We start from the raw sequence: 57,671 nt of genomic DNA, 5'->3' as shown, positions 1-57,671 counted from the left end.
TCGCCAAGTGGAGCAGGCCCTGGCTGCTGCCGGCGGGGGCCGACGGGCTGCGGAGCACCACGCTGGTGCACACCACCGCCGAGGTGCGGCGGCTGTACGAGCGCTCCGCCGAGGCCGGGAGCAGGCTGCTGCTCCAGCGGTTCCTGCCGGCCGGTCCGGACACCGACTGGTTCTTCCACGGGGCCTTCACCCGGGGCGGCCATCCGCTGCTCGCGGGCTCCGGCCGCAAGGAGCTGTCCTGGCCGGTGCGCACGGGCCTGACGGCGGTGGGCCGCTGGCTGCCGGACCCGGCCGTGGAGGAGGCCGGGCTGCGGCTGGCCGAACGGCTCGGCTACCAGGGGATCCTGGACCTGGACTTCCGCCGGGACGAGCGCGGCACCTTCCGGCTGGTGGACTTCAACCCGCGCCCGGGGGCGCAGTTCCGGCTGTTCACCGACGCGGCCGGGCTGGACGTCGTACAGGCGATGTACCTGGACCTGACGGGCCAGCGGGTTCCGCAGCCGGTGGGCGGGCCGGGCCGGGTGTTCGTCGCCGAGAACTACGCGCTGCTGGCGGCGGTCCGCGGGCGCTCCCTGCCGCGCCGCCCCGCGGCGGGCCGGGCGGTGGCCTCCGCAGACCCGGCGGCGGCCGGCCAGGCGGACGGCGCCGCGGATCCGGCCCTGCCGGCGGCCGCCGTTCGGCGGACCGGCCCGGGCCGGGCGAGGACGCCGGGGCCGGTGCCGGCCGGCCGGCCCGGGCGGCCGGCTGCGGGGAGGGAACTGGGGGACCGGGGGCGGGTGGAGGCGGCCTGGTTCGCCGCCGACGACCCGATGCCGTTCCTGGCCATGCTCCTCGCCTTCCTCGGGCGCGGGTTCGGCAAGGGGGCGCGCGTCCTGCGGGGCGTGCCCGCCCAGGGGCGGCGCACCGCCCGCGCGGCGGTCCGGGCGCCCCGCCAGCGGGGGCGGGACCAGCCCGGGCCGACGCCGCTCTCCCGGCCCGCGCCGCCGGAGGCATCGGCGGAGCCGGACGAGCTGGTGACCCGTTGAGGACGAGACTGGAAGGACGGCAGTGACGCGGATGGACGATCTCGTGGTGGTCGGCGCCGGCCCGTACGGGCTGTCGATCGCCGCGCACGCCGCGGGCGCGGGGCTCGACGTACGCGTGCTGGGGCGGCCGATGGCCTCGTGGCGCGACCACATGCCCGAGGGCATGTACCTCAAGTCGGAGCCCTGGTCGTCCAATCTGTCGTCTCCGGACGGGCGGCACACCCTGGCCGAGTACTGCGCCGGCCGCGGACTGGCCGCGGAACACGGCACTCCGCTGCCGATCGGCACGTTCAGTGCGTACGGGATGTGGTTCGCCCGGCACGCCGCGCCGGAGGTGGAGGAGGTGACCGTCACGGAGGTGACCCCGCAGGGCGAGGCCTTTCGGATCCGCACCGCCGAGGGGCCCCCGCTGCTCGCCCGTACGGTCGCCCTCGCGGTCGGCGTGATGCCCTTCGTCCACCGGCCCCGGGCGCTGCGGGACCTCCCGCCCGGGCACTGCTCGCACAGCACCGGCCACCGGGACCTGTCCCGGTTCGCCGGGCTGGAGGTCGCCGTGCTCGGAGCCGGGCAGGCGGCGCTGGAGACCGCCGCCCTGCTGGCCGAGCAGGGCGCCCGGCCCTGCCTGGTGGCCCGGCGCTCCCGGCTGAACTGGAACACCGAGCCGCAGCCCCTGGACCGGCCCGTGCTGCGCTCCCTGCGCGAGCCGCACAGCGGGCTCGGCACCGGCTGGCGCAGCTGGGCGTGGTCGGAGCTGCCCTGGGCGGTGCGCCGGCTGCCCGCCGAGACCCGGGAGCGGATCGCGGCCACCGCGCTGGGACCCGCGGGTGCCTGGTGGCTGCGGGACCGGTTCGAGCGGCGCGTCCCCGTGCTGCTCGGGCACCGGCTGCACCGGGCGGTGGCGGTGGGCGAGCGGACCCGGCTGGGGCTGACCACCAGGGCCGGGGAGTCCGTGGTCCTGGACACCGCGCACGTCATCGCCGCCACCGGGTTCACCCCGGACCTGGCCCGGCTGGAGCTGCTCGACGCGGGGCTGCGGGCCGCGCTGCAGACCGTAGGGGGAAGCGGGACCCCGGAGCTGAGCCGGGGCTTCGAGTCCTCGTGGCCCGGGCTGTTCTTCGCGGGGCTGCTGACGGCTCCCTCATTCGGCCCTTCCATGCGATTCGTGCACGGCGCGGGCTTCACGGCGGGGAGACTGGTGAGAGGAGTACTGCGGCACCTCGGCACCCGGGGGCCGCTGCCTGGCGAGAGACGGACGGCGCCCGACCGGGCGAAGACGTATCTGCGATGAGATCTGCGGTGAGAGGGGTCCTCGATGAGCGCGGAGCGAGCACAGGGCCGTGGCTGGGTACGCATTCCGGCCAGCCGTGCCGAACAGCCCCCCGCGGCCAGGACCGCGGGGTACGCCCCGGGCACGCAGGGATCCCCGTACGCGGCCCCGTACGCGGCCCCGCGTACGGGACCGTACGCCGGGCCCTACGCGGCGGGCCCGGCCACCGACCACGCCACGATCTACCTCTCCCTCGTCAAGCGCTGGCGGGAGGCCGGGCGCACCCTTCCGGGGCATCCTGACGAGGAGTGGGAGCGGCTGATCTCCCAGCCGTGCTGGCCAGGCCGTTAGGTGGTGTGACTCTTGGCAGCGGCGGAGCACGACAGATCCGGGCAGGGCCGGACCGCGCCCGTGACCGGGGCCGGGGAGCGGCTCGCGCTGAACGGCATGGGCAGCTTCGAGTGGGAGCTGGACACCGGGTCGCTGGCGCTGGACGAGGCCGGCATGGCCGTCTTCGACCTGGAGCCGGAGGAGTTCGACGGCACCCCGGAGAGCCTGGGGCTGCGGATCCCCGCCGAGGACGGGGCGCGGCTGGCGGAGGCCGTGGCCACGGTCGTGGACGGCGGCGGGCAGACGTACGGCTCGTACTTCACGGTGCAGCGGCGCGACGGCCGCGACCAGTGGACGCACACCCAGGGCCGGGTCCTGCGGGACGAGGAGGGGCGGGCGTACCGGATCGTCGGCATCGTCCGCGACGCGACGGCGGAGCTGGCCCACGCGATGGCGCTGCGCAAGCTGGAGTCGGCCCGGGTCCAGCAGACGACGATCGTGCAGCGGACCACGGAGGCCCTCTCGCGGGCGGTGACGGTCGACGACGTCACGGCCACGCTCACCGGCGCGGGCGCACTGGAGCGGCTCGGCGCCGACGGGCTGGCCCTCGGGCTGGTCGAGGGCGGCACGATCAAGATGATCGCGCTGAGCGGGGAGACGCTGGAGATCCTCAGCGAGCGCAACTTCACCCGGCTGGACGGTTCGCTGCCGCTGTCCCAGGCCGTGCTCACCCGCAAGGCCCGCTTCGTCACCTCGCTCTCCGCCCTCGGCGAGGAGTTCCCGCTGCTCAGCGACTACCTGAACCGGATCCAGTACGACGCGGCGGCCTACCTGCCGCTGATCGCGCAGGCCAAGGCCATCGGCGGGCTGGTCCTCTTCTACCGGCGGCGCAGCGAGTTCAGCCCCGAGGAGCGCAACCTCTGCCTGGGCCTGGCGGGCATCGTGGCCCAGTCGCTCCAGCGGGCGCTCCTCTTCGATCAGGAGCGCGAGTTCGCGACCGGTCTGCAGGCCGCCATGCTGCCGCGCCGGATCCCGGAGATCACCGGCGGGGAGATCGCCGTCCGCTACCACTCCGCCTGGAGCGGGCGGGAGGTCGGCGGGGACTGGTACGACGTGATCTCGCTGCCCCGCGACCGGGTCGGCATCGTGGTGGGCGACGTACAGGGCCACGACACGCACGCGGCGGCCATCATGGGGCAGCTGCGGATCGCCCTTCGGGCGTACGCGGGAGAGGGCCATCCGCCGTCCACGGTGCTGGCCCGGGCCTCGCGCTTCCTCGCCGAACTGGACACCGAGCGCTTCGCCACCTGCATGTACGCGCAGGTGGACCTGGAGACCGGAGGCGTACGGGCGGTCCGCGCTGGCCACCTCGGACCGCTGATCCGGCACACGGACGGGCGCACCGGCTGGCCCAACGTGCGCGGCGGGCTCCCGCTCGGCCTCGCCACGGTCTTCGAGCAGGAGGAGTTCCCCGAGACCCGGCTCGACCTGGTCCCCGGGGAGACCCTCGTGTTGTGCACGGACGGCCTGGTGGAGGAGCCCGGCACCACCATCACCCAGGGCATGGACGCCCTCGCCCACGCCGTCCGCAGCGGTCCGCAGGAGGCCGGGGCACTGGCCGACCACCTCTCCGACCGGCTGTGGGAGCGCTGGGGCTCGGGCGACGACGTGGCCCTGCTGGTGCTGCGCCGGGCCCCCGACCCGGGCACCCACCGCGCCCCGCGCATCCACCAGTACATCCACCAGGCCGACCCGGAAGGGCTCTCCGAGGCCCGCTACGCCCTGCGGCAGGCCCTGCGCGACTGGGGCATGCCGGACCTCGCCGACGACGTCGAACTGGCCGCCGGGGAACTGCTGGTCAACGCCCTGCTGCACACCGACGGCGGGGCGGTGCTGACCATGGAGGTGCTGCCGGAGCCGGTCCGGCGGATCCGGCTGTGGGTCAAGGACCGCTCCAGCGTGTGGCCGCGTCGGCGGACTCCCGGCGAGGCGGCCACCACGGGGCGCGGGCTGCTGCTGGTGGACGCGCTGGCCACGCACTGGGGCGTGGAGTCCCGGGGCGACGGCAAGGCGGTGTGGTGCGAGTTCGACGCCGGGGGCAGCCCCCGGAACATGAGGTGAGCGGGCGGTCACCCCGAGTTGTGGGGTTGTGGGGCCGGGGTGATGATGCGGGCTATGAGACGGATCGTGCTGTGCGCCGGCTGAGCAGAGGCGCCGCGACGGGCATCCTGGCCCTGCTCCTGCTGGCGGCGGGGATGCCGACGGTCGTGGACTGGACGACGGGCCGCCCGCACGCGGACCCGGGCTGCCAGGCGGTGGCCTTCATGTCGATGACGGGCGTGGCGCCGGAGTGCCGCTGACGCGGCTGTGCCTCCGACGCGGCTGTGCCGCTGACGCCCGTCTGCCCCGGTCGCCCGAGTGCCGCTGACGCCGGCGTGCCCCTGACGCCCGAGTGCCGGTAGCGGCGGCTACCGGCCGGGCGTCGTACGGCCGGTGGGGTCAGCCCACGGCGATCAGCCGGATCTCCCGGCGCTCCTCGGCGACCGTGTCGATGGAGCGCGGCATCAGGCCCGAGAAGTGGATCTCGTTGAGCTGGGCCCCGGCCAGCGCGGCGCCCGGGTGGATGCCCGGCGTGTACTTGAGCGAGCCGGTGGCCTCCCATGCGTGCTCCTCGCCGTCGCAGTCCGCCTCGCCGCCGCCGAAGGCGAGCCGCGTGCCGCCCTGGGTGACGGAGGCCGAGATCTGGAGCTTCGCCCGCGTGGGTGACGGGTTGGTGCAGTGGTAGGTGCCGGAAAGGGTGACCGTACCGTCCTCGGAAATGTGACCGTACTCCTGTACGGAAATTCCCTGCTCGTAGACGGTGGCCTCGGCGGGGGCGGTGAATACCGCCGCGGCGGCCAGAGCCGACAGTGCTGCCACGGCCATGCGGGTTCCGTGAATAGCCATTGTTCCTCCGAGTGGATGCAGGTGGCGGGATTCCATCGGAACGCATTGTGCTGGCAGTCGGGCGGCAACTCGCTCCGCATGCTCGTGTCGGTGTGTGCAATTGCCCGCTCGGGCGCGTGAGACTGACCGAAATACATCCCCGAAGGGATCACGCATGCGTCAGTCCGCCGCCCCCGTCCTCGCCGCCGCCCTCGTTCCGTTCCTCCTGTTCGGTGCCACGGCCTGCCAGAACGCCCCCGAGGGCGCCGCGCTCGCCCCCGCCGCGGTGCCCGCCGTCCCGGTGGACGACGGGGTGCCGGGCGCGGGCGAGGACCCCGGCCGGGCCCCGGGGGCGGCGGCCGCGCCCGGAGCCGTGCCGCCCGCCGTGAAGGAAGCCCATGTGGGCGACTCCGTACGGGTGCGCGGCGCACAGGTCGGCCGGCACCTCCAGGTGGTGCTGAACGCGTACGTGGACCCCGCGGTCAGCGTGGAGAAGAACTTCGTCCCGCCCGCGGGCAAGCGCTGGGTGGCCGCCTCGATGTCGTTCGTCAACGTGGGCGGGGCCTCGTACGGGGCCCTCGGGCGCATGTGGGCGCACGACAGCGCGGGGCAGCGCCACCCGGTGGTGCCCACCGGTGAGCTGACGACCGGCAAACCGCTCGTCTTCGATTCCCTGGAGGTCGGTGAGCGGGCCGAGGGATGGGCGGTGTTCGAAATCCCGGAAAACGCGCGCATTGTGCGGCTCCAGTATCAGGACGCGAACATCCAGGCGAATTCCGGAGGGGGTTTCTGGGGCGTCTAGCCCGCCCGGGTGAAAGGCCGTGAAAGAGCCGGGCGAGAGGCCACTAGGGTCGGCGTATGACTTCTACTCAAGCCGAAATCGACCGGTCCCAGCTCGGCACCCTTTCGGTGCTCGCCTGGATCGGCGACCCCTCCGAGGCCCACGACATCCCGTACCTCCTCGCCTACACCCTCGGTGACGGCCCGGGGGGACGGGCGGCCGGTGAGGAGGCTGCCCGCGGGCTGCTGGAGGAGATCGGCCTGCCCATCGGCGACGTCGTCATGGACGGCACCCGCAACCCGGCGGCCTTCCCGGTGCAGATCCTCCTGGAGGGCAATCAGATCGCCCTCACCCTGCCCGGGATGAACGCCCAGTGCACCGCACCCGACGAGTGGGTCGCCGCGGCGGACGAGAGCGGACAGGCGTACTTCCTGTTCGCCACCCGCGCCTGGCCCGAGGCGGTCCCGGGCAAGCCGGTCGACGCGGAGACCCTCCAGGCGTTCGCGGGCGACGAGTCGGTGCTCACCGGCAGCGCCCACTGCGTGCTGTCCGTGCGCCGGCTCCAGAAGTAGCAGCCGCCGGCCGGGCCGCCGCCGTCCTGCTCCGGCCGCCGGGCTCCCAGCCTGCCCGGTGGCCGGTCACGCCCCGGATCAGGGGCGCTCGAAGGCGAACCGCAGCGAGCGGACCCGGTTGTCGAAGTTCGAACCCGCCAGATCCGGCAGGCCCACCGCGCGCAGGCCCACCGGCCGGGTCAGGAGCTCGCGGAAGAGGGCCTTCATCTCCACCCGGGCCAGGTGCGCGCCCAGGCAGAAGTGCGGGCCGCCGCCGCCGAACCCCAGGTGTGGATTGGGCGAGCGGGTGATGTCGAAGGCGTCGGGGTCCGGGAAGACCGCCTCGTCGCGGTTGGCGGAGGCGTAGTAGAGGACCACCTTGTCGCCCGGGCGGAACAGGTGCCCGTCCAGGGTGTGTTCGGCGGCCACCGTCCGGCGGAACTGGATGATCGGCGTCGAGTGGCGGATCATCTCGTCGACCGCGCCGTCCGCGTACTTCTCGAAGTCCGAGAGCAGCAGGTCCCGTTGGTCCGGGTGGTCGGTCAGCAGGGTCAGGCCGTGCGTGATCGCGTTGCGGGTGGTCTCCACCCCGGCGACCATCAGGAGCGAGAAGAAGGCGCCGAGCTGGCGGGACCCGAGGGCCTGGCCGTCCACATTTGCGCACACCAGCGCCGAGATCAGGTCGTCGGTGGGGTTCTTGCGCCGCTCCCGCCCGATGCCCGCCACCATGCGCTGCATCCGCGCCAGGGCCCGCAGACCGCGGCCGGGCATCCGCAGCCGGGTGGTCAGTCCGCGCTCCACGCCGATGTTCTCGGAGGCGTGGTTCACCCGGTCGGCGATCTCCGCCCGGTAGTGCTCCGGGATGCCCATCATGTTGCAGATGACCTCCAGGGGCAGCCGGGAGGCCACCGCGGAGACGAACTCGTCGGGCCGCCGGTCGAGTACGTCGTCCACGATCCGGGCCGCGACCGCGTGGATGTCCTCCTCGGCGGCCGCCAGCAGCCGGGGCGTGAAGGCCCGCTGCACGATCTTGCGGAGCTGGGCGTGGTCGGGGCCGTCCAGATTGACCATCGAGTCCCCGAACAGGGCCCGCACCCAGCGGGCCGGCTCGGGGGTGGTCACCCCGGGGGCGCTCGCGAACACCTTCGGCAGGCGGCTGGCCTCCTGGACCTGGCCGTGCCGTACGAGGGCCCAGTGGCCCGGCCCTTGCCCTTCGGGCACGTGGACGGGGCCGCCTGCGGCGCGCAGGCGGGCGAAGGCGGCCAGGCGGTGGGCGGGGGGCTGCTGCCAGAAGCCGGGCTCGGCGAGTTCCCTGCCGGGGGCTTCGCCGGGGCGTTGTGCGGGGAGTGTCATGGCCTGGAAAACGGTGTCGGGGGCGCGGGAGTGACGGTTCGGCGCTGCGCCGTTGCCGGGACTCCGCCCCGGACCCCCGCGCCTCGAACGCCGGCGAGGCCGGATCCTTCAGCGGCGCCGGACGGCGTCAATGGTCCGCTCGCGTGGCCAGGGTCACGCCGACCGCCACCGTGGCCGTCGCGACCAGGCCCGCGTACAGGACCGCGTACGCGCCCGTCCAGGTGCAGGCGAGGATCGCGAGGGCGCAGAGCGGCAGGGTCAGCTGCTGGGCGGGGCCGCGCTTGAAGTGGCGGGAGTGCAGCAGCCACACCATCAGCAGGAACAGGGCGGACGGGACGGTGACGGCGGCGTTCGCGGCGAGCTGCGAGATGTGGGCCTTGCCCACCGCGTGCTCCACCGCGACCTCGATGCCCGCTCCGATCGCCGCGCCCGAGGCGAAGATCAGCAGGTGGCCGTAGCCCCACGGGATGGCCTCGCGGTTGGAGGCCAGGTGCTCGTGCATCGGCACCGCGAAGTAGATCCACCAGGCGGCGAAGACGATCAGCAGTCCGCCCGCGGCGATGGGCAGCAACTGCCCCAGCGCCTCGTGCTCGTCGATCGCCGACTTCACCGCCACCGTGCTCGCGGCGATCGTCTCGCCCAGCACGATGATGGTGAACAGGCCGTACCGCTCCACGATGTGGTGGGCGTGCCAGGGCGTCTGGTGACCGTGCTCGGCCACCACCGGGACCAGCAGCTCGGCCGCCACCATCACCAGGAACAGCCACCGCCTGGCGTCCTCCGGGGCGAACAGCAGCCCCACCCAGCCCGCCTGGCAGATCACCAGCCCGGCCGCGTACTTCAGGGCCGCCGTGCGCGCCGGGCCGCTCTCCCCGGCCGCGGCCCGCAGCCATTGGGCGGTCAGCGCCACGCGCATGATCAGGTAGCCGATGACGGCGACCGTCCAGTCGTTCTCGTCGAAGGCGCGGCTCACCCCGGCCGCGTAGACGAGGACGCCGGCGATCTGCACGAGGGTCGCGATCCGGTACGGGACGTCGTCGCAGTCGTAGGCGGAGGCGAACCAGGTGAAGTTCATCCACGCCCACCACACGCCAAAAAATACGAAAAAGTACCCGATGACGCCGGTGCCGGGATGGCCCTCCGCCAGTGCGTGCACCAGCCGGGCGCCGCACTGCGCGATCGCGACGACGAAGCAGAGGTCGAAGAACAGCTCCAGCGGAGTGGCCGCGCGGTGGTCCTCTTCGCGGCTGCGGGCGGTCATGGGGGAGTAGGCCATAACGGCCAGCAGACCAGAGGAGGCGTCCTCAGCAGGCCAGACGCGCGGCCCGCGGCGCCCGCATGCCCCGGGCGGGCTCGTGGTGGGTTCGTGGTGGGGCCGGGGGCCGCAGGACTCCTCCGCCGGCCTACCAAGGCACCGGGGGCGACGGGACTTTGTCCCGGTCACCCCCGGTGCCTTGTCCTCTGCCGCGGGCGCGCCGGTCAGCGGAGTCTGGATAGGTCAGAACCCTTCTCGCAGTTCAGACCCCCTTTGACCCCCAGGAAGTGCCATGAGTTCCGCCACGCAGGAAGCGCAGAGGACGCCGCTCGCCGCCGACCCGGCGCAGTACCGGCCCGGCCGTACCATCACGCAGTGGACGCCGGAGGATCCGTCCTTCTGGCGCTCCACGGGGAAGAGGGTCGCGACCCGCAACCTGTGGATCGCCGTACCGGCCCTGCTGGTGGCCTTCGTGGTCTGGCAGGTGTGGAGCATCACGGCGACCAACCTGAAGGACGTCGGCTTCGGCTTCTCGCAGTCCCAGCTGTTCTGGCTGACGGCGGTCCCCGGCATCACCGGCGGCACCGCGCGCATCCTCTACACCTTCATCGGCCCGATGATCGGCCAGCGCCGTTTCACGGCGATCTCCACCGTCGTGCTGATCGTGCCGCTGCTGTGGCTGGGCTTCGCGGTGCAGCACCCGGACACCCCGTACGGCACGATGGTCGCGATCGCCGCGCTGTGCGGCATCGGCGGTGCGAACTTCTCCTCCTCGCTGGCCAACATCGGCTTCTTCTACCCGAAGCAGGAGAAGGGCAACGCGACCGGCATCAACGGCGGCCTGGGCAACCTGGGCGTCTCGGTGGTGCAGCTCCTGACGCCGATCCTGATCACCTCCTCGGTCCTGGCGATCGGCGCGGGCCAGAAGAAGGCGAACGGCTCGGAGATCTACCTCCAGAACGCGGCCTTCGTCTGGGTGCCGGTCCTGATCGTGCTGGCGGCCGTGGCCTGGTTCGGGCAGAACGACCTGAAGGTGGCCTCCACCCCCTTCAGCCAGCAGAAGATCATCTTCAGGCGCAAGCACAACTGGCTGATGACCTGGCTCTACGTCGGCACCTTCGGCTCGTTCATCGGCTTCGCCGCGGCGCTGCCACTGCTGATCAAGACCACCTTCCCGGCGTACTCCGTGGCCACCTACGCCTGGATGGGCCCGGCGCTGGGCGCGCTGGCCCGCTGGGCGGGAGGCTGGATCGCCGACAAGCTGGGCGGCGCGCGGGTGACGATCCTGTCCTTCGTGGGGATGGCCGCGTCGATCATCGGCGTGATCACCTTCCTCCCGGCCGGCTCCGACCAGGGCTCCTTCTACGGCTTCTTCTTCTGCTTCCTGTCGGCCTTCTTCTTCTCGGGCATCGGCAACGGCTCGACCTTCCGCCAGATCCCCGTCATCTTCCGCGGCCAGCACCTGAAGGGCCTGACGGAGGGCACGCCGCAGTACGCCGCCGCGCTGAAGCAGGCGGAGATCGAGTCGGGCGCGGTGACCGGCTTCACCGCCGCCATCGCCGCCTACGGCTTCTTCTTCATCCCGGCGATGTTCGCCAACTTCGCCGTGACGAGCGCGATGTGGGGCTTCGTGGGTTTCTACGCCTCGTGCGTGGTCGTGGCCTGGTGGTTCTACGCCCGCCCGGGAGCCGAGGCCCCCAGCTAGTGCTGTGACCGCACCAAACCCTGTAGACCCCCTAGTTCTCCACGTGGACCGGCATCAGGAGCGAGAACGTGTCCTCGGTGTCGGTCCGGCGGATCGCCAGGGGAGCCTTGGCGGCGCCGAACTCCAGGACCAGGCGGTCGGCGGCTGCGGCGTCGAGGGCGTCCAGCAGGAAGTCCCGGTTGACGGCGACCTTGTCCCGGTCGTCGTCACCGTCTTCGCAGACGGTCACGACGTCCTCGGCCGTCACCTTGAGCACGCTGAGGTCACAGGACGGACCGTCCTCCCCGCCCACCTCGCTCGCACGGACGGGACCGGTCGCCACCGCCTCCCGGAAGGCCGCGACGTCGACCGGGGCACGGCGCCCCGCGGGCAGCCGGACGAGGCGGCGGTAGTCGGGGAAGTCCTGGCCGAGGCACTGGCCGGCGGTCTGGCGGTCCTCCGTCTCCAGGAGTACGCGGTCTCCGTCCACGGTGAGCCGGGCGGAGGCTCGTCACTCAGCAGGGCCCGCATCGCGTCGGCGAGCGGGGACGGCACGACGACCTGCACACGGGACCCGTCGTGGCCGTCGCGCCCGTCGTGCCCGTCGTGTCCGCCGTGCACGTCGATAGCCGCTTGAGCGACAGCCATCCGGTACCGGTCGGTGGCCACGACACGGAGCGCCGCACCCTCGAAGTCGAACAGGACGCCGCCGAGCACCGGCAGCTCCGGGTCGGTACTGGCGGCGAACCGGACCGCGTCCAGAGCGGCGGCCAGCTCACGTGCGGAGACGGTCGACCGGACGGAAGTGGTGCGGGGCAAAGCCATGGGATTCTCCCTGAGTTCGAGTAGTGCTCGGATCGTGGAGAACTCACCGCGGGCATCGGACAGCCCCCGTTCCATCCGGTGCAGATGCGCCCGGAGCAGTGTGCGCACCAGATCGGTGTCGGCGGCGGACCAGCCGGCCAGTACCAGCCGGATGTCGGCCAGCGGCATGCCCGCCCGGCGCAGCCGGGCCAGCAACCGGGACTCCCCGAGCTGCTCCGGGCCGTACCAGCGGTAGCCGCTCACCGGGTCCACCCAGGCCGGGACCAGCACGGCGGCCCCGTCGTAGAACCGCAGGGCGCTCACGCTCAGCCCGCTGTCCCGGGCCATTTCCCCGATACTGCGCATCTCGCTCTCCACACCCCGAACTCTCGGCCCTGTACCAGGTCGAGGGTCAAACCCAGCCGGCGCAGCTCATATTTGTGAATGCTTTCACAAGCTCACGATGGACCTTCGGCCCGGGCTAAAGCCCAGGTCATGGCAGGTGCGGGACCCCGCAGGCCGGGGCGCGCAGGACCTTCGGGCCCCAGGTCGGGACCAACGCGGCGCCAAATGATCGATCAAAAGGCGTGCAATGGAACCAAGCATTGAGGCGACTCGAAGAAGGTGCGGGCGATGACTGCCACCCCTGCGGAAACGACGAGGAACGGCGCGGCCTGGGAAGGCTTCAAGGGCGGGCTGTGGCGCGACGCCATCGACGTCCGCGACTTCATCCAGCAGAACTACACGCCGTACGAGGGTGACGACGCCTTCCTCGCCGGCCCCACCGAGCGCACCACCGCCGTGTGGAAGGCCATCACGGACAAGTTCCCGGAGGAGCGCGAGAAGGGCGTCCACGACGTCGCGTACGACATCCCGTCCTCGATCACCGCGCACGCCCCCGGCTGGATCGACCGCGACAAGGACCTCATCGTCGGCCTCCAGACGGACGCCCCGCTCAAGCGCGCGATCATGCCGTACGGCGGCTGGCGGATGGTCGCCGGCGCCCTGGAGACCTACGGCTACCCGGTCTCCGAGGAGCTGGAGAAGGTCTTCACCGAGTACCGCAAGACCCACAACGCCGGTGTCTTCGACGCCTACACCCCCGAGATCCGCGCCGCCCGCAAGGCCGGCATCGTGACCGGTCTGCCGGACGCCTACGGCCGGGGCCGCATCATCGGCGACTACCGCCGCGTGGCCCTGTACGGCGTGGACCGCCTCATCGCCTTCAAGAAGGAGGAGAAGGAGGAGCTGAACTCCCTCCCCGCGGGCCACCGTTCGCTGGAGGAGACGATCCGCCTGCGCGAGGAGCTCGCCGAGCAGATCCGCGCCCTCGCCGAGCTCAAGGCGATGGCGGCCTCCTACGGCTGCGACATCTCCGGCCCGGCCGCCACCGGCCGCGAGGCCATCCAGTGGCTGTACTTCGCGTACCTGGCCGCCGTGAAGGAGCAGAACGGCGCGGCCATGTCGCTGGGCCGCACCTCCACCTTCGTCGACGTCTACCTCCAGCGCGACATCGAGGCCGGACTCCTCACGGAGGAGCAGGCCCAGGAGCTGGTCGACGACTTCATCATCAAGCTCCGCATCGTCCGCTTCCTGCGCACCCCCGACTACGACGAGCTGTTCTCCGGCGACCCCACCTGGGTCACCGAGTCGATCGCCGGCATGGGCGAGGACGGCCGTCCGCTGGTCACCAGGACCTCCTTCCGCTACCTCCAGACCCTCTACAACCTCGGCCCGGCCCCCGAGCCGAACATGACCGTCTTCTGGTCGCCCGCGCTGCCGCAGGGCTTCAAGGAGTTCTGCGCCCGCGTCTCGATCGACACCTCCTCGGTGCAGTACGAGTCCGACGAGCTGATGCGTCCGCGCTTCGGCGACGACACCGCCATCGCGTGCTGCGTGTCGGCGATGCCGGTCGGCAAGCAGATGCAGTTCTTCGGCGCCCGCGTGAACCTCGCCAAGACCCTCCTCTACGCGATCAACGGCGGCCGGGACGAGAAGTCCGGCGCCCAGGTCGGCCCCGAGACCGGCGCCCTCACCTCCGAGGTGCTGGACTACGACCAGGTCATGGCCAAGTTCGACGAGCAGATGGAGTGGCTCGCCCGGACCTACGTCCACGCCCTGAACGTCATCCACTACATGCACGACCGGTACGCCTACGAGCGCATCGAGATGGCCCTGCACGACCGCGACGTGCGCCGCACCATGGCCTGCGGCATCGCGGGCCTGTCGGTCGCCGCCGACTCGCTGTCCGCCATCAAGCACGCCGAGGTCACCGCGGTGCGCGACGAGACGGGCCTGGCCACCGACTATCGCGTGGAGGGCGACTACCCGGCGTACGGCAACAACGACGACCGCGTCGACGACATCGCGGTGTGGCTGGTCGAGGAGTTCATGCGGAAGGTCCGCAAGCACGAGACGTACCGGGGCGCCGAGCACACCCAGTCCGTGCTGACGATCACCTCGAACGTCGTGTACGGCAAGAAGACCGGCAACACCCCGGACGGGCGCCGTGCCGGCGAGCCGTTCTCCCCGGGCGCCAACCCGATGAACGGCCGCGACACCCACGGCTACGTCACCTCGGCGCTGTCGGTCGCCAAGCTCCCGTACGAGGACGCCGAGGACGGCATCTCGCTGACCAGCACCGTCACCCCCGACGGGCTCGGGCGCACCCCTGAGGAGCGGATCGGGAACCTGGCGGGCGTGCTCGACGGGTACATGGCCAGCGACGGCTTCCACATGAACGTGAACGTGCTGAACCGCGACACGCTCATGGACGCCATGGAGCACCCGGAGAACTACCCGCAGCTGACCATCCGGGTCAGCGGCTACGCGGTGAACTTCGTCCGCCTCACGCGGGACCAGCAGCTCGACGTGCTGAACCGCACCTTCCACGGTTCCCTCTAGGGCTCAGGGGCGCTTGCCATGACCATCCTGCTCGGCCCGGACACCGTCCGCGCCGCCACCCCCGCAGGGGCCACCCCCGCAGCGGCCACCCCCGCGGCCGCCGCCACCCGGCGGCCGAGTGAGGGCTCGGTGCACTCCTGGGACCTGTCGACAGGGGTCGACGGACCGGGGACCCGGTTCGTGACCTTCCTGTCCGGCTGCCCGCTGACCTGCCTGTACTGCCACAACCCCGACACCTGGAGGATGCGGAGCGGCAAGCGCACCTCGGCCGACGACGTGATCGCCGAAGCCGCCAAGTACCGGAAGTTCATCTCCGCCTCCGGCGGCGGCGCCACCGTCTCGGGCGGCGAACCGCTGCTCCAGCCCGTGTTCGCGGGGGAGCTGCTGCACCGGATGAAGCACGAGCTGGGACTGCACACCGCCCTGGACACCTCCGGCTTCCTCGGCGTACGGGCCACCGACTCGCTGCTGCGCGACGTGGACCTGGTGCTGCTCGACATCAAGTCCTGGGACCGCGACACCTACCGGCGCGTCACCGGCCGGCCGCTGCGGCCCACCCTCGACTTCGCCCAGCGCCTCGCGGACCTCGGCAAGGAGGTGCACGTGCGCTTCGTGCTGGTGCCGGGGCTGACCGATGACCGGGAGAACGTGGAGGGCGTCGCCGCCTTCGCCGCCGGGCTCGGCAACGTCTCGCGGGTGGACGTCCTGCCCTTCCACAAGCTGGGCGAGGGCAAGTGGCAGGCGCTGGACATGAACTTCACCCTCCACGACACCCCCTCTCCCACCGCGGAGCAGGTGGCCGGGGCCAAGGCGGTCTTCGAGGCGCAGGGGCTCACGGCGGTCTGACCCCGTTCGGCCTAATCGCGAATAGGGCATAACGGGCCTAATCTATACAGACCCCCTAGCGTGGTGCTGTGTCCGAGCCCACAGAAGTCCTCGCCGAAGCCCCGCCACCCGCAGCACCCGAGACCCCACCGCCGGCCGGGAGGTCCGTCACCGCACGGGCCACCCTGGCCGGCACCGTCGTCTCGCTCCTGCTCATCGCCGCGATCGTGCTGGGCAGCCGGATGCTGCGCGACTTCGACTCGGCGCTGCTGCCGTACGCCGTCGCCACCGTCTTCCTGGCCTTCGGCGTGGCCTACCGGTACACGGTCTGGGTCTCCGCGCCCGGCGCCCGCCGGCTCTTCAAGAAGGGCTTCGGCAGCTTCTTCTCGGCCGACAATTTCCGCAAGGCGCCCACCGCCGTACCGCGGATGATCGCCACCTACCTCGGCTTCCAGAAGTTCCTCGGAGCCCGCTCCCGCGCCCGCTGGGCCGCCCACCAGCTCATCTTCTGGGGCTGCATCCTGGCCGCGCTCATCACCTTCCCGCTGACCTGGGGCTGGTTCACCTTCACCTCGGGCAGCGGCTCCGGCCCCGGCTACGAGATGCGGATCTGGGGCATCAAAGTGCTCGGCTTCGACTCGCTGAACATCCTGGGCTGGCTGATGTTCCACGGCTTGGACGTCGCCGCGGTCCTGGTCATCCCCGGCGCCTCGTACTTCCTGTGGCGCCGGATGAAGGACCGCGGCGCCATCACCGGCCAGCGGTTCGCCTACGACCTGCTGCCGCTGATCTGCCTGATCGTGATCTCGGTGACCGGGCTGCTCCTGACCTTCTCGTCGATCTTCCTGCACGGCGGCGGCTACGAGTTCCTGGCCATCCTGCACATGGTGTCGGTGGTGTTCACCCTCATCTACATCCCCTTCGGGAAGTTCTTCCACATCGTCCAGCGGCCGGCCGCCGTCGGCATGCAGCTGTTCAAGTACACCAGCCGCCAGGACGAGCAGGTCTTCGCCTGCAAGCGCTGCGGCGAACCCGTCGACACCGCCCCGTACGTGGAGAACCTGCGCGGCACGATGAAGGACCTGAAGCTCGACTTCGACGCCTGGGCCGAGTACTGCCCGCGCTGCAAGCGAGTGCTGCGCGGCAACGCCTACCTGACCCACGTCAAGAAGGGCTTCAAGTGACCGCGACGGACCCCGCCAAGACGGCCCCGCTGCCCCTCGACCCGTCCATCGCCCCGCCCGGCACGCGCAACTTCCGCGACGCCGGCGGCATCCCGGCCGACCAGTGGCACGCCGACCAGAACGGCGAGACGCTCGTCCCCACCCACTGCTGCTTCTGCGGCGTCCAGTGCGGGATGTACCTGCGCGTGGACAAGGGCGGCAAGGTCTTCGGCGTGGAGCCCCGCAACCACGACATCAACCGGATGCGGCTGTGCCCCAAGGGCATCAACGCCTACCAGCAGGTCAACCACCCCGACCGGCTGACGGCCCCGCTGATGCGCCGCTCCCGCGACGAGGAGTTCCGCGAGACCTCCTGGGACGAGGCCCTCGACTTCACCGTCGCCGAGATCCGCCGCATCCAGGGCGCCCACGGCAACGACGCCTTCGGGCTGCTCGGCGGCGCCAGCCTGTACTCGGAGAAGACCTACCTGGTCGGCAAGTTCGGCCGGGTCGCGCTGAAGACCCGGCACGTGGACTACAACGGCCGGCTCTGCATGGTCAGCGCCGCCGGCGCCAACAAGCTGTCCTTCGGCATCGACCGCGCCGCCAACCCCTTCTCCGACATCCTCCTCACCGACTGCCTGCTCATCGCCGGGTCGAACGTGGGGGAGTGCTTCCCGGTCATGACCCAGTACCTGTGGGGCGCCCGCGACCGCGGCGCCTCACTGATCGTGGTCGACCCGCGCGAGACCGCCGTCGCCCGCACCGCCGACATCCACGTCGCCATCAAACCCGGCACCGACTCGGCCTTCTTCAACGCCGTCCTGCACGTGATCGTCGCCGAGGGCCTGACCGACGAGCCCTACCTCGCCGCGCACACCACCGGCTGGGAGGAGGTCCGGCAGACCGTCCAGGCCTATCCGCCCGCGCGCGCGGCGGAGATCTGCGGCGTCCCGGAGGAGCAGATCGTCCAGGTGGCCCGCACGTTCGGCCGGGCGGGCAAGGCCATGGCCTTCCACGCCCGCGGGGTCGAGCACCACTCCCAGGGCGTCGAGAACTGCCTCACGATCATCAACCTGTGCGTGGCCACGGGGAACCTCGGCAAGCCCGGAGCCGGCTACGGCACCATCACCGGCCAGGGCAACGGCCAGGGCGGCCGCGAGCACGGCCAGAAGTCCGACCTGCTGCCCGGCGGCCGCTCCATCATGAACGAGGAGCACCGCCGCCAGATCTGCCGCATCTGGGGCATCGAGGAGTCCGAACTGCCGCCCGCCGGAACCTCCATGATGGAGATGGTCTGGCAGATGCAGCGCCAGGAGATCCGCGGGCTGATCGGCATCTGCAACAACCCCTTCGTGTCCCTGCCCAACTACGGCGTGGTCAAGGAGGGGTACGACACCCTCGAATTCCATGCCCAGTTCGACTTCTTCCTCTCCGAGACCGCCGCCAACGCGCACGTGGTCTTCCCGGTCACTGTCTGGGCCGAGGACGAGGGCGTCATGGCCAACACCGAGGCCCGCGTCGTCAAGCACAACAAGGCGCAGGAGCCGCCCGCCGGAGTGCGCACCGACACCTGGGTGATGTGCGAACTCGCCCGCCGCCTCGGAGCCGGCGACAAGTTCGACTTCCCCGGCTCCCGCGAGGTGTTCGAGGAACTGCGCGTCGCCTCCGCCGGAACCGTGAACGACTACTACGGCATCACCTACGAGCGCCTGGAGGAGACGGGCGGCATCATGTGGCCCTGCCCCTCCACCGACCACCCGGGCACACCCCGGCTGTTCGAGGGCGGCAAGACCTTCCACCCCGACGGGAAGGTCCACCTCCAGGTCGTCGAGTGGCACCCGCCGATGGACCCGTACACCGAGGAGTTCCCCCTCTCCCTCACCACCGGCCGGACCGTCGCGCACTTCCTCTCCGGCAACCAGACCCGCCGCCTGGGCGCCCTCGTCGAACAGACCCCGCGGCCCTGGGTGGAGGTACACCCCTCGCACGGCTTCAAGAACGGCGACCCGGTCCGGGTGGTCACCCGCCGCGGCAGCGAGGTCTTCCCGGCGCTGGTCACCGAGGCCATCCGCCCCGACACCGTCTTCATCCCGTACCACTGGCCCGTCCCCACGGCCGCGAACGCCCTGACCATCGACGCCCTCGACCCCCGTTCGAAGATCCCCGAGTACAAGGTCTGCGCGGCGCGGATCGAGGCCGCCACCCGGATCGACGAGGTCCCGGCGCCGCCGACCGCCCCCGGCCGCGAGGCCTACCCGGAGACCCAGGTGTCCCGGACCGACCCCCTGCCCCCCACGTCCTCGCAGGGCCGTGGAACGGCGGAGAGGAGCTGAGCCCGCCATGATGGGCCGCACGATCTTCATCGACCCGGGGCGCTGCATCGGCTGCCAGGCCTGTGTCTCCGCCTGCCGCGAATGCGACTCGCACCGCGGCAAATCCATGATCCACCTGGACTACACCGACCCCGGCATGTCCGTCGCCTCCCTCCCGACCGTGTGCATGCACTGCGAGGACCCGGTCGCGCCCTGCGCCGAGGTCTGTCCCGCCGACGCGATCCTGGTGACCGCCGACGGGGTGGTCCAGCAGGCCGACACCACCCGCTGCATCGGCTGCGCCAACTGCGTCAACGCCTGCCCCTTCGGCGTCCCGAAGATCGACCTCCAGGCGAAGCTCCAGATGAAGTGCAACCTCTGCTACGACCGCACCGCCTACGGCCTGGCCCCGATGTGCGCCACCGTCTGCCCGACCGGTGCCCTCTTCTACGGAACCCTCGAAGAGCTCCAGGCCGAGCGGCCCGGCGTCCAGGTCGCCGACTCCTTCGTCTTCGGCGACGTGGTGGTCAGCACCGGCGTGGCGATGGTCGTCCCCGCCGACAAGGTCCAGTGGCCCGTCCCCGGTGGCCTCCCGGTCGTCGAGATCAACGGAGTGGATGTGCGATGAGCCTGACCGAACAGCCCGCTCCCGCACCGGGTCCCGATCCGGTCGACGGCGACGGCGACGGCGCCGCCGACCGGCTCCGTGACCGGATCAGCGCCGACTCCCTCACCACCCGCCGCGACTACCTGCGGATCGTCGCCACCGTCTCCGGCGGCCTGGCCATCGGCGGGGTCGGCGTGGCCGCCGGCATCCTGCACCGGCACGGCGACAGCGAGACCCTCCCCGAGACCCGGAAGGTCGCCGACGCGCTGGAACCGGGCCAGTCCGTTGCCTTCCGCTTCCCCGGCGACGAGGACCGCGCCCTCGCGGTACGGCTGGCGGACGGCTCCCTCGTCGGCTACTCCGCCGTCTGCACCCACCTGGCCTGCGCCGTGCTGTGGCGCGAGGACCGGGGCAACGACGGGGAGCTGTACTGCCCCTGCCACGAGGGCGTTTTCGACGCCCGCACCGGCGAGGTGACCGCGGGGCCGCCGCCGCGGGCGCTCCCCAGGATCTTGCTGACCGAACAGCCCGACGGCAGTGTCTGGGCCGTCGCCACCGCCCGGTCGGGAGAACCGGCCAGGGAAGCCCTGTGCCGGCAGTTCCTCGACTCCCGGCCCGACATGGCGCGGGAGCTGGGCTGTCCCGGTGCGGACCGCGCCACCGAGAGCAGGCGGACATGAGCGACGCGCAGCTGCCTCCCCGCCCCGACTACCGCCCCGGCAGCGCCGATCCCCGGCTGAACAGGCCGGTGCGGGAGCGGTATCCGCAGATCCGCTCCACCAGCGGCTACGGAGACCCGCGGATCCGGCACACGGGCCCCGGCCCGGGCGCCGGCACCGAGCAGGAACCGGAGCGGGCCTCGAAGCTCAACGCCCGTCTGGCCCTGGCGCTCACCGTCGTCGTGGGCCAGCTCTGGGGGCTGACCGTGACCGTCAACGAGTGGATGAAGGGCAACACCGGCACGGCCTGGTGGGGGGCGGGATTCCTGGTCCTGTCCTTCCTCGTCGTGATCGCGCTATGGCTCCTCGACCCCAAGGACCGGTGACCATGTCGATACCCACGCCCACTTCGCGCAAGGTGCCCTCGCACCGTGCGGAGACCTACAAGCCCGGCGCCACCATCGGCGACTGGCGGCCCGAGGACGAAGCCTTCTGGCAGTCCACCGGCCGCAGGGTCGCCCAGCGCAACCTCTGGGTCTCGATCCCGGCGCTGATGCTCGGCTTCGTGGTGTGGCAGGTCTGGTCGGTCACCGTGGTCAAGCTGAACGACGTCGGCTTCGCCTTCTCGGCGTCGCAGCTGTTCTGGCTGACGGCCGTCCCAGGTATCACCGGCGGCACCTTCCGGATCCTGTACACCTTCATCGGGCCCAACTTCGGCGAGCGCAAGTTCACCGCCTTCAGCACGCTCATCCTGGTCGCGCCCATGCTGTGGCTGGGCTTCGCGCTCCAGGACACCGGCACCCCGTACTGGGAACTGGTCCTGATCGCGGCCGTCTGCGGCATCGGCGGCGCCAACTTCGCCTCGTCGATGGCCAACATCGGCTTCTTCTTCCCCAAACGGGAGAAGGGCAGCGCCAACGGGCTCAACGGCGGCCTCGGCAACCTCGGCGTGAGCGTGGTCCAGCTGGTCGCCCCGCTGGTGGTCACCGCGGCCGTACTGGGTGCCCCGGCGGGCGGCCCGCAGCACGACGCGAAGGAGAACACCGACATCTGGCTGCAGAACGGCGCCTTCCTGTGGGTGCCGCTGCTGGTCGTGATGGCGCTCCTGGCCTGGTTCCTGATGAACGACCTGCGGGTGGCCGCGGCCCCCTTCAGCCAGCAGAAGATCATCTTCAAGCGCAAGCACAACTGGCTGATGACCTGGCTCTACGTCGGCACCTTCGGCTCCTTCATCGGCTTCGCCGCCGGCCTGCCGCTGCTGATCAAGAACAACTTCGAGGCGCAGGGCTACCAGGCCACCACCTATGCGTGGCTCGGGCCGTTCGTCGGCGCGCTCATGCGCTGGGGCGGCGGCTGGCTCTCCGACAAGATGGGCGGCGCCAGGGTCACCATGCTGTCCTTCGTCGGCATGGCGGCCTCCCTGGTGGTGGTGATCTTCGCGCTGCCGCACCCGGGCGACCAGGGCAGCTTCTGGACCTTCTTCATCGGCTTCCTGGCGGCCTTCGCCTTCTCCGGCCTCGGCAACGGCTCGACCTTCCGGCAGATCCCGGTGATCTTCCGGGAGCAGCACATGCGGGAGGCCGAGGGCAAGGGCCCCGAGGCGCAGGCCGCGGCCCTGAAGCAGTCGGAGATGGAGGCGGGCGCCGTCACAGGCTTCTCCTCGGCCATCGCCGCCTACGGCTTCTTCTTCATCCCGGCGATGTTCGCCGCCATGGCGGTCACCCACGCGATGTGGCTGTTCATCGGCTTCTACGCCACGTGCCTGGCGGTGTGCTGGTGGTTCTACGCCCGCAAGGGCGCCGAGGCCCCCAGCTGAACCTGGTCCCCCGCGGGGGCGGCCGTACCCTGGAGGCATGAGCACCGCCCCCGCCTCCGACCCGCAGCCCGCGCCGAGCGGCGACCGCCCCGCGCACGGGACCGGGAAGCCCCGGCCCAGGCCCAAGCTGGTCTTCGACGACCCGCTGGACCAGCAGTCCTCGGACGACACCGACCGCGGCTGGGGCGAGCGGCCGCCCGCCGGCGGAAGCGCGGCCGACCTGGCCCGCTTCCTCGACGAGAAGCCCCCGCACCACATCTGACCGGACGCCGCGGTGCTCGGCGCCGACCGGCCAGGACCTCCAGCGCGTCGCGGACCTAGAGCGCGTCGCGCTGACCCGTCGGGCCGTCGCCGCCGCCCTGGGCGCCACGCTGGGCCACCAGCGCGTCCCGGATCTCCTTGAGGACCTCCAGCTCGGTGATCTCCATGGTCTCCTGGACGCCTTCCTTGGCCCTGCGGCGGGCCTCCACCTTGGCGAGGTACTTCGCCATCGGCAGCACCATCAGGAAGTACACCACCGCCGCGGTGATCACGAAGGTGAGGGTCGCGTTGAGCACCGAGCCCCAGAGGATCTCGACACCCGTCGGCTGACCGCTCGCGTCGAGGCCGCACGGGTCCTTGAGGCACGACTTGTAGACGTCGAGGTTCTTCGTCCCGATGGCGCCCACCAGCGGTCCGATGATCCCCTTGACGATGGAGTTCACGATGTTCGTGAACGCCGCGCCGATCACAACGGCGACCGCCAGGTCGACCACGTTGCCGCGCATCAGGAAGGCCTTGAAGCCCGCCAGGACGCTCTCCTTCTTCTTCTCGCTCACCACTGAGCCTTTCTTCGTATCTGCCGAACACGGAGCCAACGGTTCCGAAAGCTACGGCAGTCCGGGCGCGGCGTGTCCAATCGGCGCCCACCCGAAGGCGACTTGACCGGCCGTCCGTACGATTCAGCACAACGTCACCGCCAGCCGAGTCACGGCACCCGCCCCCACGAGTTCCCGCGCGGTGTCCCGGTCCACGGCCAGCACCACCAGCGCCCCGCCGTCCCCGACACCCTGCTCCGCAGCGGGGACTTCGGCGACCCGGGCCCCCGAGGCCACCACCCGGGGCGGCCCGGCGCGCTCCGCCGCGACCACGTCGACCCGGTCGCCGGGCCGCAGCAGCCGCACCGTCCCCGCGTCCGCGATGCGCACCGGCGCGGACACCATCCGCACCACCGCGGCGGGCTGCTCCACCACGGGCGGTGCGGCGCCCCGCGAAGCCTGAGCCTCCGTCCCGCCCACGGCGAGCGCCGCCGCTACGACGGCCAGCCCGGCCGAGACGGCCCGCCGGCGCCGTCGCACGGCCCGGCGCAGCCGGCCCCCGCCCCGCCCCACGCGCAGCGGGGGGAACGGGGGGACGGGCCGTGCGGGGGCGCACGGAGAACAGCCCGCCGGGGCTGCCGCCGGAGCCACTGCGGAGGGAGTGGAAGGAGCGGAGGGAGCGAAGGAGGCAGAGGGAGAGGTTCGGGCAGGAGCGGGAGCGCCCCGCGAAGGCGCGTGGGCAGAAGCCCGGGCCGAGGCCCCGGAAGCCGCGGAAGTGTGCGAACCGGCGCGGGAAGGAGCCGGGGACGCCGAACAGGTCGCAGGAGTACGGGACATGAGGACCACCGCCAAGCCGATGAGTGCCGTGCCCGGACCCAGCGCCCGGACACCCCTCACGATCCGCCCTCCCGCCCGGCCCCGCCCGAGCCTGTGGACGATCCCCAGCTTGTGGAAAACCCCGTCACCCGCACGAGCGGCGGAGCCCGGCGGAGCCAGGGGTGTCTCGTCGATCAGGCCGGACCAGCCCGGCGCGGCACCGGCCGCCCCGGGCCCGGCATGATCGGCGAGGCAGAGCTACGGCAGCTCGATGCCCAGGTCCCAGCCGTCGTGCGCGTGCGTGCACAGGCAGGCGCGGGACTCCGTCGACGGAAGCGCCGCCACCGCGTCGAAGAGCACCTCGCGCAGGCGGCCGACGTTCTCGCCGAACACCTTCAGGACCTCCGTGTGGGACACGCCCTCACCGGTCTCCGCACCGGCGTCCAGGTCCGTCACCAGCGCCATCGAGGTGTAGCAGAGGCCCAGCTCACGGGCGAGCACCGCCTCCGGGTGGCCCGTCATGCCCACCACCGACCACCCCGCCGCGGCATGCCACCGCGACTCGGCGCGCGTCGAGAAGCGCGGCCCCTCGATGACGACCATGGTGCCGCCGTCGACCGGCTCCCACTCCCGCCCCCGGGCCGCCGCCAGGGCCACCGACCGCCCCACCGGGCAGTACGGGTCGGCGAAGGTGGTGTGCACGACGTTCGGGATGCTTCCGTCGGGCAGCGGCTCGCCGTCGAAGTACGTCTGCGCCCGGGACTTCGTACGGTCCACCAGCTGGTCGGGAACGAGCAGCGTGCCCGGACCGTACTCGGCCCGCAGGCCGCCGACCGCGCAGGGGCCGAGCACCTGGCGCACGCCGACCGAGCGCAGGGCCCACAGGTTGGCCCGGTAATTGATCTTGTGCGGCGGGACGGTGTGGCTGCGCCCGTGCCGGGGCAGGAACGCGACCTGGCGGCCGGCCAGTTCGCCCATGTACAGGGAGTCGCTCGGGGGCCCGTACGGGGTCTCCACCTGGACCTCGGAGACGTCCTCCAGGAAGGAGTAGAAGCCCGAGCCGCCGATGACACCGATCTCTGCGTTCGCCATGCCGCCACCCTAACCGGGCATGCGAGAGGCCCCGCTGCCCGGGAGGGGCGGGCGGGGCCTCGCGAAAAAAGCGGTCAGGCGGCCGAGGTGGAGCTGCTGCTCGTGCTCGACGAGGTCGAGGAGGACGAGGACGACGCGGCGGGAGCGGCGGCAGCGGTCGAGGTCGTCGAGGACGACGGCTTCGAGGCAGGCGTGCTGCTCGACGAAGCACCGCGGCTGTCGTTCCGGTAGAAGCCGGAGCCCTTGAAGACGATGCCCACGGCGGAGAACACCTTCTTCAGGCGTCCGTCGCAGTTCGGGCACACGGTCAGTGCGTCATCGGTGAACTTCTGCACGGCCTCAAGGCCCTCACCGCACTCGGTGCACTGGTACTGGTAGGTCGGCACGAATTTCCTCCTGGCACTCTGACTCAATGAGTGCTAACGACGCTCCATGGTGACGTATTCCGGCCGATCAGTCCACCGTCACCGGCACGCGGTGACCGATCCCACGCTCGTCCACCCGCTTCTGGGCAGTCTCCGGCGTGCTCTGCGGCGCGCTGTGCGGCGTGCTCTGCGCGGCGGCGGGCCGGGTCGCCTGCCCCGAGGCGCCGACGATCCGGCTCGGGGTCTTCGGCGCCAGCTTCGAGCGCAGCGCCACCAGGGTGACCAGCGCCAGCGCGGTGGCCACCAGGGGCACCAGGAACCCGTACGAGGACCCGTGGGCGTCCGTCAGGCGGCCGGCCACGGTCACGGCGCCGGCCTGCCCGAAGGCGACCGCTCCGGTGAGCCAGGTGAAGGCCTCGGTCCGCGAGGCTGCCGGGACCAGCTGCTCGATCATCGTGTAGCCGGTGATCAGCGCCGGGGCGATGCACAGGCCGACGACCAGGCCGAGCGCGCCCAGCAGGATCGCGGAGTGCGCGGCCCACAGGAGCGAGGCGGCGGCGGTCAGGCCGACGTAGCCGAGCAGCAGGCGGCGGCGGGGGCCGATCTTCCAGGCGATGGTGCCCATGGCGATGCCGGCGACCATGTTGCCGGCCGCGAAGACGCCGTACAGGAGGCCGTTGGCCCCGGGGTTGCCGATCTCCTCGGAGAAGGCGGCGAGCGAGACCTGCATGCCGCCGAAGACGGCGCCGATGCCGATGAAGGCGACGATCAGGACGCGCAGGCCCGGGAAGGACAGGGCGGAGGCGTGCTTCTCACCGTCGGCGGCGGGGGCGACAGGCTTGGGCTGGGTGCCGCGCTGGGCGGCGAAGAGCAGACCGCCGACGATCGTCAGGGTCGCCTCGGTGATCAGGCCCGCGGAGGGGTGGATCGCGGTGCACAGGAAGGTGGCCAGCACCGGGCCTACCACGAAGGTGAACTCGTCGGTGACGGACTCGAACGCGGCCGCGGTCGGCAGCAGCGGGGAGCCCTCCAGCTTGGCGGCCCAGCGGGACCGGACCATGGGTCCGACCTGCGGGACGGAGGCGCCGGCGGGGACGGCGGCCAGCGCGAGGGCCCACAGCGGCGCGCCCAGCAGGGCGAGCGCGGTCAGGGCGCTGACGGCGGCGGCGTGCGCGAGGACGACCGGCACCAGGACGCGGCTCTGGCCGATCCGGTCGGCCAGCTTGCCCATCTGCGGGGCGAACACGGCCATGGAGACGCCGGTGACGGCGGCGACGATGCCGGCGCTGCCGAAGGATCCGGTGGTGTGCTGCACCAGCAGCACGATGCTGATCGTCAGCATCGCGAAGGGCTGGCGGGCGGCGAAGCCGGGGAGCAGGAAGCTGAGGGCGCCGGGCGTACGCAGGAGCTGCCCGTAGCCGGGGCGGGCGGACTTGTCGGTCGTGACCGCGGATGTCACGGCCTGGCCTTTCCGCTGCCTGGTAGAGCGTCCCCGTCTGCGGACGGTGCGCCGCCTTGTGAGCGACCGCACCCGTACATGTGGGAGCCCCGAGAGCTGTCCTCTTGCGCAGAACCGAGTGATACCTGGGCGCCCACTGCGGGAGGGTGCCACGGCCGCTTTGCGGTCGCGCCAGCTCTGCGTCAGGCAGAGTTGGTTCGATCTGGTGTGCCTTAATCATACAGGGGAAGCCACTACCACGCCCTGTGATTACGGTGACAAGCAGTCTCTTCACCTGCGATTAACTGGAACTTCGCATTCCAGGCTCGCTGAAATCGGGGCATATCCAGGCAGACTCCACCGAAAATGCCGAATTAGAACGCCGCTCTAACTCGCGGTCCCTGAAGCGCGGTCCCTACGGCACGGCACCTAATGCGCGGTCCCGTTCCCCGTGCCGAGCCAGCCCGCCAGCTTGCCGCCCCGGGCCACCGCCCGCAGCCGTGCCTCCGCCGCGTCCCGTACCGGATCCGTGGCCACCACCAGCAGCTCGTCCCCGCGCCGCAGCACGGTCGAGGGCATGGGTACGAAGCTCTTCCCGTCCCGGACCACCAGCGTCACCGAGGCCCCGGCCGGCAGCCGCAGCTCGCTCACCTCGACGCCGTGCATGCGCGAGGCCGGCGGGATCGCGAAGGACAGCAGGTGTCCGCGCAGCTTCTCCAGCGGCGCCGACTCGATGCCGAGGTCGGCGGCCTCCTGGGAGTCCCCGAGCTCCAGCTTGCGCGCCAGCCACGGCAGGGTCGGCCCCTGCACCAGGGTGTAGACGACGACCAGCACGAAGACGATGTTGAAGACGCGGTCGCTGCCCTCGATCCCGGACACCATCGGGATGGTCGCCAGGATGATGGGGACGGCGCCGCGCAGACCGGCCCACGACATCAGGGCCTGCTCCCGCCAGGGGACCCGGAAGGGCAGCAGGCTGACGAAGACCTCCAGCGGCCGCGCCACCATGGTGAGCACCAGCCCGATCACCACGGCGGGCCAGAAGTCGTGGACCAGCTCGTGCGGGGTGACCAGCAGGCCGAGCAGGACGAACATGCCGATCTGGGCGATCCAGCCGAGCCCGTCGGCGAAACCGCGGGTGGCGGGCCAGTGCGGCAGCTTCGCGTTGCCGAGCACCATGGCCGCCAGGTAGACGGCGAGGAAGCCGGAGCCGTGCGCCATGGCGCCCGCCGCGTACGCCGTGATGGCGATCGCCATGACGGCGATGGGGTAGAGACCGGAGGCGGGCAGGGCCACGTGCCGCAGGCCGTACGCCCCGAGGAAGCCCACGGTCAGGCCGATCGCGGCGCCGATGGCCAGTTCCAGGGCGATCTTGCCGAGCAGGACGTACCACTCGTCCACCGGGCCGACGGTGGAGAAGGCGACGACGAGGATGACGACGGGTGCGTCGTTGAATCCGGACTCCGCCTCCAGGACGCCGGTGATCCGGGAGGGCAGCGGCACCTTGCGCAGGACCGAGAAGACGGCCGCGGCGTCGGTCGAGGAGACGACCGCGCCGATCAGCAGGGCCTGGCGCCACTCCAGGCCGACGAGGTAGTGCGCGCCCGCCGCCGTCACGCCCACGCTGACGGCCACGCCGACCAGCGACAGCACGACCGCCGCCGGCAGGGCCGGCTTGATCTCTTTCCACTTGGTGCCCAGACCACCCTCGGCGAGGATCACGACGAGTGCCGCATATCCGATGACCTGGGTCAGCTCGGCGTTGTCGAATACGACGTTGCCGATGCCGTCCTGGCCTATCGCGATGCCTATGCCGAGGTAGATGAGCAGGCTGGGAAGGCCGCTGCGTGAAGAGATGCGTACCGCCGCGACCGCGACGAGCAGCACGAGCGAGCAGACCAGCAGAAGCTCATTGAGCGTGTGGACAGTCAGCGGGCGGCCCTTTCCTCAATGCGCCGGGCGGATCGTTCCTCCGGCGGCGCGTTCGGCAAGTACTTCGTTACCTTACCTAATCTTTGACGCTTTCTTGACGCGATAGTCACATTGTGAAACGCCTGTTCGGCCCTGTCCTCGCCAGCTCCACCCCTGGCGGATCAACGAGTCGGGTCCTGCGCCTATGGTTGCTCCCAGCACTCCCAGGACCACCCTGCCCCTCTAAGGACAGCGATGCCCGCCAACGAAACCGCTCCTCCCGCCAAGAAGAAGGGACGACGCGCCCGTCTGATCGTGCTCGTACTGGTCCTGGCGCTCTTCGCGGGCCTCGGATACGGGGCGTACTGGGGCGTGAACGGTGTGCGCGCCTCGTTCCCCCAGACCACCGGCTCCCTCAAGGTGCCGGGCCTGACCGGGACCGTCGACGTCAAACGGGACGCCAACGGCATTCCCCAGCTCTACGCCGACAGCGACGCCGATCTCTTCCGCGCGCAGGGATTCGTGCACGCGCAGGACCGGTTCTGGGAAATGGACGTACGCCGTCACATGACCTCCGGCCGGCTCTCGGAGATGTTCGGCTCCGGCCAGGTCGAGACCGACGCCTTCCTGCGCACGCTGGGCTGGCGCCAGGTCGCCGAGGTCGAGTACGAGAAGAAGCTCTCGGAAGAGACCAAGAAGAACCTCCAGTCCTACGCCGACGGGGTCAACGCGTACCTGAAGGGGAAGTCCGGCAAGGACCTCTCCGTCGAGCACGCCGCCCTCAAGCTCAGTGACGGCTACCAGCCCGAGCAGTGGTCGCCGGTGGACTCGGTGGCCTGGCTCAAGGCGATGGCCTGGGACCTGCGCGGCAACATGCAGGACGAGATCGACCGCGCCCTGATGTCGAACAAGCTCACGCAGGCCCAGATCGACGAGCTGTACCCGCCGTACCCCTTCGACCGGAACAAGCCGATCGTCGAGGGCGGCAAGGTCGAGGGCGGCAAGTACACGCCCCAGGCCACCGGCGGCTCCACCGGCACGGGCACCGGCTCCGGCAGCGGCACCGCCCCGGGCTCCCAGGCCTCCGCGAACGGCGGCTCCGCCGCCACCCCCACCGGCCTCGCCGACAACGCCACCGCCCAGGGCGCGGCCCTGGGCCTGCGCACCCAGCTGACCTCCCTCGCCAAGACCCTGGACGAGATCCCCGCGATCCTCGGCCCCAACGGCAGCGGCATCGGCTCGAACTCCTGGGTCATCTCGGGCAAGTACACGACCACCGGCAAGCCGCTGCTCGCGAACGACCCGCACCTGTCCCCGCAGCTGCCCTCGGTCTGGTACCAGATGGGCCTGCACTGCCGTACGGCCTCGGCCCAGTGCCAGTACGACGTGGCCGGCTACACCTTCTCCGGCATGCCCGGCGTGATAATCGGCCACAACGCCGAGATCGCCTGGGGCATGACCAACCTCGGCGCGGACGTCACCGACCTCTACCTGGAGCAGGTCAAGACCGACGGCTACGTCTACGACGGCAAGGTGATCCCCTTCACCACCCGTGACGAGGTCATCAAGGTCGCGGGCGGCGCCAGCAAGAACATGAAGGTCCGCATCACCAACAACGGTCCGCTCGTCTCCGACCGCAGCGACGAGCTCGGCACGGTCGGCTCCCGCGCCCCCGTCGCCAGCTCCGCCCCCGACCGCGGCAACGGCTACGCCGTCGCCCTGCGCTGGACGGCCCTGGAGCCGGGCAAGTCGATGGACGCGGTCTTCAGGATCAACAAGGCCAAGGACTTCACCGAGTTCCGCAAGGCCGCCGCCGACTTCGAGGTCCCCTCGCAGAACCTGATCTACGCCGACAACAAGGGCCCCAACGGCGGCAACATCGGGTACCAGGCCCCGGGCCGCATCCCGGTCCGCGGCGCCGGCGACGGCCGCATGCCGGCGCCCGGCTGGGACTCCAAGTACGCCTGGAAGACCGGCAAGGACGGCTCGATCGAGTCCATCCCGCAGAACGAGCTGCCCTGGGACAGCAACCCGGCCCGCGGCTACATCGTCACCGCCAACCAGGCCGTGGTGGAGTCCGGGACCGGCGCGGGCAAGTACCCGCACCTGCTGACCACCGACTGGGGCTACGGCGCCCGCAGCCAGCGGATCAACGACCTCATCGAGGCGAAGATCAAGGACAGCGGCAAGATCTCGACCGACGACATGCGCACCATGCAGATGGACAACAGCAGCGAGATCGCCGCGCTGCTGACGCCGATGCTGGCCAAGATCCAGGTCTCCGACCCGGACGTGCGCTCCGCGCAGAAGCTCCTGGAGGGCTGGAACTACACCCAGGAGCCCGACTCGGCGGCCGCCGCCTACTTCAACGCGGTCTGGCGCAACATCCTCAAGCTGGGCTTCGGCGACAAGATGCCCAAGGAGCTGCGCGTCGAGGGCAGCTGCATGAACGTCCCCGCCGACAGCAGCGGTCCGGCCGACGAGCTGGCCGAGCTGGTCCGCGAATGCGGCACCCGCGGCGACGACTCGGCGCAGCCGGACGGCGGTGACCGCTGGTTCGAGGTGGTCCGGCGCTTGGTCAAGGACGAGAAGTCGGCCTGGTGGCAGTCGCCCGCGGCCCGCAACCAGCCGGCCACCACCACCCGCGACGAGCTCTTCGCGCGGGCCATGAAGGACGCCCGCTGGGAGCTGACCGCCAAGCTCGGCAAGGACCAGTCCACCTGGAGCTGGGGCCGCCTGCACCAGCTGACGCTGAAGAACCAGACGATCGGCACCGAGGGCCCCGGCTTCATGCAGTGGCTCCTCAACCGCGGCCCGTGGAACCTGGGCGGCGGCGAGGCCACCGTCAACGCGACCGGCTGGAACGCCGCCAGCGGGTACGGGGTCACCTGGGTGCCCTCGATGCGCATGGTCGTGAACCTCAACGACCTGGACAAGTCCCGCTGGATCAACCTGACGGGCGCCTCGGGCCATGCCTACAACGCCCATTACACGGACCAGACGACGCTGTGGGCCAAGGGCGAGCTGCTGGAGTGGCCCTTCGGCAAGGAGGCCGTCGACAAGGCGACGGTCGACACCCTGACCCTCAAGCCGGACGGTTCATGAGCTGAAGCGGAGCACCCCTGACGGGGTGGCCACCGCGCTGACGGGGTGGTCGTGCGGTTCCTCCGGGACCCGCGCGACCACCTCGTCGTCGTAGAGGAGCACGACCAGCGCGGCCTGGCTCCCGGCCCGCTCCAGCCGCTGCAGCACCCGGTCGTACGAGCCCCCGCCCCGCCCGAGCCGCATGCCCCGCCGGTCCACCGCGAGCCCCGGCAGCAGGACGGCGTCCGCCCCGGCCACCGCGTCCGGCCCGAGCGCGGGCCCGGTCGGCTCCCACAGCCGCATCTTCCCCGGGTGCGCGGCCTCGGCGAGGCCGCGCGGGCCCTCGTACACGGCCCAGTCGAGGTCGTTGTCGGGCAGCAGCAGGGGGAGGAGCACGCGCTTGCCGGCCGCGCGCAGGGCGTCGAGCAGCTCGCGGGTGCCGGGCTCGGTGCCGACGGAGACGTACGCCGCCACCGTGCGCGCGCCGGCCAGTTCGGGCAGCGCGAGGGCCGAGGCGGCGAGGGCGACGGCGGCCGCGCGGCGGGTTTCGGGGGACAAGGCGCGGCGCGCGGCGAGGAGTTCTCGGCGCATCTCGGCCTTGGCGGAAGCGGGGTTCGGGTTCTCGGTCACAGAGGGATCCAAATATCCTCAGGAAATCGGTACATAAGCGGACCTACCTACTGCGATCTCGCCTGGGGTTCGGCAGGACCCACTATCGTTCGGGGCATGACTATGTTGCACCCCGTGATCAAGAAGGCCGTGATTCCGGCCGCGGGCCTCGGCACTCGCTTCCTCCCGGCGACCAAGGCGACCCCGAAGGAAATGCTTCCTGTCGTGGACAAGCCGGCCATCCAGTACGTGGTCGAGGAGGCCGTGGGGGCCGGGCTCGACGACGTGCTCATGATCACTGGGCGTAACAAGCGTGCCCTGGAAGACCACTTCGACCGGAACTACGAGCTGGAGTCCGCCCTCATCGCCAAGGGCGACGACGACCGGCTCAAGAAGGTCCAGGAGTCCAGCGACCTGGCCACCATGCACTACGTCCGCCAGGGCGACCCCCGGGGCCTGGGCCACGCCGTGCTCTGCGCCGAGCCGCACGTGGGCCGCGAGCCCTTCGCCGTCCTGCTCGGGGACGACCTCATCGACCCGCGCGACCCGCTGCTGCGCCAGATGGCCGACATCTACGCCCGCACCGGCGGCACCGTCATCGCCCTGATGGAGGTGGACCCGGCCAACGTGCACCTCTACGGCTGCGCCGCCGTGGAGCCCACCGACGAGGACGACGTGGTCCGGATCACCGGACTCGTCGAGAAGCCGGACGCGGCGGACGCCCCCAGCAACTACGCGGTCATCGGACGCTATGTCCTCAACCCCGCGATCTTCGACATACTGCGGGAGACCGAGCCGGGCCGCGGTGGGGAGATCCAGCTCACCGACGCCCTGCAGAAGCTGGCCGCCGACGAGACCATCGGCGGTCCGGTGCACGGAGTGGTCTTCCGGGGCCGCCGCTACGACACCGGCGACCGCGGCGACTACCTGCGGGCCATCGTCCGCCTCGCGTGCGAGCGTGAGGACCTGGGCCCGGAGTTCCGCACCTGGCTTCACCGTTACGTCACGGAGGAGATGTAGCACCTTGAGCAGTTCCGCACCGCAGGACACCGGCCGGCACCAGGGCGAGCAGCGTCTGTGGTCGGTGGACGAGCACCTCGCGGACGTCCTCGCCGCCGTCCGGCCGCTGGAACCCATCGAGCTCCAGCTGCTGGACGCCCAGGGCTGCGTCCTGGTCGAGGACGTCACGGTGCCCGTGGCCCTGCCGCCCTTCGACAACAGCTCCATGGACGGCTACGCCGTCCGTACGGCCGACGTCCAGGGCGCGAGCGAGGAGTTCCCCGCGGTGCTGACGGTCATCGGGGACGTCGCGGCGGGCAGCGGCGAGCTGCCCACCGTGGGCCCCGGCCAGGCCGCGCGCATCATGACCGGTGCCCCGCTGCCGCCCGGTGCGGAAGCGGTCGTACCGGTCGAGTGGACCGACGGCGGGACCGGCGGCGGCGCCGCCTCCGGGATGATCCCGGCCAGCGCCGCCCCCGAGCACGCGAGCGGCGAGGTACGGGTGCACCGCGCCGCCGAGGCCCGCGCCCACGTCCGCGCGCGCGGCAGCGACGTACAGGCCGGCGACCTGGCCCTGGCCGCCGGGACGGTCCTCGGGCCGCCGCAGATCGCCCTGCTGGCCGCCATCGGGCGCGGCACCGTCCGGGTGCGGCCCCGCCCGCGCGTGGTCGTCCTGTCCACCGGCAGCGAACTGGTCCAGCCCGGCGAGGCACTGGCCGCGGGAGCGATCTACGACTCCAACAGCTTCGCGCTGGCCGCGGCCGCGCGCGACGCCGGGGCCATCGCCTACCGGGTGGGAGCCGTCGCCGACGACGCCGACACCCTGCGCGCCACCATCGAGGACCAGCTGATCCGCGCCGACCTGCTCGTCACCACGGGCGGAGTCAGCGTCGGTGCCTACGACGTGGTCAAGGAGGCGCTGACCGCCGTGGCCACCGGTGGGGAGGACGGCCGGGACATCGACGGCGGCGGGATCGACTTCCGCAAGCTCGCCATGCAGCCCGGCAAGCCGCAGGGCTTTGGCTCCATCGGCCCGGACCACACCCCGCTGCTGGCACTGCCCGGCAACCCGGTCTCCTCCTACGTCTCCTTCGAGCTGTTCGTGCGCCCCGCGATCCGGGCGCTCATGGGCCTGCCGGAGTCCGAGGTCAGCCGGCCGAGCGTCCGGGCGGTGCTGAAGGCCGACAAGGCGATCGGCTCCCCGGCCGGCCGCCGCCAGTTCCTGCGCGGCGCGTACGACGCGCAGAGCGGCACGGTCAGCCCGGTCGGCGGATCGGGCTCGCACCTGATCGCCGCACTGGCCCACGCCGACTCCCTCATCGTCGTCCCGGAGGACGTCACCTCGGCGGAGCCCGGGGCCGAGCTGGAAGTGATCCTGCTCGGCTGAAGTCCCGCCGGTGCGGGTAGCGTGTTGCACCACACAGGCCCCCAGGGGGCCCGGACGGAAGCGGCGCGCAGATCATGAGTACGCAGAGCAGGCTGACCCACATCGACGAGGCCGGCGCGGCCCGGATGGTCGACGTCTCCGAGAAGGACGTCACCACCCGTACGGCGCGGGCCAGCGGACGGGTACTCGTGTCCCCCCGGGTGATCGAGCTGCTGCGCGGCGAGGGCGTCCCCAAGGGAGACGCCCTCGCCACCGCGCGGATCGCCGGGATCATGGGCGCCAAGAAGACCCCCGACCTGATCCCCCTCTGCCACCCGCTGGCGGTCTCCGGGGTGAAGGTCGACCTGACGGTCGCCGACGACGCCGTCGAGATCCTCGCCACGGTGAAGACGACCGACCGCACGGGCGTCGAGATGGAGGCGCTGACCGCCGTCGCGGTCGCCGGGCTCACCGTGATCGACATGGTGAAGGCCGTCGACAAGGGCGCCGTGATCACCGACGTCCGGGTGGAGGAGAAGACCGGCGGGAAGTCCGGCGACTGGGCCCGCTCGTGAACGCCCCGCGCGGCGGCGAGGTCCACAGCCACCACCCCGCGACGGGCGAGGCCTGGGCGGCCGAGCCGCCCGCCGCCTCCTCGGTCCCGGCGCTGCGGGCCTTGGTGGTCACGGCCTCGAACAGGGCCTCGCAGGGCGTCTACGCCGACAAGGGCGGCCCGCTGCTGGCCGAGGCGCTGGAGAAGCTCGGGTTCGGCGTGGACGGCCCGCTGGTCGTGCCGGACGGCGATCCCGTGGGGCAGGCGCTGCGCGAGGGCGTGGCGGCCGGGTACGACGTCATCCTGACCACCGGCGGCACCGGCATCTCGCCCACGGACCGCACCCCGGACGCCACCGCGAAGGTGCTGGACTACGAGATCCCGGGCATCCCGCAGGCCATCCGCGCCGAAGGCCTGGCGAAGGTGCCGACCGCGGCCCTGTCGCGGGGCCTGGCGGGCGTGGCCGGGCACACCCTGATCGTCAACCTGCCGGGCTCCACGGGCGGGGTCCGCGACGGCCTCGCGGTCCTCTCCCGGCTCCTCCTGCACGCCGTGGACCAGATCCGGGGCGGCGACCACCCCCGGCCCGGCGAAGCCCCGCGCCCTTCCGGGAGCGCGAGCTGAACGGCCCATCCTGGCCGGCCGTCCTGGTGGACGGCGCCGTCACGCTCCGGCCGATAAAACTGCGGGACCAGCGCGCCTGGCGCGAGGTCAACCGGCGCAACCGCGACTGGCTGCGCCCGTGGGAGGCCACCATCCCGCCGCCCGCGCCGTGGGGGCCGGTGATCCACCGGCCGACGTACCGCCAGATGGTCCGCCACCTGCGGGCGGAGGCGAACGCGGGCCGGATGCTGCCCTTCGTCATCGAGTACGAGGGCCGGCTGGTCGGCCAGCTGACGGTCGCCGGGATCACCTGGGGCTCGATGTGCGCGGGCCACATCGGCTACTGGGTGGACCGCGACGTCGCGGGCCGCGGCGTGATGCCGACGGCGGTCGCCCTCGCCGTGGACCACTGCTTCGGGAAGGTCGGGCTGCACCGGATCGAGGTGTGCATCCGGCCGGAGAACGGACCGAGCCGGCGGGTGGTGGAGAAGCTTGGCCTGCGCGAGGAAGGACTGCGGCCGCGCTATCTGCACATCGACGGGGCCTGGCGGGACCACCTCGTGTACGCGATCACGGTGGAGGAGGTGCCGGAGGGGCTGCTGCGCCGCTGGCACCGTACGCGGCACCCCGAGATCCCGCCGAAATGAAAAGCGAATGCCAGTTCGAATTCGTGCCCGGGCGAGCCGATTCGTCCATAACCTGATCCGAAGAATCACAAAAAAAGTCCGTGATATCAGCGAGATCGTGCGACACACCGGCCCAATTGGCCGATCCCCTCGGCCGCGCCCCTCTACGGTGTGAGGTGTGAGCAGCAGCGGCCTCATCTACGCAGTCATTGTCGGGGCCTGGGCCGCCTACTTGGTGCCCATGTGGCTCCGGAGGCAGGACGAGCTGAACGAGGCTCGTCCGACGGAACGCTTCTCCACTGCCATTCGGCTGCTTTCCGGCCGGGCGGGAATGGAGCGCCGTTACGCCAAGGGGCTGCGTGAGCGCGGTGCCGAGGAAGCGGATCCCCAGCCCCACGCGGACCCGGACGCGGTCACGGAAACGGTTGATTCCGTGGACGCCGACGTCCGGGCCTTTGCCGTGCCCGCGACCCGGACGGAGCAGCCGAGACAGGCCGCCGCCCAGGGCCGGGAGCAGCGGGCCGAGCGGGCCCGGCGCGAGCAGCGCCTCCAGGTCCTCGCCCGCCGCCGGCGCACCACCGCGCTCCTCTTCCTGGTCTTCACCCTCGGCGCGGTCGTCGCGGCCGTCGGCGGCCTCGGCTACCTGTGGGCCCCGGCCGTACCGGCCCTGCTGCTGAGCACGTACATCGTGCACCTGAGGGTCCAGGAGCGACGGCGCTACGAGTTCACCATGGACCGGCGCCGCGCCGAGGCGGCCGCACGGCAGCTGCGCGAGAACCGCCCGCGCCGCCGCGAGCCGGAGGCCGCGGCGGGAAACGAACCGGACCCGGCGCCACCGGTCTCCCCGCAGGAGGCGGGCCGCCGGGCCCTGGTCGAGCAGACGGACCACGCCGAGTGGGTGGACCAGCAGCGCGAGCGCGAACGCGGCCCCGCCCGCGGTGACAGCTGGGAGCCGGTCCCGGTCCCGCTGCCGACGTACGTGACGGCCCCGGTCGCCCCCCGCGCCACCGGACCCGCGGCCCCCGACGCCTGGAGCGCGACCCGCTCCAGCACCGCCGAGCCCACGGAACCCCGCCTGCGCGCCCAGCCGCACGCCCCCGCGCCGGAGCAGAAGCCCCAGCCGACGACGCCCCGCCCCCGGGGCCGAGAGCGGGGCCGTACGCCGCTGTTCGACCAGTACGAGAGCGACGACCGCCCGCGCGCCGCGAACGAATGATCGGTGACCTGCGCGGACGCTCCCCGATACCGGTTTTGGAGCACCCGCGCGGGGATGCTAATGTTTCACACGTCGCAAGGGCCTGTGGCGCAGTCTGGTAGCGCACCTCGTTCGCATCGAGGGGGTCTGGGGTTCAAATCCCCACAGGTCCACAGACGGCAGTTCTTGAGTAGCTCTCAAGGATCGTCACGAGATCCCGTTCAGCCGAAAGGTTGGGCGGGATCTCTGCGTTTCCGGGGTGTGTTCGAGGTGATGTCCGAACGCGGACGGGGCCTCGGGTGCTTGTCCAGCGGAGGATCGGCCTGGGGTTCGGGGTGGTTCGGGTGCATGAGGGGTGCCGGGGCTGCTGCTGGACGTGCTTGAGCTCGTCGTGTGGTGCTGGCGTGTCAGGTGTTCGTGGGGATTGCCGGCGTCGAGGCGGGTGGGGAAAGGCCGTTCGCAGGGATGGCTGTCCACACCACGGGAGTCACCTCAGGTGATGCCGCCACCATGGGCAGGGCCGCGCTGGGTCGCCGCCCACACCGACGGCGGGCAGCGGGACCTCCCGCAAAGCCGGCGGCCGGAGAGTCCTTCCGCCGGGCTGTCCCGGCACCCGCCCCTTCCTTCCTGAACCGCAGGCCGGCCGGCGGACGGGTGGTCGGGTGTGCACCCACGGCCGCAGGTGTGTGGCGGGCACACCTGGGCAAGCCCTCGCCCCGGAGCGCACGGTAGTGGTCCCGCGGAGAGCAGCGGGCTGCCGAGGGTTGGGGGAGACGTGGGGATGCACCTCGTTTGGGAAGAAGAGAGCAGTCATCGGGTGCCGGACAGCACCCTGGGTGAACTGTGCGCGGAGATCTTCGCGCCGCTGTCGCGTAGCGATCAGCGCAGCAAGGGCGAGATGTACCTGCGCGGGTTGCTGTCGGCCGGCGGCCGGAAGTCGATGCGGAACATCGCGGCCTGCGTGGGCGACCGGGCGGCCGAGCAGAGCCTGCACCACTTCATCTCCTCCTCCACCTGGGACTGGGATCCGGTGCGCGCGGCGCTCTCCCGGTACCTGGAGCGGTCGCTGCGCCCCCGCGCCTGGGTGGCCCATCCGGTGATCATCCCCAAGGCGGGGCGTCACTCGGTGGGGGTCGGGCGCCGGTTCGTGCCCAGCCTCGGCCAAGTGGTCAACAGCCAGGAGGTGTACGGCATCTGGGCCGCCAATGAGGAGACGAGCGGCCCGGTCAACTGGCGGCTCGCGCTCTCCGACGACTGGCGGGACAGCCCCCGGCTCGGGCACCCGCGGCTGCCGGAGTCGAGCCTGGCCGAGACCCCGCTGGAGTGCGTGGCCGGAGCCGCGTTCGAAGCCCAGGCCTGGGCGGGCGGCATGCAGCGCCCGGTCGTCCTCGACCTCCCGGACAGTGACCCGGCGGCGATCGCGAGGCGCTTCGGCGCCGCCGGCCTGCCCTTCGTGGCGGGCGTCCGCGGCTCGGCGCGGGTCACTCCCACGGCCTCGGCCCTGCCGGGCCATGAAATCCAGGAGATCCCCGCGCATCAGCTCCTGAGGATGGTCCGTACGCTGCGGCGGCCCGTGACCTGGACGGATCCGGTGACCAGGAGAACCCGTACGAGCGTGGTCGCCGCCGTCCCGGTGCGGCTGCCGGGCACGAACCGGAACCTGCTGCTGCTGGGCGAGTGGAGCGGCCCGGACGGCTGGCCGCAGCAGTGCTGGCTCACCGATCTGACCGACGTGCCCTGGGGAGCGCTGCTGCGCCTGGCGAAGCTGGCGCACCGCGTCGCCACCGACTTCTCGGAGATCTCCCTGGATGTGGGGATGGTGGATTTCGAGGGCAGGTCCTTCGGCGGCTGGCACCGGCACACGACGCTCGCTTCGGCCGCGCATGCCGTGCACGCCCTGGCCACCGGCTACCGGCCTCAGCTGGTGGCGCGGCCCGCCTGATCGCGGCGCCCCCGCATCAGCGCCAGTCGGGTGCGCTGCATCTGGAGGGCCAGCTGGACTTCCAGGGCCTGCCGGGGCTCCAGCCAGTCGGGCCCCAGCAGTTCGCTGATGCGCTCCAGCCGGCGGGAGACGGTGTTGGGATGGACGTGCAGGGTTTCCGCGGCACGCGTGGGGCTGCTGGCGGAAGCGAAGTACGCCTCCAGGGTGCGGGCCAGCTCGGTGCGCTGCTGGGCGTCGTAGTCCAGCACGGGGCCGATGGTGCTGTTGACGAAGTCACCGGTGTTGGGGTTGTCGGAGAGCAGGAGGCCCAGGAAGCCCAGATCACGTGGTGAAGCGGTGCCGCCGGTGCCGCCCAGTGCCGTCAGGGCATCCAGGCAGCAACGGGCCTCCTGGTAGGTGCGGCTGATGGCCGACAGTTGTGCGACCGGCCCCGCCGCGCCCACGGTCACCGGGTGGTTGAGGGCCGAGGAGAGTTCCTCCGATAGGGCCCGCGCCGCGGGTCCCGGGTCGGTTCCGGGGAGCATCAGGATGATGCAGCCCTCGTCGACGCTCTTGAGGCCGGAGAACTGGTGCGCGTACGAGGAGGCCCATATGACCGCTCTGCCCAGGGAGCCGCCTTCGGGGCGGGCGACCACGACGACATGGGGGCCGTCGAGGTCCACGCCGAGACGCCGGGCACGTTCGGCGAGCTTGGCGGTCTGGAGCTCTCCTCCCTTGAGCAGGTCGTTGAACAGATCGTCGCGGACCTGGCCCTCGGCCGCGGCCGCGCTGCGCTGCATCATCAGCAGGAGGGCGGTGACCTGGGCCACCAGGGCGAGGAGCTGGATCCGGTGGGCCGTGTCGGACACCTCCTCCTCCGTACGTGCGTACGGGATCAGGAGGAGCGTGCCGAGCATCTCCTGGCCCGCGACGGCCGGGGCCAACCAGATGCCGCTCGCCGACCGGACGGGCCGACGCTCGGCATGGGCGTCCAGGGAGGCCGCGCGGATCTCGCTCTCGTCCAGCTCGGGAAGGTCCCCGGGGGCGTTGAGGTCGCGTCCGGCCTGGTCGCGGATCAGCAGGGTGCCGCCGAGCAGGGTGGAAGCCTCGGAGGCCAGGCTGTGCAGGCCCCCGCCCCCCAGTACCAGCTCGATCAGGTGGCTGTGGGCGTCCCGGAGGCGGTTGGCGGCGGCGGAGGAGTTCATGGCGCGGGAGGTGTTGAGCTCCAGTCCCGCGACCTCGTCCCTGGCCCGGTCCAGCAGCCGGGTCTTCTCGATGGCCACCGCGACGAGGTCGGCGAGCGAGCTCATCAGCGAGATCTCGTCCGGGTCGAAGTGGCGGATGCGGCGGCCCGCGACGTACAGGTTGCCCAGGTCGGACTGCTCGTGGCGCAGCGGGACCGCCATCAGTGCGTGGAGGCCCTCGGCCCGCACCACGTTGTCGATCACGTCGGAGTGGACGAAGGAGGTGTCCTGGAGGTAGTCGGCCGTCCAGAAGGGCGCGGATCGCTGCCGTGCCTGCCTGCCGACCCCGCCGGTCATCGGCACGGCGAATCCCACGGTGATCGCCGAGGTGTGGCCGTCGGCGGCTCGGACGTAGGAGCGATGCTCGTCGAAGGCGTGGAACGTCACCCAGGACATGTCGAGCCCCAGCAGCAGCCGGGCCCGCCGCGTGATGACCTTCAGCAGCGTGTCCAGGTTGTACGGGAGGGTCAGGTCCCGGGCGGTGTCGACCAGGGCGCTCAGTCCCGCTTCGCGCTGCTGGCGGCGGGCGAAGAGACCGCGGATGCTCAAGGAGAGGTCCTTGGCCCGGGTCAGCCGGGTGAGGTCCTCCTCGCAGGCTCCGGCGTCGCGGGCCGCGCGCACGATGCGCTCGAACTCCTCGGTGGGTGCCTCACGGGCCAGCAGCTCCAGCATCTCGGCTACGTCCGGGTGCGGCGTTTTTCTCTCCGGCATCACATTCGTCCCCCCTCGACGCGCGGCTGTGGCGCGTAACCCATGGCGAACGTAGTGCGGTCGGCCGGGCTGGTCAACAATTTGTTGAAGTTATAGTGCCAGGTCAGATGGGCTGAGTGTGGCTGGGGCACCACTCTTCGTGAACGAAGCGGTTGCCTGACCACCTTCTGGCGGGGCCCCACCTTGAGTAAACCTTTACCTGGCGCCGTGACCAGGTGCCGCAGTTCGGTTGCTGACGAGGGGTCCGATGATGCAGGTCCAGAGTTTCGAGCGCTCACTTCACCGCAGTCGCATGTCGTTGACGAGGGACGACAGGCCGAAGGTCTTCTCCATGTGCGGACGTGAGTGGGATCTGCTGGACGAGGTGTTCGCGCCGGTGTTCTCCCCGTCGACCGGGATCGCGCTGGAGTTCCTGGACTTGGACGGGTGGCCGGCGCCCCCGCGCGGCGGGTCCTTCCTGGAGGTCGGATGCGGCGCCGGAGTGACGGCTGTCATGGCTGCCCTGGCCGGTCACGAGCGCGTGGTCGCCTCGGACATCAGCCCGCGAGCGGTGGAGAACGCGGCGGTCAACGCCGAACGGCACGGGGTGAACGCCCGGATGAGCGCCGTACACAGCGACTTGTTCTCCGGTCTGGTCGAGAGCGAGCGGTTCGACACCATCTTCTGGAGCTCCAACTACGTGCTGGCGCCGGAGTCCTACGAGTACAAGTCGGTCCATGAGCGCGCCTATGTGGACGCCGGCTACCGGGCCCATCGCCGCTACATGGAACAGGTACTGCGCTGGCTCACCCCGAACGGCTCGGCGCTGCTGCACTTCAGCGACCGGGGCGATGTGCCGGCCCTCCACCGGATCGCGCAGGAATGCGGCCGGGAGCTGCGCACCCTGCGCACCCACCGGGTCCGTGAGGGCGAGTACGGGGACGACGTCGTCGAGCACATGCTGCTGGAAATCCTGCCCCACGCCGCGGAGTGACGAGAGGCCGACGTGCGCACACTCTTGATCGACAACTACGACTCGTTCACCTACAACCTCTTCCACCAGATCGCCGAGGTCAACGGCAGGGAGCCGGAGGTGGTCCGCAATGACGAACCGCACTGGCGGATGCGGCGGCTCGCGGAGTTCGACAACGTCATCATCTCTCCCGGCCCCGGAACGCCCCATCGGGCGGCCGACCTCGGCATCTCCCGCGAGATCATCGAGCAGAGCACGCTGCCGCTGCTCGGGATCTGCCTCGGGCACCAGGGGATCGGGTTACTGCACGGTGCCACGGTGGGCCGGGCGCCGGAGCCCCGGCACGGCAGGGTCTCCTCCGTACTGCACGACGGCCAGGGCCTGTTCGCCGCCGTTCCCTTGCCGATGGAGGTCGTGCGCTACCACTCGCTCGCGGTGACCGACCTGCCGTCCGAGCTGGAGGCCACGGCGTGGACCTCGGACGGGGTCCTGATGGGGCTGCGGCACCGGGACCGGCCGATGTGGGGCCTGCAGTTCCACCCCGAGTCGATCTGCGGGGAGTACGGCGTGGAACTCTTGCGGAACTTCGCCGAGCTGAGCGGGACGCGGCGCAGGACGCGTTCCGCGCCGGTACGGCCGGCCGCGCCCGATCCTGTTCCCTCCGGTACGCGTCGGCTGCGGGTGCTCGCACAGGAGTTGCCCACCGGCTGGGCCGCCGAGAGGGCCTACGACACGCTCTTCCGGGGCAATCCGTACGCCTTCTGGCTCGACAGCAGCCGCCCGGACGCCGGAGCCGGCCGCTTCTCGGTGATGGGTGACGCGTGGGGGCCGCTGGCACGGGTGGCCCGCGCCGATGTGTGGAGCGGTACGGTCCGCGTGGACACCGCGGCGGGTACCGAGATCGTCGCGGGCGCCTTCCTGGACTGGATCGACCAGGATCTGCGCGGCATCACCACGGACATCCCCGCGCTCCCCTTCGACTTCGCCCTCGGTTGGGCAGGCTACCTGGGCTACGAGCTCAAGGCCGAGTGCGGCGGCGATCTTGCGCACCAGTCCGAGGACCCCGACGCGACGATGGTTTTCGTCGACCGGGCGCTCGTTCTCGACCACGCCACCGGCACCACCCATCTGCTGGCGCTGGCGGAGGAGGGCGTGGACGGGTCGGAGGCCGCGGCGCGGAGCCGGCTGGCCGCCATGGCGGGACGGCTCGCGCGGCTGCCACTGGGTACCTCCGGCCCGGCGCCCGCACCCGCGCGACTGGGCGAGATCCGGCTGCGCCACGACCGCGACGCCTATCTGGGCCTCATCGCCGACTGCCAGGAGCAGATAGCGGCAGGCGAGACCTACGAGGTCTGCCTCACCAACATGGCGGAGCTGAGCGGCTCCCTGGACCCCTGGTCCGGATATCTGCGCCTGCGCCGCACCAGTCCGGCACCGTTCGGCGCGCTGCTCCAGTTCGACGGCCTCAGCGTGCTGAGCTCTTCACCCGAGCGGTTCCTGCGGGTCTCCCGGGACGGCCTGGTCGAATCGAAGCCGATCAAGGGAACCCGCCCGCGCGGGGCCACGGCCGCCGAGGACGCCGAGCTGGTGGCGGACCTGCTGAACAACGAGAAGGACCGCGCCGAGAACCTGATGATCGTGGACCTGGTCCGCAACGATCTCGGGCGCTGTGCCGAGCCGGGCTCCGTGGAGGCCGACGAGATCTTCCGGGTCGAGAGCTACGCCAGCGTCCACCAGCTGGTGAGCACCGTGCGGGCGCGGCTGCGGTCCGACAGCAGTGCCGTGGACTGTGTCCGCGCGGCCTTCCCCGGGGGCTCGATGACAGGAGCGCCCAAGGTGCGGACGATGCAGATCATCGACCGGATCGAAGGAGGACCACGGGGGGTGTACTCCGGTGCGATCGGCTATTTCTCGCTCTCCGGCGCCGCCGATCTGAGCATCGTGATCCGCACGGCCCTGGTCACCGAGGACCGGGTCCGCTACGGCGTGGGCGGGGCCGTCATCGCGCTCTCCGACCCCGAGGCGGAATTCGAGGAGACGGCGGTCAAGGCCACCCCGCTGCTGTCACTGGCCGAGGCCCGGTTCCCGGACCGGCGCGGGGACAAGCTCAGGACTTGAGCGTCCACGCGTGCTGGAGACGGGTGAGTTCCACCGTCTCCAGCACCCGCGCGACATCGGGCATCCGGATCCCGAGCTGTTCGAGGGCGTCCAGCGCGCGGCGTCCCTCCTCGTGCGCGCCCAGGAGGGTGTCACCGCGCAACTCCCCGTGCAGTGCGGCGGTTTCCAGGACCTCGAGGGACACCGCCTGGGCGGTGTTCCACCCGATGAGCCTGCTGATGTGCCGGGGCCCCGCCGTGGTCCACAGGAGCCCCGGAGGCGTGGCCCCGGCGGCCTGGAGCACCCGCCACCAGCCAGTGGCGAGCCACTGCTCCCGTACCCGGTACATCTCGCGTGCGACCGCCAGGGCCGCCGTGTCACGGGCCTGGGTGGCGGGGAGGGCGGGCCCCGGCAGCGCCGCCAGCCGTGTGTTGACCTCCGCGTCGAGCATGCCCACCGGTACCGAGGCCGTGGCCATGATTCCCTGGAGGTCCAGTCCGGCCGCGAGCGCCCGCTCCATGCCGTTGAGGTACGCGCGCAGGGCCTCGTGGTACCTCTCGACCGAGAAGACCAGGTCCACTTCCACACTGATGCCCAGGGCAAGGCAGTCCTCGAGCGCGGCAAGGCCGGCCCGGGTCGCCGGGATCCGCGTCAGCAGGTTCGGCCGCCCCACGTCGGCGTGCACGCGACGGGCCGCGGCCACCAGGGCCTTCGCCGCGTGGGCGCTCCGGGGGTCCACCGGTACGGACACGCAGCCGTACCGGCTGCCGCTCGCGAGGAAGATGCCCTGGAGGGCGTCGCAGGCCCGGCGGATGGCGGCCGGGGTGAGGGCCGGTGCCACAACGCCGTGCAGGAGCCCGGTCACTGCGGGGTGTGACAGCGGACCCGGGAGGAACTCCTCCCCGTTCGCGGCATCCAGCCAGGGCGACACGCCCTCGGACGCCAACTGCTTCAGCAGCGCGATAACCGGTTGGCTCAACATGGGTCGAACTTAGGTGGAGCCGGCCGGCGAATGCGACCAATGGCCCGAGGCATTGTCAAGTCCAGTCGGTGGGCGCCCGGTTGTGCGCCCGAGTGGCCGGAAGCCGTTCAGGAATGCGGATGATTCGGGTCCGTTTCCATGGGGCATTTCCGGCGGATTCGCGCATCTGTTCTGCGGGGCGACGGGACCTGACCAAGTGCCCGCCACCTGACGAAGTGGAACTCCCGTATTGGTGCCCCGCGTTCACCATTCGCAGACTCTCGTGCATCGCCATGTCAGCTGGTTCAGTACTGGGAGGTACCGCGTGCCTGAGTTTGCACACTGGAAATCGCTAAACGCAGGACAACAGCCGGACTGGCCGGACGGGGCGGTCCTCGAAGAGGTCCGTGAAGAACTTCGCGACGCGCCGGCGCTGGTGCGTGGTGAGGACGTACACGCCCTGCGCGCCCTGCTCGCCCGTGTCGCGGCCGGTGAGATCCAGGTGGTCCAGGCCGGGGATTGCGCGGAGGACCCGGACGACGCCACCCGCGGTTCCGTGGCGCGCCGGGCGGCGCTCCTGGACGTGCTCGCCGGCGTCATGAAGGCGCGCTCGCACAAGCCCGTCCTGCGCGTGGGCCGGCTCGCCGGGCAGTTCGGCAAGCCGCGCTCGAGCTCCACCGAGATCATCAACGGTGTCGAACTCTCCTCGTACCGCGGCCACATGGTCAACAGTCCGGAACCGGACCCCGAACTGCGCCGCCCCGACCCGAACCGGCTGCTCTCCGGCTACCGCGCGGCAGCCGACGTCATGGAGCTGCTCGGCTGGCAGGGCGAGTCGGGCCCCTCCGGGGCCGAGGCGCCGGTGTGGACGAGCCACGAGGCCCTGCTGCTGGACTACGAAGGCCCCATGCTGCGCACGGAGCCGGACGGCTCGCAGCTGCTGACCTCGACCCACTGGCCGTGGATCGGCGAGCGGACGCGGGAGATCGACGGCGCTCACGTCGCGTTCTTCGCCTCGCTGGCCAACCCGGTCGCCACCAAGGTCGGTCCGAAGACCACCCCGGCCCAGCTGCTGGAACTCTGCGAGCGGCTGGACCCGCGGCGCGAGCCCGGCCGACTGACGCTGATCTCCCGCATGGGAGCCGGCACCGCGGCCGAAAAGCTGCCCGAACTGGTACGCGCGGTGCGTGCGGCCGGATTCCCGGTCATCTGGCTGTGCGACCCGATGCACGGCAACACCGTGAGCGCCCCGGACGGAATCAAGACCCGGTTCGTCGAAACGGTCGTTCAGGAGGTCGAGGAATTCCAGAACGCGGTCTCGGACAACGGCGGAATCGCCGGAGGTCTGCATTTGGAGACCACGCCGGAGAGTGTGCGGGAATGCGTCGCCGACGCATCCCGGTTCGGGGAATTGGGAGAGAAGTACACCAGCTTCTGTGACCCCAGGCTCAACCTTCAGCAGGCGATGGAAGTCGCCTCTGCCTGGCGCGGCTGAGAGAGGAGTTGGCCGAAATGCAAGGGAAAACCGCTCTGGTCACCGGCGCCGCCGGTGGCATCGGAGAAGCGGTGGTGCGCATGCTGGCATCCCGCGGTGTGCGGGTCGCCGCCGTCGACCGTGACGCCGAACGCTTGAACGTGGCCGTGAAGTCCGCCGTCGAGGAGGGCCTGGAGGTCTTCGCGTTCCCCGCCGACGTCACCGTCAGTTCCGATGTGGACGGGCTGGTCGCGGACGTCGAGGCGACCCTCGGGCCGCTCGACTACCTGGTCAACGCGGCCGGTGTGCTGCGGCTGGCGGAGGCGCGCGCCCTGACCGACGACGAGTGGGCGACCACCTTCGCCGTCAACACCACGGGTGTCTTCTTCGTGTCGCGCGCCGTGGTCAACCGTATGGTGCCGCGCCGTCAGGGTGCGATCGTCACGGTGGCCTCCAACGCCGCGGGCACCGCCCGCGCCGAGATGTCCGCGTACGCCGCCTCCAAGGCGGCCGCGACCATGTTCACCAAGTGCCTGGGCCTGGAGATCGCCAAGTTCGGCATCCGGGCCAATCTCGTGGCGCCCGGCTCCACCGACACGCCGATGCTCACCTCGATGTGGCAGGACGACTCCAGCGCCCAGATGTCGATCAACGGCAACGCGGAGGCGTACCGGGTCGGGATCCCCCTGGGGAAGCTGGCCCGGCCCCAGGACGTCGCCGACGCGGTGGTGTTCCTGCTCTCCGACATGGCCTCGCACATCACCATGCACGACCTCACCGTGGACGGAGGTGCTGCGCTCGGTGTCTAGGTCCATTCCCGAAATCAGCCCGTACCCGATGCCCGCCGCGGGTGACCTGCCCACCGGCCCCGCGGAGTGGTCGGTCGATCCCGACCGCGCGGTCCTGCTCCTCCACGACATGCAGAAGTTCTTCCTGGCCCCGTTCCCGGCCGGCGAGCAGCCCGTCACCGACCTGGTGGAGCACACCGCGCAGCTGCGCGACCGCTGCGCGGCACTGGGCATCCCGGTCGCCTACACCGCGCAGCCCGGCGGCATGACGCCGGAGCAGCGGGGTCTGCTGAAGGATTTCTGGGGTCCCGGTATGACGCCGAGCCCCGAGCACCGGCAGGTCGTGGAGCCGGTGGCACCCGCCGACGGCGACTGGGTGTTCACCAAGTGGCGCTACAGCGCCTTCCACCACACCGACCTGCTGGAGCGCATGCGCTTCTCGGGCCGCGACCAGCTGATCATCTGCGGTGTGTACGCCCATGTCGGCGTACTGATGACGACCGTCGACGCCTTCAGCCACGACATCCAGCCCTTCCTCGTCGGCGACGCCATCGCCGACTTCAGCTGGAATGACCACCGGATGGCCCTGGAGTACGCCGCGGCCCGCTGCGCCTCCGTCGTCAGCACCAAGGCGCTCCTCGAGGAACTCCCGGTGTACCGGGCGGACGAGTACAGCGGGAAGGAGCCGTCATGACGGACGACCTGCTGGGCAGGGTGCTGACGGGAGGGTCTCGCGCCTTCGCTCTCGTGCACCGGCCCGAGACCACCGGGGACGACCGGATCGACCTGTTCACGGGGGAGATGACCGAGGTGGCGGCCCTGGCCGACATCACGCTCCCCGATCTCACCGGATCCGCCGCCCCGCACCAGGACGTGCTGACGCTGGTGCCGTACCGGCAGATCGCCGAACGAGGCTACGAGGCTCCCGACGACGGTGCGCCCCTGCTCGCGATGACCATCGCCGAGCAGGGGAGCCTGCCCCTGGCGGAGGTGCTGCGCCGTATCCCGGACGAACCCGTCCGGCTGGCGGAGGGCGGCGGCTTCGACATCGACGACGACGCCTACGCGGCGACCGTCCGGCAGGTCATCACGGACGAGATCGGCACGGGCCAGGGCGCCAACTTCGTCATCAAGCGCTCCTTCGTCGCCGACATCACCGACTACGGCATCGACTCGGCGCTGAGCCTGTTCCGCCGGCTCCTGGAGCGGGAGAACGGCGCGTACTGGACGTTCGTGGTGCACACCGGCGACCGCACCCTGGTCGGCGCCTCTCCCGAGCGGCATGTGAGCGTCGCGGGCGGGCGGGCCGTGATGAACCCCATCAGCGGCACCTACCGCTACCCCGACTCCGGTCCCTCCCTCTCCGGCGTCATGGAGTTCCTCGCCGACACCAAGGAGTGCGACGAGCTCTACATGGTCGTCGACGAGGAACTCAAGATGATGGCCCGGATCTGCGACGGGGGCGGCCGCGTCGTCGGCCCGTACCTCAAGGAGATGGCCCGGCTCGCGCACACCGAGTACTTCATCGAGGGCGACACCACCCGCGACCCGCGAGAGATCCTGCACGAGACGCTGTTCGCGCCCACCGTCACCGGGTCCCCGCTGGAGAGCGCCGGACGGGTGATCAAGCGGTACGAACCGCAGGGGCGCGGCTACTACAGCGGCGTACTCGCGGTCATCGGCCAGGACGGGCAGGGTGCACGCACCCTGGATTCCGCGATCCTCATCCGTACCGCGGACATCGACGGCGCCGGCCGGATGCGGATCGGGGTGGGTGCCACCCTGGTCCGCCACTCCGACCCGCTCTCCGAGGTCGCCGAGACCCGGGCCAAGGCCGCGGGGCTGCTGGCCGCCTTCGGCGAGAGCGGCCCGACCCGCTTCGCCGACCATCCCAGCGTGTCCGCCGCGCTGGCCCGGCGCAACGAGGCCATCTCCGCCTTCTGGCTGGCGGACGATGCCGACCGGGTCCGCCCGGTCCCGGGGCTCGCCGGGCGCAAGGTGCTGGTGATCGACGCGGAGGACACGTTCACCGCGATGATCGACCTGCAACTGCGGGCCGGGGGAGCGGAAGTGACGGTCCGCCGGTTCGACGATCCGTACTCCTTCGATCCGTACGACCTCGTGGTGATGGGACCAGGCCCCGGTGACCCGCAGGACGCCGGGCACCCGAAGATCGCGCATCTGCGGGAGGCGATCGACACCCTGCTGGCCGAGGGCAGGCCGTTCCTCGCGGTGTGCCTGAGCCACCAGGTGCTCAGCGGCCGCCTCGGTCTCGACCTGCTGCGCAAGGAACGTCCCAACCAGGGTGTGCAGCGCCGGATCGACCTGTTCGGGTGGCCCGAACGGGTCGGCTTCTACAACACGTTCGCCGCCCACAGCCTCGAGGACAAGGCCGAATGCCCGGACAATGGGGTGTTCGAGATCAGCAGGGACCTGGAGACCGGCGAGGTCCACGCCCTGCGGGGCCGGGGCTTCCGGTCCATGCAGTTCCACCCCGAGTCGGTGCTCACCGAGGACGGCGTACGCATCGTGGGCGAGGCCCTCTCCGCGCTGCTCGAGGAGCGGGTCGGATGAAGGCCGCCGTGGTGTGGTGGGACCTGGCCGGTTCGGGGCAGACCATCGAGTCGCTGCGCGATTTCCTGCGGGACGGGGCCGTCGACCGGTTCGCCGAAGTCGAGGGCCTGCGCCTGAAGTTCTGGATCTCGGACCCGCAGACCGAACGGTGGGGTGCGGTGCTGCTCTGGGAGTCCGCAGAGGCCGCCGCGGCGCCGCTGCCCGCGCTGGCGGCTGCGCTCATCGGACGCGCGCCCGTGCAGCGCACGCTGTTCGACGTCGAGGCGACCGTGGAGGGATCGTACTCACTCCCGGGGCTGTCCGGCCTGGGCTTGGCACTGGAGCGCCCGTTGAGCCAATGACCGGCCCGGCCGCGGTACGGCGCTCACCGGGACGACTCCGGGGAGCGCCACGCCGCGGGCTTTGTGACGCGGTCCGGGGCACCTGACGAAGTGCTCCCGGCCTCCTGCGCACGCCCGCTCCCGTCATTGCAGGGTGGCTGTGGGAGCGGCGCTTTCCACCCGCTTACGAACATCAGTCAAGGAGCCCTGAGTAGAACCGTGAGGACCCCCGCGAAGAGTGCGACCGGACGCTTCGAATGGAGCGAGCTGGACCGGCGCGCCGTGGACGTCGCCCGTGCCCTGGCCGTCGACGCCGTCGAAGAGGCCGGTCACGGCCACCCCGGCACCGCCATGAGCCTGGCGCCGGCCGCGTACCTGCTCTTCCAGCGCCTGCTGCGGCACGACCCCGCCGACCCGCGGTGGACGGGTCGCGACCGCTTCGTGCTGTCCTGCGGCCACTCCAGCCTGACCCTGTACAACCAGCTCTACCTCTCCGGCTACGGCCTGGAACTCGATGACATCAAGGCGCTGCGGACGGCAGGCAGCCTCACCCCCGCGCACCCCGAGTACGGGCACACCCCGGGCGTGGAGACCACCACCGGCCCCCTCGGCCAGGGCCTGGGCAACGCGGTGGGCATGGCCATGGCCGCCCGCCGCGAGCGCGGCCTGTTCGACCCGGAAGCCGCGCCCGGCGAGAGCCCCTTCGACCACACGGTCTGGGCGATCGCCTCTGAGGGAGACCTGGAGGAGGGCGTCGCGCACGAGGTCAGCTCGCTCGCCGGCCACCAGAAGCTCGGCAACCTGGTCGTCCTCTACGACGAGAACCGCATCTCCATCGAGGACGACCGGCAGATCGCGCACTCCGAGGACGTGGTGGCGCGCTACCGGGCGTACGGCTGGCACGTGCAGCAGATCGACTGGACCGCGACCGGTTCCTACGTGGAGGACGTGCCCGCGCTGTACGCCGCGCTGTGCGCCGCCCGCGAGCAGACCGACCGCCCCTCCCTCGTATCGCTGCGCACGATCATCGGCTGGCCCTCGCCGGGCAAGCAGAACAGCGGCAAGATCCACGGCGCCGCGCTGGGCGCGCAGGAGGTCGCGGCCACCAAGGAAGCGATGGGCCTGGACCCCGAACTGCGCTTCCAGGTGCCGGCGGAGGTCCTCGCCCACGCCCGCCAGGTGGGCGAGCGGGCACGCCTGGACCGGGCCGAATGGGACAAGCGAGAGCAGGACTGGCGCGCCGGTTCCCCCGAGCGCGCCGCCCTGTTCGACCGGACTTCGACGCGGGAACTCCCCGAGGGCTGGGCGAAGGCCCTCCCGGTCTTCGAGCCGGGTCAGGCGGTCGCCACCCGCAAGGCGTCCGGTGAGGTGCTGAACGCGCTGGCCTCCGTACTGCCCGAGCTGTGGGGCGGTTCCGCGGACCTGGCGGAGTCCAACCTCACCACCATGAAGGGCGAACCCTCCTTCATCCCCGAGGAGCTGTCGACCGACACCTTCACCGGCCACCGGTACGGCCGCACCCTGCACTTCGGCATCCGTGAGCACGCCATGGGCGCGATCCTGAACGGCATCGCCCTGCACGGCGGGACCCGACCCTACGGCGGCACCTTCCTGGTCTTCTCCGACTACATGCGTCCCGCCGTGCGCCTCGCCGCGATGATGAAGCTGCCCGTCACCTACGTGTGGACCCACGACTCCATCGGGCTCGGCGAGGACGGACCCACCCACCAGCCCATCGAACACCTCTGGTCCCTGCGCCTCATACCGGGCCTCGACGTGGTCCGCCCTGCCGACGCCAACGAGACGGCCGCCGTCTGGGCCTCCGTACTGCGTCGCACGGACCGGCCCGCGGGGCTGTGCCTCTCCAGGCAGAACCTGCCCGTCCTGGACCGCTCCCCCCAGTCGGACATCGAGTCCGCGGAGGGCGCCGCGCGAGGCGGGTACATCCTGGCGGAAGCCACGGGCGGTACCCCCGAGGCCGTGCTGCTCGCCACCGGCAGCGAGGTGCACATCGCCCTCGACGCCCGGCGGATACTCCAGCGCGACGGCATCCGCACCCGGGTGGTGTCCATGCCGTGCCTGGAGTGGTTCGACGAGCAGAGCCAGGAGTACCGGGACCTGGTGCTGCCGCCGCAGGTGCGGGCCCGGGTCTCGGTGGAGGCCGGTTCCGCGCTCGGCTGGTACGCGCTGGTCGGCGACGCCGGCCAGGCGGTGGGCCTGGACGGCTTCGGCGCCTCGGCCCCGTACCAGGCGCTGTACGAGCGGTACGGTCTGACGGCCGAGCGCGTGGCGGCCGCGGCCCGGTCGAGCGTCGCCCGGGTCAGGGGCCGGTCATGACCACGGCAGCCGCTCCACTGACCGCCCGGGTCCCCGGCTCCAAGAGCATCACCAACCGGGCCCTGCTGCTGGCCGCCGCCGCCGACGGCGTGACCCGGCTGCGGGCACCGCTGGTCAGCGACGACACCCTGGCCTTCCGCACCGCCCTTACCGACCTGGGCATCCGGGTCTCGGGCACGGACGAGGTCTGGGAGGTCACCGGTACGGGGTCCGGGCCCGTCGGCGACGCCCGCGTGTGGTGCGCCGACGCGGGAACCGCGGCGCGCTTCCTGCCGCCCTTCGCGGCCACGGGGCGGGGCACGTTCGTCTTCGACGGCAGCGACCAGCTCCGGGCCCGCCCGCTGCGCCCGCTCGTCGACGCCCTCACCGGGCTCGGCGTCGAGCCGGCCGGCGGACCCGACGGCGTCCTGCCGCTGACGGTGCACGCGAACGGCCTGGCCGGCGGGGAGATCACCCTCGACTCCTCCTTCAGCAGCCAGTACCTCACCGGGCTGCTGCTGTCGGCCCCGCTGATGCGCGAACCGCTGACCGTACGGGCCGAGGGCCTGGTCAGCCGTCCGTACATCGAGATGACCCGGTCGCTGATGCACCACTTCGGGGCCCGCACCCGGCAGGACGGCGACGGCACGATCCGGGTCCTGCCCGGCGGGTACACGGCGGCGGACCTGACGATCGAACCGGACGCCTCCACCGCCTCGTACATCTTCGCGGCGGCCGCCGTGACCGGGCGCGCCGTGACCGTGCCGGGCCTGGGCACCGGCAGCTCCCAAGGAGACCTCGGCTTCGTCGAGGTGCTGCGGCGCACGGGCGCGCACGTGGAGATCACCGAGTCCGGGACCACCGTGACCGGTCGCGTCGACGGCGGCCTCACCGGCGGGTTCGACGTCGACATGGGCGATATCTCGGACACCTTCATGACGCTGGCGGCCATCGCTCCGCTCGCCGACGCCCCGATCACGATCCACGGGATCGGGCACGCACGGCTCAAGGAGTCCGACCGGATCGAGGCGGTCGCCCGCAACCTCCGGGCCTGCGGGATACGCGTCGAGGAGGGCCAGGACCGGATCACCGTCCACCCCGGCCGGTCGAGCGGCGCCGAGATCGCCTGCTACCGCGACCACCGGATCGCCATGGCCTTCTCCGTCCTCGGACTGCGCGTCAGCGGCATCACCCTCGACGACCCGTCCTGCGTCAGCAAGACCTTCCCCGGCTTCCACGAGGAACTGCGCCGACTCTTCCTCGACCACACGACACCCCAAGGGATCTGAACCACCATGGCGAACGTACTCATCGCGGGCGGAGGCATCGGCGGACTCGCCGCGGCGCTCGGCCTCGCGGGCCGCGGCCACCGCGTGACCGTTCTGGAGCGCCGGGACACCTTCACCGAACTCGGCGCCGGCATCCAGCTCGGCCCCAACGCCTTCCACGCGCTCGACCTGCTCGGCGTGGGCTCACAGGTCCGCGACCGGGCCGTCTACATCGACGAACTGCGGTTCATGGACGGCACCACGGACGAGCGGGTCGCCTCGATGCCGCTGACCGGTGACTACCGTGCGCGCTTCGGCAACCCGTACGCGGTCGTGCAGCGCTCCGACCTGTACGAGCCGCTGCTCGAGGGCTGCCGCAGCCACCCGCTGATCGAACTGCGCGGCGGCAGCTCGGTGGTGTCGTACGAGCAGGGCGGCCAGGGCTCGGGCGAGGTGACCGCCGTGCTGAGCAGCGGAGAGCGGCTCAGCGGCGCGGCCCTGATCGGCGCCGACGGCATCCGCTCGGCGGTACGGCGCCAGCTGGTCGGCGACGGGGATCCGCGGGTCTCCGGGCACACCATCTACCGCTCGGTGATTCCCATGGAGCAGGTGCCCGAGGAGCTGCGGTGGAACACCGTGACCCTGTGGGCGGGCCCCAAGTGGCACTTCGTCCACTACCCGATCGGCGGCGGCGCGTTCCTGAACCTGGCCGCGACCCGTGACGACGCCGCGGAGGTGGCCGTCGTCGGGAAGCCGACCGAGCGCGACCACGTGCTGAACGAGTTCCCGGACCTGGGTGACACGGCGCGGCGGCTGCTGGAGCTCGGTCAGGACTGGAAGGCGTGGGTGCTGTGCGACCGCGACCCGGTCGACGTGTGGACCGACGGGCGCGTGGCGCTGCTCGGTGACGCGGCGCACCCGATGCTGCAGTACGCGGCCCAGGGCGCCTGCCAGGCGCTGGAGGACGCGGTGGTCATCGCCGAGTCGCTGGACTGCTCCGAGGACGAGTTCGTGCAGCGCCTGGAGAAGTACAGCGCGGTACGCCGGGAACGTACGGCCCGGACCCAGCTGGTCGCCCGCGAGATGGGGCGCCGGCTGTACCACCCGGTGGGCGACGGGGCGCGCGAGCGCAACGCGATGCTCGCGGGTCTGTCGGCCGACGACATGTACGACGAGGTCGCCTGGCTCCACGGGGCGGAGCTCCAGTGAAGCGGCTGCGCCCGGTGCGCGTGCGACGCGCCCTGCTCCTGTGGCTGGACCGCATCGCGGGCAGCCCGGCCGGTATACCCGCCTACCCGACCACGCCGGCCCCTGTGGCGCGCCGGCGCTGAAACGACGGTCCCGGCGCCGTCCGCGGAGTTGCCCGGACTGTGGATCCACATATCTGACAAGGGAGTTGTACCCGCATGACCAATGTTGCCGTTATCTACTATTCCTCCACCGGGAACGTCCACACGATGGCCAAGGCGGCCGCCGAGTCGGCCGAGAAGGCCGGCGCCGAGGCGCGCCTGCTCAAGGTCGCCGAGCTCGCCCCCGCGTCGGTCGTCGCCGGCAACCAGGCGTGGGCCGACCACGCCGCGGCCACCGCGGACGTCGCCGAGGCGACCCTGGACGACCTGGAGTGGGCCGATGTGATCCTCTTCGGCACCCCGACCCGTTACGGTCTGCCCGCCGCCCAGCTCAAGCAGTTCATCGACACCACGGGCGGCCTGTGGTTCCAGGGGAAGCTGGTGAACAAGGTCGTCTCCTCGTTCACCTCCACCTCGACCGCCCACGGCGGCCAGGAGAGCACCCTGCTGGCGCTGAACAACACCTTCTACCACTGGGGTTCGATCATCGTGGCGCCCGGCTTCGCCGACGCGGTCCAGTTCGACCCGGCCAACGGCAACCCGTACGGCGCGAGCAGCATCTCGGGCAACAACCCCGACAACGTGGCCGAGGCGAACCTCGCCGCCGTCGAGTTCCAGGCCCGTCGCGCCGTGGAGATCGCCGCCGCCCTCAAGCGCGGTTTCCAGGCCGCCTGACCGGCTCCGCACAGCGGTTCCAGGGGACCGGGGCGCACCGCCCCGGTCCCCTGCCGCGTTTCCCGGCACTTTTCGACGATCGACGGAGGACGGACATGAGAAGACGGAGATCCATCCGCTACGCCCTGGCGCTCACCGCGGCGATCACGGCGATGACCGCGCCCGCGCCCGCGCCCGCGGGCGCCGCGGAGCGGGCCGACGGCCCCGGCATCCGTGACAACGGCTACGACATCACCTGGGACGACTTCCGGTCGGGTTTCGACCACACAGGTGACGACGCGAAATGGTCCCTGAGCGCGACCGGGGACCTGCCCTTCGGCGACGGGAAGCCCTCGACCTCGGCGAACGGGCTGACCGTCGTGCCCACCGGCACCGACGCGGCGACCGGCAAGCCCGCGTTCGCCTTCACGACCGGCCAGGAGGCCGGCGGCGGGGGCGGGGACTGGGACCACCTCAAGTGGTACGCCGTCGCCAACCACAAGGCGTCCAGCGGCATCACCGGCTTCGACGCGGTACCGGGGCAGACGCTCACCTGTGAGACCCGGATGTCCGCCCGGACCTTCGGTGCCGAGCGCCATCCCTTCGGTTCCGCGGTCGCCGACCCGGGGACGGACCTTCGCCTCGGCGCGGGCGCCATGTCCGTCATCGACTTCGAGACCAACATCGTCTTCGACTTCTTCGTGACCAACGAGCGCGTCTACGCCTTCTACGAGCGGCTGCCGAAGCCCGGCGCCACCTACGCCGCGTTCTCCTACGCCCTCCCGGTCGCCACCCGGAAGCCGGGCCAGGAGCACGACTTCGCCATCTCCTTCGACAAGTCCGCGGGCAGGGCCGTCTGGCGGCTGGACGGGCGCGAGGTACTGAGCGTCGACCGCGTCGGCCGGCTCCCGGAGGACCGCGCGCATCTGATCCTCGACCACGGCGGTACCGGGGAAGCGGTCTCGCCCCGGCAGCTGTCCTGCGGCATCGGGATGTTCACCCTCCTGGACGCCGAGGGCCCGGACGGCCGGGGCCTGGTGAGGCTTGGCGACCGCCCCGACTACTACTTCGACCCGGACCGCGGTGCTCCGTACCCGCAGGGCTTCCTGGACGGTGCGAGCAGCCCCGCCAACCGGCTGTGGGGCCAGGGCGTCCAGCTGCGGGTGGGCAGGGTGGGCGTATCATCCCGGCCGGCCTCTCACTGAGCCCACGCATGACAAAGGGGCGGGGGGGGGGGGGGGGGCCCCCCCCCCCCCCGCCCCCCCCAGAACAAGCACGCAGACCCCCCCCCCACCCACCCCAACACCAACGCACACCACGAACC

49 protein-coding genes, 1 tRNA gene and 1 pseudogene (1 of these 51 running past the window's edge) are annotated in these 57,671 nt (G+C 71.5%); 38 read left to right on the top strand and 13 right to left on the bottom strand.

Annotated features, from left to right (window positions below; all coding sequences use genetic code 11):
• The 5 genes from AB0D94_RS27255 to AB0D94_RS27235 all read left to right on the top strand — a co-directional run.
• On the top strand, nt 1–1,025 hold the 3' portion of the coding sequence (locus AB0D94_RS27255) for an ATP-grasp domain-containing protein (protein ID WP_362056567.1). Its footprint begins 499 nt before the window's first position; only the last 1,025 of its 1,524 coding nucleotides appear in the window; its start codon lies off the left edge, out of view; it ends in the stop codon at nt 1,023–1,025.
• A gap of 31 nt (nt 1,026–1,056) precedes the next feature.
• Nucleotides 1,057–2,313 carry an NAD(P)-binding domain-containing protein gene (locus AB0D94_RS27250; protein ID WP_362056545.1) on the top strand — a complete coding sequence of 419 codons (1,257 nt, stop codon included), beginning with the start codon at nt 1,057–1,059 and terminating at the stop codon, nt 2,311–2,313.
• A 24-nt stretch (nt 2,314–2,337) separates the two neighbouring features.
• Nucleotides 2,338–2,643 (top strand): hypothetical protein, encoded by a 306-nt coding sequence (locus AB0D94_RS27245; RefSeq protein WP_362056543.1) that lies wholly within the window; start codon nt 2,338–2,340, stop codon nt 2,641–2,643.
• 60 nt (nt 2,644–2,703) lie between these two features.
• On the top strand, nt 2,704–4,743 hold the full coding sequence (locus tag AB0D94_RS27240) for a SpoIIE family protein phosphatase (protein ID WP_362056565.1): 2,040 nt from the start codon (nt 2,704–2,706) through the stop codon (nt 4,741–4,743).
• Nucleotides 4,744–4,814: 71 nt separating this feature from the next.
• The gene (locus AB0D94_RS27235) at nt 4,815–4,982 is read left to right on the top strand and encodes a hypothetical protein (protein ID WP_362056542.1); all 168 of its coding nucleotides are present in this window, start codon (nt 4,815–4,817) and stop codon (nt 4,980–4,982) included.
• Between the two features lie 139 nt (nt 4,983–5,121).
• On the opposite strand, the gene AB0D94_RS27230 is transcribed toward AB0D94_RS27235, so the two are convergent.
• Nucleotides 5,122–5,547, bottom strand: coding sequence for a DUF6299 family protein (locus AB0D94_RS27230; protein ID WP_362056540.1), 426 nt, complete (start codon nt 5,545–5,547; stop codon nt 5,122–5,124).
• 175 nt (nt 5,548–5,722) lie between these two features.
• Between AB0D94_RS27230 and AB0D94_RS27225 the strand changes: the two genes are divergently transcribed.
• On the top strand, nt 5,723–6,349 hold the full coding sequence (locus AB0D94_RS27225) for a hypothetical protein (protein ID WP_362056538.1): 627 nt from the start codon (nt 5,723–5,725) through the stop codon (nt 6,347–6,349).
• A gap of 56 nt (nt 6,350–6,405) precedes the next feature.
• The gene (locus AB0D94_RS27220) at nt 6,406–6,900 is read left to right on the top strand and encodes a DUF5949 family protein (protein WP_362056536.1); all 495 of its coding nucleotides are present in this window, start codon (nt 6,406–6,408) and stop codon (nt 6,898–6,900) included.
• 78 nt (nt 6,901–6,978) lie between these two features.
• Here the strand turns inward: AB0D94_RS27220 and AB0D94_RS27215 are convergent, their stop codons facing one another.
• Together AB0D94_RS27215 and AB0D94_RS27210 are read right to left on the bottom strand one after the other, a co-directional pair.
• Entirely contained in the window at nt 6,979–8,232 is a 1,254-nt protein-coding gene (locus AB0D94_RS27215; protein ID WP_362056534.1) for a cytochrome P450, read from the bottom strand.
• 127 nt (nt 8,233–8,359) lie between these two features.
• The gene (locus tag AB0D94_RS27210) at nt 8,360–9,508 is read right to left on the bottom strand and encodes a low temperature requirement protein A (RefSeq protein WP_362056532.1); all 1,149 of its coding nucleotides are present in this window, start codon (nt 9,506–9,508) and stop codon (nt 8,360–8,362) included.
• Nucleotides 9,509–9,779: 271 nt separating this feature from the next.
• Between AB0D94_RS27210 and AB0D94_RS27205 the strand changes: the two genes are divergently transcribed.
• Entirely contained in the window at nt 9,780–11,192 is a 1,413-nt protein-coding gene (locus tag AB0D94_RS27205; RefSeq protein ID WP_362056530.1) for an MFS transporter, read from the top strand.
• 31 nt (nt 11,193–11,223) lie between these two features.
• Here the strand turns inward: AB0D94_RS27205 and AB0D94_RS27200 are convergent.
• Nucleotides 11,224–12,341, bottom strand: a pseudogene (locus AB0D94_RS27200) (MerR family transcriptional regulator).
• Nucleotides 12,342–12,608: 267 nt separating this feature from the next.
• Here AB0D94_RS27200 and pflB point away from each other — a divergent pair.
• From pflB to AB0D94_RS27155, 9 genes are all read left to right on the top strand, one after another.
• Nucleotides 12,609–14,879: a formate C-acetyltransferase gene (pflB, locus tag AB0D94_RS27195; protein WP_362056528.1), complete on the top strand. Its 2,271-nt coding sequence runs from the start codon at nt 12,609–12,611 to the stop codon at nt 14,877–14,879.
• Between the two features lie 18 nt (nt 14,880–14,897).
• Nucleotides 14,898–15,725 (top strand): pyruvate formate-lyase-activating protein, encoded by an 828-nt coding sequence (gene pflA / locus AB0D94_RS27190; protein ID WP_362056526.1) that lies wholly within the window; start codon nt 14,898–14,900, stop codon nt 15,723–15,725.
• Between the two features lie 68 nt (nt 15,726–15,793).
• The gene (locus AB0D94_RS27185) at nt 15,794–16,888 is read left to right on the top strand and encodes an MFS transporter (RefSeq protein ID WP_362056523.1); all 1,095 of its coding nucleotides are present in this window, start codon (nt 15,794–15,796) and stop codon (nt 16,886–16,888) included.
• On the top strand, nt 16,885–19,203 hold the full coding sequence (locus AB0D94_RS27180) for a molybdopterin oxidoreductase family protein (RefSeq protein WP_362056521.1): 2,319 nt from the start codon (nt 16,885–16,887) through the stop codon (nt 19,201–19,203). The genes AB0D94_RS27185 and AB0D94_RS27180 overlap by 4 nt, the downstream gene beginning before the upstream one ends.
• A 7-nt stretch (nt 19,204–19,210) precedes the next feature.
• On the top strand, nt 19,211–19,810 hold the full coding sequence (locus AB0D94_RS27175; protein ID WP_362056519.1) for a 4Fe-4S dicluster domain-containing protein: 600 nt from the start codon (nt 19,211–19,213) through the stop codon (nt 19,808–19,810).
• A complete protein-coding gene (locus AB0D94_RS27170) occupies nt 19,807–20,469 on the top strand; it encodes a Rieske (2Fe-2S) protein (protein WP_362056517.1) in 663 nt (220 codons plus the stop codon). The genes AB0D94_RS27175 and AB0D94_RS27170 overlap by 4 nt, the downstream gene beginning before the upstream one ends.
• Nucleotides 20,466–20,834: a hypothetical protein gene (locus tag AB0D94_RS27165; RefSeq protein WP_362056515.1), complete on the top strand. Its 369-nt coding sequence runs from the start codon at nt 20,466–20,468 to the stop codon at nt 20,832–20,834. Before AB0D94_RS27170 ends, AB0D94_RS27165 begins: the two co-directional genes overlap by 4 nt.
• Nucleotides 20,835–20,836: 2 nt before the next feature.
• Nucleotides 20,837–22,264 (top strand): NarK family nitrate/nitrite MFS transporter, encoded by a 1,428-nt coding sequence (locus tag AB0D94_RS27160; protein ID WP_362056513.1) that lies wholly within the window; start codon nt 20,837–20,839, stop codon nt 22,262–22,264.
• A gap of 37 nt (nt 22,265–22,301) precedes the next feature.
• Nucleotides 22,302–22,526 (top strand): hypothetical protein, encoded by a 225-nt coding sequence (locus AB0D94_RS27155; protein WP_362056511.1) that lies wholly within the window; start codon nt 22,302–22,304, stop codon nt 22,524–22,526.
• Between the two features lie 55 nt (nt 22,527–22,581).
• Here the strand turns inward: AB0D94_RS27155 and mscL are convergent, their stop codons facing one another.
• The 6 genes from mscL to AB0D94_RS27125 form a co-directional block, all read right to left on the bottom strand.
• Complete coding sequence (mscL, locus tag AB0D94_RS27150; RefSeq protein ID WP_362056509.1) at nt 22,582–23,082, bottom strand: large conductance mechanosensitive channel protein MscL; 501 nt, start codon at nt 23,080–23,082, stop codon at nt 22,582–22,584.
• Between the two features lie 123 nt (nt 23,083–23,205).
• Nucleotides 23,206–23,712: a hypothetical protein gene (locus tag AB0D94_RS27145; protein ID WP_362056507.1), complete on the bottom strand. Its 507-nt coding sequence runs from the start codon at nt 23,710–23,712 to the stop codon at nt 23,206–23,208.
• Between the two features lie 423 nt (nt 23,713–24,135).
• Entirely contained in the window at nt 24,136–24,969 is an 834-nt protein-coding gene (locus AB0D94_RS27140) for an S-methyl-5'-thioadenosine phosphorylase (protein ID WP_362056506.1), read from the bottom strand.
• 74 nt (nt 24,970–25,043) lie between these two features.
• The gene (locus tag AB0D94_RS27135) at nt 25,044–25,355 is read right to left on the bottom strand and encodes an FmdB family zinc ribbon protein (RefSeq protein WP_362056504.1); all 312 of its coding nucleotides are present in this window, start codon (nt 25,353–25,355) and stop codon (nt 25,044–25,046) included.
• Nucleotides 25,356–25,422: 67 nt separating this feature from the next.
• Nucleotides 25,423–26,793 (bottom strand): MFS transporter, encoded by a 1,371-nt coding sequence (locus AB0D94_RS27130; RefSeq protein ID WP_362056502.1) that lies wholly within the window; start codon nt 26,791–26,793, stop codon nt 25,423–25,425.
• Nucleotides 26,794–27,201: 408 nt separating this feature from the next.
• Nucleotides 27,202–28,704 (bottom strand): potassium/proton antiporter, encoded by a 1,503-nt coding sequence (locus tag AB0D94_RS27125; protein WP_362056563.1) that lies wholly within the window; start codon nt 28,702–28,704, stop codon nt 27,202–27,204.
• 234 nt (nt 28,705–28,938) lie between these two features.
• On the opposite strand from AB0D94_RS27125, the gene AB0D94_RS27120 reads away from it, so the two are divergent.
• Complete coding sequence (locus tag AB0D94_RS27120) at nt 28,939–31,788, top strand: penicillin acylase family protein (RefSeq protein ID WP_362056500.1); 2,850 nt, start codon at nt 28,939–28,941, stop codon at nt 31,786–31,788.
• On the opposite strand, the gene AB0D94_RS27115 is transcribed toward AB0D94_RS27120, so the two are convergent.
• On the bottom strand, nt 31,783–32,358 hold the full coding sequence (locus tag AB0D94_RS27115; protein WP_362056561.1) for a 5-formyltetrahydrofolate cyclo-ligase: 576 nt from the start codon (nt 32,356–32,358) through the stop codon (nt 31,783–31,785). The two genes, AB0D94_RS27120 and AB0D94_RS27115, sit on opposite strands and share 6 nt — an antisense overlap.
• Before the next feature lie 135 nt (nt 32,359–32,493).
• Here AB0D94_RS27115 and galU point away from each other — a divergent pair, with 135 nt between their 5' ends.
• From galU to AB0D94_RS27075, 8 genes are all read left to right on the top strand, one after another.
• Nucleotides 32,494–33,396: a UTP--glucose-1-phosphate uridylyltransferase GalU gene (gene galU, locus AB0D94_RS27110; protein ID WP_362056498.1), complete on the top strand. Its 903-nt coding sequence runs from the start codon at nt 32,494–32,496 to the stop codon at nt 33,394–33,396.
• Nucleotides 33,397–33,400: 4 nt separating this feature from the next.
• Complete coding sequence (gene glp / locus AB0D94_RS27105) at nt 33,401–34,762, top strand: gephyrin-like molybdotransferase Glp (protein WP_362056496.1); 1,362 nt, start codon at nt 33,401–33,403, stop codon at nt 34,760–34,762.
• Between the two features lie 74 nt (nt 34,763–34,836).
• Nucleotides 34,837–35,316: a cyclic pyranopterin monophosphate synthase MoaC gene (moaC, locus tag AB0D94_RS27100; protein WP_362056494.1), complete on the top strand. Its 480-nt coding sequence runs from the start codon at nt 34,837–34,839 to the stop codon at nt 35,314–35,316.
• Between the two features lie 92 nt (nt 35,317–35,408).
• Entirely contained in the window at nt 35,409–35,918 is a 510-nt protein-coding gene (locus tag AB0D94_RS27095; protein WP_362056559.1) for a MogA/MoaB family molybdenum cofactor biosynthesis protein, read from the top strand.
• Nucleotides 35,915–36,544: a GNAT family protein gene (locus tag AB0D94_RS27090; protein ID WP_362056557.1), complete on the top strand. Its 630-nt coding sequence runs from the start codon at nt 35,915–35,917 to the stop codon at nt 36,542–36,544. The genes AB0D94_RS27095 and AB0D94_RS27090 overlap by 4 nt, the downstream gene beginning before the upstream one ends.
• A gap of 157 nt (nt 36,545–36,701) precedes the next feature.
• Nucleotides 36,702–37,739: a hypothetical protein gene (locus AB0D94_RS27085; protein WP_362056492.1), complete on the top strand. Its 1,038-nt coding sequence runs from the start codon at nt 36,702–36,704 to the stop codon at nt 37,737–37,739.
• A 78-nt stretch (nt 37,740–37,817) separates the two neighbouring features.
• Nucleotides 37,818–37,891, top strand: a tRNA-Ala gene (locus AB0D94_RS27080).
• 644 nt (nt 37,892–38,535) lie between these two features.
• Nucleotides 38,536–39,660, top strand: a complete 1,125-nt coding sequence (locus AB0D94_RS27075; protein ID WP_362056490.1) for a transposase — start codon at nt 38,536–38,538, stop codon at nt 39,658–39,660.
• On the opposite strand, the gene AB0D94_RS27070 is transcribed toward AB0D94_RS27075, so the two are convergent.
• Nucleotides 39,636–41,594, bottom strand: coding sequence for a helix-turn-helix domain-containing protein (locus AB0D94_RS27070; RefSeq protein WP_362056488.1), 1,959 nt, complete (start codon nt 41,592–41,594; stop codon nt 39,636–39,638). The genes AB0D94_RS27075 and AB0D94_RS27070 overlap by 25 nt on opposite strands.
• 292 nt (nt 41,595–41,886) lie before the next feature.
• On the opposite strand from AB0D94_RS27070, the gene AB0D94_RS27065 reads away from it, so the two are divergent.
• Both AB0D94_RS27065 and pabB read left to right on the top strand, forming a co-directional pair.
• Complete coding sequence (locus AB0D94_RS27065; RefSeq protein WP_362056486.1) at nt 41,887–42,567, top strand: methyltransferase domain-containing protein; 681 nt, start codon at nt 41,887–41,889, stop codon at nt 42,565–42,567.
• Nucleotides 42,568–42,579: 12 nt separating this feature from the next.
• Complete coding sequence (pabB, locus tag AB0D94_RS27060; protein WP_362056484.1) at nt 42,580–44,664, top strand: aminodeoxychorismate synthase component I; 2,085 nt, start codon at nt 42,580–42,582, stop codon at nt 44,662–44,664.
• On the opposite strand, the gene AB0D94_RS27055 is transcribed toward pabB, so the two are convergent.
• Nucleotides 44,654–45,625: a transaldolase family protein gene (locus AB0D94_RS27055; RefSeq protein WP_362056482.1), complete on the bottom strand. Its 972-nt coding sequence runs from the start codon at nt 45,623–45,625 to the stop codon at nt 44,654–44,656. The genes pabB and AB0D94_RS27055 overlap by 11 nt on opposite strands.
• Nucleotides 45,626–45,929: 304 nt before the next feature.
• On the opposite strand from AB0D94_RS27055, the gene AB0D94_RS27050 reads away from it, so the two are divergent.
• The 10 genes from AB0D94_RS27050 to AB0D94_RS27005 all read left to right on the top strand — a co-directional run bounded on the left by AB0D94_RS27050 (nt 45,930) and on the right by AB0D94_RS27005 (nt 57,552).
• Nucleotides 45,930–47,099 carry a 3-deoxy-7-phosphoheptulonate synthase gene (locus AB0D94_RS27050; RefSeq protein WP_362056480.1) on the top strand — a complete coding sequence of 390 codons (1,170 nt, stop codon included), beginning with the start codon at nt 45,930–45,932 and terminating at the stop codon, nt 47,097–47,099.
• 17 nt (nt 47,100–47,116) lie between these two features.
• Nucleotides 47,117–47,887: a 2,3-dihydro-2,3-dihydroxybenzoate dehydrogenase gene (locus AB0D94_RS27045; protein WP_362056478.1), complete on the top strand. Its 771-nt coding sequence runs from the start codon at nt 47,117–47,119 to the stop codon at nt 47,885–47,887.
• A 28-nt stretch (nt 47,888–47,915) separates the two neighbouring features.
• Nucleotides 47,916–48,560 (top strand): isochorismatase family protein, encoded by a 645-nt coding sequence (locus AB0D94_RS27040; protein WP_362056555.1) that lies wholly within the window; start codon nt 47,916–47,918, stop codon nt 48,558–48,560.
• Nucleotides 48,557–50,440, top strand: coding sequence for an anthranilate synthase family protein (locus tag AB0D94_RS27035; RefSeq protein WP_362056476.1), 1,884 nt, complete (start codon nt 48,557–48,559; stop codon nt 50,438–50,440). Before AB0D94_RS27040 ends, AB0D94_RS27035 begins: the two co-directional genes overlap by 4 nt.
• Entirely contained in the window at nt 50,437–50,781 is a 345-nt protein-coding gene (locus AB0D94_RS27030; protein ID WP_362056474.1) for a hypothetical protein, read from the top strand. Before AB0D94_RS27035 ends, AB0D94_RS27030 begins: the two co-directional genes overlap by 4 nt.
• A 198-nt stretch (nt 50,782–50,979) precedes the next feature.
• On the top strand, nt 50,980–53,097 hold the full coding sequence (gene tkt, locus AB0D94_RS27025) for a transketolase (protein ID WP_362056472.1): 2,118 nt from the start codon (nt 50,980–50,982) through the stop codon (nt 53,095–53,097).
• Nucleotides 53,094–54,365, top strand: coding sequence for a 3-phosphoshikimate 1-carboxyvinyltransferase (gene aroA / locus AB0D94_RS27020; RefSeq protein ID WP_362056470.1), 1,272 nt, complete (start codon nt 53,094–53,096; stop codon nt 54,363–54,365). Before tkt ends, aroA begins: the two co-directional genes overlap by 4 nt.
• A gap of 6 nt (nt 54,366–54,371) precedes the next feature.
• Nucleotides 54,372–55,553: a 3-hydroxybenzoate 6-monooxygenase gene (locus AB0D94_RS27015; protein ID WP_362056468.1), complete on the top strand. Its 1,182-nt coding sequence runs from the start codon at nt 54,372–54,374 to the stop codon at nt 55,551–55,553.
• Nucleotides 55,554–55,750: 197 nt separating this feature from the next.
• Entirely contained in the window at nt 55,751–56,368 is a 618-nt protein-coding gene (gene wrbA / locus AB0D94_RS27010) for an NAD(P)H:quinone oxidoreductase (protein ID WP_362056467.1), read from the top strand.
• 95 nt (nt 56,369–56,463) lie between these two features.
• Nucleotides 56,464–57,552 (top strand): DUF6081 family protein, encoded by a 1,089-nt coding sequence (locus AB0D94_RS27005; protein ID WP_362056465.1) that lies wholly within the window; start codon nt 56,464–56,466, stop codon nt 57,550–57,552.
• Nucleotides 57,553–57,671 lie beyond the last annotated feature (119 nt).

Source organism: Streptomyces sp. NPDC048255, assembly GCF_040652415.1.
GTDB lineage: Bacteria > Actinomycetota > Actinomycetes > Streptomycetales > Streptomycetaceae > Streptomyces.
This window is presented reverse-complemented; position numbering and strand designations above follow the sequence as displayed.

Excerpts from the sequence above, each read along its gene's own strand:
- AB0D94_RS27120 (WP_362056500.1), top strand. The coding sequence starts at position 28,939 with ATGCCCGCCAACGAAACCGCTCCTCCCGCCAAGAAGAAGGGACGACGC.
- AB0D94_RS27220 (WP_362056536.1), top strand. The coding sequence starts at position 6,406 with ATGACTTCTACTCAAGCCGAAATCGACCGGTCCCAGCTCGGCACCCTT.
- pflA (WP_362056526.1), top strand. The coding sequence starts at position 14,898 with ATGACCATCCTGCTCGGCCCGGACACCGTCCGCGCCGCCACCCCCGCA.
- AB0D94_RS27005 (WP_362056465.1), top strand. The coding sequence starts at position 56,464 with ATGAGAAGACGGAGATCCATCCGCTACGCCCTGGCGCTCACCGCGGCG.
- moaC (WP_362056494.1), top strand. The coding sequence starts at position 34,837 with ATGAGTACGCAGAGCAGGCTGACCCACATCGACGAGGCCGGCGCGGCC.
- AB0D94_RS27225 (WP_362056538.1), top strand. The coding sequence starts at position 5,723 with ATGCGTCAGTCCGCCGCCCCCGTCCTCGCCGCCGCCCTCGTTCCGTTC.
- AB0D94_RS27045 (WP_362056478.1), top strand. The coding sequence starts at position 47,117 with ATGCAAGGGAAAACCGCTCTGGTCACCGGCGCCGCCGGTGGCATCGGA.
- pflB (WP_362056528.1), top strand. The coding sequence starts at position 12,609 with ATGACTGCCACCCCTGCGGAAACGACGAGGAACGGCGCGGCCTGGGAA.
- AB0D94_RS27015 (WP_362056468.1), top strand. The coding sequence starts at position 54,372 with ATGGCGAACGTACTCATCGCGGGCGGAGGCATCGGCGGACTCGCCGCG.
- AB0D94_RS27160 (WP_362056513.1), top strand. The coding sequence starts at position 20,837 with ATGTCGATACCCACGCCCACTTCGCGCAAGGTGCCCTCGCACCGTGCG.
- AB0D94_RS27035 (WP_362056476.1), top strand. The coding sequence starts at position 48,557 with ATGACGGACGACCTGCTGGGCAGGGTGCTGACGGGAGGGTCTCGCGCC.
- AB0D94_RS27070 (WP_362056488.1), bottom strand. The coding sequence starts at position 41,594 with ATGCCGGAGAGAAAAACGCCGCACCCGGACGTAGCCGAGATGCTGGAG.
- AB0D94_RS27245 (WP_362056543.1), top strand. The coding sequence starts at position 2,338 with ATGAGCGCGGAGCGAGCACAGGGCCGTGGCTGGGTACGCATTCCGGCC.
- AB0D94_RS27030 (WP_362056474.1), top strand. The coding sequence starts at position 50,437 with ATGAAGGCCGCCGTGGTGTGGTGGGACCTGGCCGGTTCGGGGCAGACC.
- AB0D94_RS27210 (WP_362056532.1), bottom strand. The coding sequence starts at position 9,508 with ATGGCCTACTCCCCCATGACCGCCCGCAGCCGCGAAGAGGACCACCGC.
- AB0D94_RS27175 (WP_362056519.1), top strand. The coding sequence starts at position 19,211 with ATGATGGGCCGCACGATCTTCATCGACCCGGGGCGCTGCATCGGCTGC.
- AB0D94_RS27230 (WP_362056540.1), bottom strand. The coding sequence starts at position 5,547 with ATGGCCGTGGCAGCACTGTCGGCTCTGGCCGCCGCGGCGGTATTCACC.
- AB0D94_RS27170 (WP_362056517.1), top strand. The coding sequence starts at position 19,807 with ATGAGCCTGACCGAACAGCCCGCTCCCGCACCGGGTCCCGATCCGGTC.
- AB0D94_RS27115 (WP_362056561.1), bottom strand. The coding sequence starts at position 32,358 with ATGCGCCGAGAACTCCTCGCCGCGCGCCGCGCCTTGTCCCCCGAAACC.
- AB0D94_RS27055 (WP_362056482.1), bottom strand. The coding sequence starts at position 45,625 with ATGTTGAGCCAACCGGTTATCGCGCTGCTGAAGCAGTTGGCGTCCGAG.
- aroA (WP_362056470.1), top strand. The coding sequence starts at position 53,094 with ATGACCACGGCAGCCGCTCCACTGACCGCCCGGGTCCCCGGCTCCAAG.
- AB0D94_RS27205 (WP_362056530.1), top strand. The coding sequence starts at position 9,780 with ATGAGTTCCGCCACGCAGGAAGCGCAGAGGACGCCGCTCGCCGCCGAC.
- AB0D94_RS27040 (WP_362056555.1), top strand. The coding sequence starts at position 47,916 with ATGCCCGCCGCGGGTGACCTGCCCACCGGCCCCGCGGAGTGGTCGGTC.
- galU (WP_362056498.1), top strand. The coding sequence starts at position 32,494 with ATGACTATGTTGCACCCCGTGATCAAGAAGGCCGTGATTCCGGCCGCG.
- AB0D94_RS27155 (WP_362056511.1), top strand. The coding sequence starts at position 22,302 with ATGAGCACCGCCCCCGCCTCCGACCCGCAGCCCGCGCCGAGCGGCGAC.
- wrbA (WP_362056467.1), top strand. The coding sequence starts at position 55,751 with ATGACCAATGTTGCCGTTATCTACTATTCCTCCACCGGGAACGTCCAC.
- AB0D94_RS27140 (WP_362056506.1), bottom strand. The coding sequence starts at position 24,969 with ATGGCGAACGCAGAGATCGGTGTCATCGGCGGCTCGGGCTTCTACTCC.
- AB0D94_RS27165 (WP_362056515.1), top strand. The coding sequence starts at position 20,466 with ATGAGCGACGCGCAGCTGCCTCCCCGCCCCGACTACCGCCCCGGCAGC.
- AB0D94_RS27250 (WP_362056545.1), top strand. The coding sequence starts at position 1,057 with ATGGACGATCTCGTGGTGGTCGGCGCCGGCCCGTACGGGCTGTCGATC.
- AB0D94_RS27215 (WP_362056534.1), bottom strand. The coding sequence starts at position 8,232 with ATGACACTCCCCGCACAACGCCCCGGCGAAGCCCCCGGCAGGGAACTC.
- AB0D94_RS27065 (WP_362056486.1), top strand. The coding sequence starts at position 41,887 with ATGTCGTTGACGAGGGACGACAGGCCGAAGGTCTTCTCCATGTGCGGA.